The organism is Erythrobacter ani, assembly GCF_019204025.1.
In the GTDB taxonomy this organism is placed as follows: Bacteria; Pseudomonadota; Alphaproteobacteria; order Sphingomonadales; family Sphingomonadaceae; genus Erythrobacter; species Erythrobacter ani.
Genome location: NZ_JAGSPB010000002.1, coordinates 854,383 through 910,361, shown reverse-complemented (window position 1 = coordinate 910,361; position 55,979 = coordinate 854,383). Strand labels below are relative to the sequence as shown.

The window sequence follows — 55,979 nt, the reverse complement described above, 5'->3', positions numbered from 1 at the left end:
CGAGAACAGGCCGAGAGCCACACCACGCGGGACAGATCGGCGGGTAAACCGCCATAGTTCAGGTGTCAGGAACCGATGAGCGATCGGCGCCAGATACTTGTTGCGCGCCATCTCTTCGCGCTTGGGCATATATTTGCGAATCATGTCCGCAGCCCAGGTTTTGCCGCCTGATGGTCTTGAGTGAGGGTTCTTCATGACAGACCGTAGTCCCTGTGCCTCGCGACGCAGAAACACAAGCAATTGTCGTCAAGATGCGGCTCCGCTCCCATGAGTGATCATATGGGTAGCAATGCCCAAGTGACCAGTGGGTGAATCCAGACAATTTTTATCAAATTAGTGGGAGTTTCAGCCGCGATCGCGCATCAGCCGGGCTTTGTCGCGTTTCCAATCGCGATCCTTAATGGTCGCACGTTTGTCATGCGCCTGTTTGCCCTTGGCGAGCGCCAATTCCACCTTCGCGCGGCCTTGACCGTTGAAGTAGATGGAGAGCGGGACCAGCGTCATGCCCTTTCGCTCCACAGCGCCGAACAGTTTCCCGATCTGGCGCGAGTTCAGCAGCAATTTCCTGGGGCGGCGCGGTTCATGGTTGAGCCGATTGCCATGGCTGTATTCGGGGATGTTGGAGTTGATGAGCCATACCTCACCGTCCTTAACTTCGGCGTAGCTCTCGGCAATGGTTGCCTCGCCCGCGCGGAGCGACTTCACTTCGGTTCCCTGCAAAGCCAGGCCTGCCTCGAACTTCTCATCAATATGATAATCGAACCGCGCGCGGCGATTTTCCGCAACGGTTTTTCGCTTATCGAACTCGGGTGGTTTGGGCCGTGCCATAGATCGGGCGAGATAGGGGCTGTTTTCGCGCTAGCAAAGGGCTCAATGTATAAATCGGGTCCGGCCAGCGAAATCTGTCGCCCGCTAGGCCTCGACAATTCCTGCGTGGACAAGAGCCTCGTCAACCGCTTTGCGTGAGGCCTCGCTGGCATTGGTCAGTGGCAGACGGACGTCAGGTTCAAATCCTTCGTGAACGCGGCTCAGTGCGTATTTTACCGGGCCCGGCGAGGCATCGGAGAACATCGCGTAATGCAGCGGGAACAGGCGATCGTTGAGCTCGCGCGCCTTGGCCAGATCATTGGCCGAGATTGCCGCATGAAATTCTGCGCAAAGTGCAGGCGCGACATTGGCGGTGACCGAAATTGCGCCGCGCCCACCCGCAGCCGCATGAGGAAGCCATAGCTCATCATTGCCGGACAATTGGCAGAAATCCCGGCTCAGCCCCATCCGGTGGTCGGCCACCCGCGACAAGTCGCCGCTGGCATCCTTGATCGCGATGATGCGGTCGGGATACTTCTTCACCAGAGCGACGACGGTTTCGTCCTCGATATCGGTCACTGTTCGGCTCGGCACATTATAGAGCACGATCGGTAGCTCGCAGTTTTCAGCGAGGTAGCTGAAATGCGCGATCAGACCGTCCTGGCTTGGCCGATTGTAATACGGCGCGACACACAATCCCGCAGACGCTCCTGCCTTTTTGGCGAAGGTCATGTGCAGCGCCGCATTCATCGTGTCGTTGCTGCCGCATCCGGCAATGACGGGCACCCGCCCCCCTGCCTGCTCGATGCAGACTTCGATCACCCGGTGGTGCTCGGCATTAGACAGGGTCGATGCTTCTCCTGTCGTCCCACAGGGAACCAAACCGGCGCTCCCTTGCTCTATTTGCCAATCGACCAGTTTCCGAAATGTGGGCTCGTCGAAGGATCCATCGCGAAAAGGAGTCGCCAAAGCGGGAATTGATCCGCTGAACATTGTTTATCTTCCTGTTTGTACCAATATTCTTTGAGTACGGGGCGTTATCGTGAACGATTAAGCCTCTTGTTAAGCGCCTGATAAGGAGCCGATCGGCACGATGTCCAGCATGGCCTTGAAATTCACTTCTTCTCCCCTCGCCCTTGCAGCGGTCTTCGCAACCGGTCTTGCTGCTATTTCCGTCCCGGTATCGGCTCAGTCGAGCGGCGCAATCCGCCCTGCAAACCTCGTCGCGCAGCAACCTACACAAATAAGCGCCGCGATCACGCGGTGGGAGCGTTTGCAGGCCGACGATGAACTGCGCTTCAGCGATTACGCAGGTTTCGTGCTCGCCTACCCCGATTTCCCGCGCAGCGAAATTCTTCGGATCAGAGCCGAAAACCGCCTCAATGAAGAAGCGCCTGCGCAATCTCAGCTTCTTTCGTTCTTCGATGCCCACCCGCCGCTAACGAATGCCGGAAAGGCGCGCTACGCAATCGCCCTTGGCAGCGCGCAAAGGCCGGAGGCTCTCGAAGTCGCCCGTGCTGCATGGCGCGGCGGCAGCATGAGCGACCCTTCCGAGGTCTACATGCTTGGCCTGTTCGGTTCGCAATTCACCGATGCGGATCACGCAGCGCGAATGGACGCGCTGTTGTGGCAGGGCAATACGGAGGCAGCGACCCGTCAGCTCATCAACATCCCGTCCGCTGACCGCGAACAGGCACTGGCCCGCCTTGCTCTCATTCGCGGCTCGACACCCCAGGAAGCAGGGCTCTCCGTCCCGGCGAGCGCTATGCGCGATGCGGGATATGTCTATAACTTGCTCAATCACTATCGCGCGACCGGTCAGACCAACGCGGCGATTCAATTGCTTGCGAACCGCCAGCCTTTCGCAACGCCAGCAATTGAATCGGAGGCATTTCTCGACGACATGCTGGCCATTGCCAAAGCGGCAAGCGCATCGGACACTGTCCGTATCACGAGCAAGATCGACGATCTTTTCGAGCCGGGTCAGGATATTTCCCAAGGCTCGTTCCGTCTGCGCGATCGCTACACCGATTTGATGTGGATGGGCGGCACTAATGCCCTTTGGCGGCTACGTGACGGTGCCCGTGCGGCGCCTCTCTTCGAACGATATGGTAAGGCTGCCCGGACGCCGCTCACCCGAGCGAAGGGCTTTTATTGGGCAGGCCGCGCCGCGCGCGAAGCCGGAATGGCTCAGGAGGCGCAGAGCTATTTCGAGATGGCTGCGGCATTCCCGCATTATTATTACGGCCAGCTCGCGCTCGATGCGATGGGCAAACCCATGCCCGATTTCAAAGCGCTGCCGCAGGTTCAGGTGGATGCCGTGACCCGCGCGGACTTCGAACAGGATTCGCTGACCAGGGCGATACGTTCAATCGCGGCCAACCGCCGCGACTGGCGGACCGAACGCCGATTTTTCCAGGCCATTGGCGAGAAAGCCGAAACGCCAGAAGAACTGTTGCTTGTAAACAACCTCGCAGCCGAGACCGGGCTTGAGGAAATGGCGGTTGTGGTCGGTATGGAAGCTGGCGCTAACGGCCTCGTTGGGTTTGAGCGGGTTGGCTTTCCGACAGTGAATGTCCCGCGCGTCAACGACTGGACCATGGTCCACGCCATCGCCCGGCAGGAAAGCGAATTCGACCGGACACGCCGCAGCCATGCAAACGCAATCGGCATGATGCAGCTTTTGCGAAGCACCGCGCGCGAAGAGGCTGGTATCCTTGGCATTCAGTACATGAGCGCCAGCCTGACCGAAGATCCCTTGTACAACATCACCTTGGGAGACGCCCATTTCTCCCGGCGGATGGACCTTTATGGCGGCGCCTACCCGCTAGCCATCGCATCCTACAATGCAGGGCCTGGTCGTGTGCGTGAATGGTTGCAGCTTAACGGAGATCCGCGCCGGGGCGAGATCGACTGGGTTACCTGGATCGAAAAAATCCCGGCCAATTTCGAAACCCGGTACTATGTAATGCGTGTCATCGGAAACGCTGTGACCTATTCGCACATGTATCCCGAAAAGGCAGGACTGCCGCGAACGGTCGACACTTTTCTGCCATAGGACGGATCGTGGCGACAAAGCCGGGCCCTCCCATAACGCCGCAAGGCATGGCGGCGCTGAAGGCGCGGTATGATCACCTGCTCGGCAAGGAGCGCCCGGAAATCGTTGAAATTGTGAGCTGGGCGGCTGGCAATGGCGATCGATCGGAGAACGGCGATTACATTTACGGGCGCAAACGTATGCGCGAAATCGACCGCGAGCTCGCCTTCCTCGCGCGCCGAATGAAGATTTTGCGCGTGGTCGATCCAGCAAATCAGCCCGATCGCGGCCGCGTATTCTTCGGAGCAAAGGTCGAGCTGGCAGACGAAGACGACGCCCGCAAGACGGTGACGCTGGTCGGTGATGATGAGCAGGATGCTGGCACAGGACGGATTGGCTGGAATTCACCGATGGCAAAGGCGCTGAAAGGCGCATCGGTCGGGGATTTACGCCTCGTGAGGCTTCCCGGCGGCATCAAGGAGTGGGAAGTAGTGGCAATCCACTATGCATAAACTTGCCTGTCTTCTGGCGCTCGTAGCCCTCGTCGCCCCATTATCTGCGAAGGACAGCCTTGGCGTGTACTCGGATTGGGCCGCGTTTAGCGATGGTGACGCGCAAAACTGCTATGCGATTGCCAAGGCGACCAATCGCGATCTGGGCGTTGCCTATGCGACCATCGCCACTTGGCCAGCGCGGAATGTTCGCAACCAGATCCACATCAAGCTTTCTCGCGAGGCGCCTGCCAGCGGGAGGGTCCGCCTGCGCGTTGGTCGTGCAGGCTTCAACCTCGTCGCTGAAGGTCGCAGTGCATGGGCAGAAGACCGGCAGATGGATGCCGCGATAGTCGCCGCCCTGCGCTCGGCCAATTCAATGCAGGTGCGCGTGCGGGGCTATACCGACCGCTACAACTTGTCCGGTGTCGCCACCGCGATGGATGCTGCAGTCATCGGTTGTTCCCGCCGCGGCTGACTGGTCAAACCCGCCGCAGCGCATTATATGCGCGTCCAATCATGGCAGATACCGAACTCATGTCGATCCCCGGACAGGTGGATCCCGTCCCCGTCACGCGTGACATCACGCCGCGCGCAGATGGCCGTATTGACCTGATCGGCTTGCCGAAAACGCGCATCCGAAAGCTGTTTGCCGAGGCGGGACTGGATGCAAAGCAGGCCAAACTGCGCGCGAAGCAGGTCTATCACTGGCTTTACCACCGCGGTGTGACCGATTTCGAGGCGATGACCGACATCGCCAAGACTATGCGTCCCTGGCTGACCGAACGTTTCGTCATTGGTCGCCCTGAGGTGGTCGAGGCACAACATTCGAATGACGGTACGCGCAAATGGCTGCTTCGGACCGCCGACGCGCACGATTTCGAAATGGTGTTCATCCCCGATGCGGATCGCGGGACCTTATGCATTTCAAGCCAGGTCGGCTGCACTCTGAACTGTACCTTCTGCCATACCGGCACCATGCGCCTCGTCCGCAACCTGACCCCGGGAGAAATCGTCGGACAGGTCATGTTAGCGCGCGATGCGTTGGGCGAGTGGCCCAAGGGTCGGATGGACGGTCTCGAGGACACCGAGGACACAGGCCATTATACAGCCGATGGCCGCCTGCTCACCAATATCGTGCTGATGGGTATGGGCGAACCGCTCTACAATTTCGACAACGTCCGCGATGCGATGCAACTTGTGATGGATGGGGACGGTCTAGCGCTGTCGAAACGCCGCATCACCCTTTCCACGAGCGGTGTCGTTCCGATGATGCAGCGGTGCAGCGAAGAAATCGGCGTTAATTTGGCGATCAGCCTCCACGCCGTGACCAAGCCTGTGCGCGACGAGATCGTTCCACTCAATCGGAAATACGGGATCGAAGAGCTGCTACAGGCATGCGCCGATTATCCGAAGGCTTCAAACGCGCGCCGTATCACGTTCGAATACGTCATGCTGAAGGACAAGAACGACAGCGACGACGATGCCCGCGAACTCGTTCGCTTGCTCAAGCAGTTCAATCTGCCAGCCAAGGTGAACCTGATACCGTTCAATCCATGGCCCGGTGCGGAATACGAATGTTCGGACCCCGAGCGGATCAGAAGCTTTTCGAACATCGTTTTCGAGGGCGGAATAAGCGCCCCGATCCGTACGCCACGCGGCCGCGATATCGACGCTGCATGCGGGCAGCTAAAGACCGCGGCTCAGAAGAAAAGCCGGGCGCAACGCGACCGTGAAGCTGCCGAGCTGGGCGCCTGAACGCCATATTGACGCGCTGTTATTATTGGAGGATGGTAACCTAGCGCCCCTCCCCCACGAACTTTCCAGTGTGACGCCCGGATCATCCGGAGCGCTGAATTAAAGGAACACTGGAAATGAAAAAGTCACTGATCGCCCTTAGCGCCGCCGCCTTCGCGGTCCTTGCAACGCCGGCTAGCGCCGCAACCTCCGTAGCACCTGCTGCCGCCCCTGCAATCTCGCAGACCACGGCCTTGGACGTACAATCGCCAACCACGGTCCAGACATCCGAACTCGGCAAGAAACATCATCGCGGCTTCCGCGGAAAACGTTTCGGCAAGTTCGGTCACCGGAAGGGCTTCCATGGCAAGGGATTTCATAAGGGCCACCATGGCTTCAAAGAGAAGCATCTGATCCATGACCGCCACCACGATGTCTACGTTGATGATCACAAGTTCGATCACCACGACGATCACAAGCATCACGTGACCAAGAAGAAATTCAAGGGCAAGCGCTACGGCTATTACCACAAGTGATTGATCGAACAGGGCGTGCTGGACTAACAAAGCCAGCGCGCCCTTAGTTCTTGTGAGTGAAATGACCGATATCGATCAGCCCACATACGATTTCTATCAGAACGGAGCGCCCTTCTTCTCACTCAGTTCCGCTGTTGCGCATAGCCGGGATTTAGATCCTTTCCTCGACCGACTGAACCCAAATGCCCACATTCTTGAACTGGGCTGCGGAGCGGGGCGAGATTCCGCCCGGATCAAGGAACGCGGCTTCCTTCTCGATGCGACGGACGGCATTCCTGCCATGGTCGCGAAGGCCAATGAAAGGCACGATGTCGGTGCGCGGCTGATGCGGTTCGACCAGTTGGATGCGGCCGGTCGTTATGACGCGGTCTGGGCCCATGCCTGCCTACTGCACTGCCCCCGCGCTGAACTGCCGGCTGTTCTTCGGCGTATTCATCGCGCTCTGTTGCCGGGCGGCCTGCACATGGCAAGCTTCAAGCTCGGTGACGGCGAAGGGCGCGACCTTTTGGGCAGACTCCACAATTTCCCGTCGGCACGGTGGCTCCGACATGCTTATAGCAATGCCGGATTCGAACCCGTCGACGAATCCGTTTTCGCAGGAAAGGGCAGCGACGGGACGCAGCGCGACTGGATCGCTCTAACCGTCAGGAAACCATGAAGCGCACAGTCACAGCCATCTGCACCGGCACCGCCCGCCCATTCAACGGAGCAGAAACGAGTGCAATCGCAAAACGACCCCGCGAAGGCATCGTGCAGATCCTGGAAGATGGGTTCGCCCCTGACGAGCAGGCTGATCGGCGCGTGCACGGCGGGCCTGAGATGGCAGTGCATTTATATCCGCTGGATCACCACGCGTATTGGCGCGAGCGACTTGGAGACCTGGATCTGCTCGATCAGCCGGGCGCGTTCGGATCGAACCTTGCTGTACGCGATGTTACCGAAAGCGACGTGCATATCGGCGACCGGTTCCGTTTAGGCGAAGCGCTGCTGGAAATCAGTCAGCCGCGTCAGCCGTGTTGGAAGATCGAGCATCGTTTTGGCGGGCAGACGAACGCTAAAGGCATCGTGGCTGACATCATCAAGACCGGGCGATGCGGGTGGTATTTCCGTGTGCTCAAGATCGGCGACGCTCAGGCAGGAGATGCATTGGAGCGAATCGAGTTGGGACACAAGGATTGGAGCGTCGCGCGCACGTTCAACGCATTGATCGCAGGCAAGGCGAGTCGCGACGAATTGGAAGAGCTTGCAGCTCTTCCGCGACTCGCACCGAAATTGCAGGACAAGGCCGCGGCAAAACTCGCCTGAAAAACAATTCATCGCAGGTGATCCACGGTTCAACCACGCTGCTTGCGGCCCACCGGCCTGTTCATCTTAGGTTCGCCTTACCTGAACCAAATGGAGAAAACCCAATCAAGGGAAAGGCAACCCATCATGAAGATTCTCACCGCATTCGTTTCCGCAGCCGCTCTCTCGACCATGGCCGCCCCGGCGCAGGCTGCAGAGATCGCACCGACTGCTGCAGCTCCCATCGCAACCTGGACCGGCACCGCTCCGGTTGAGCTTACCCGCGATCCTCCCCGCCATGCCCGGGCATATGGTCGTCGCGGCAAGGACCGTTATTATGATCGGTACGACCGCTACGACGATGATGACGACATTTATGATCGCCGCGGTCGTTACATCGAGCCGCGCCGCATCCACCGCGGTGACCGCATCTGGCGTGGCCGTGACGGACGGTATTACTGCCGGCGCGGCAATGGCACGACAGGCTTGATCATCGGCGCAGCCGGCGGCGCGCTGCTTGGCCGCGCGATCGATACCCGCGGTGATCGGACCGTCGGTACGCTTCTGGGGGGCGCATTGGGCGCAGTTCTTGGCCGCGAGATCGATCGCGGCGGTGCACGCTGCCGCTAAACCATATATCTCACTTGTACTGCGTGGCGCTGTCGTCCCTCACGGGTCGGCAGCGCCTTTCTTTTGAAGTTGTAGTGCGAAGCTGCGATTGAACCTGTCACCGCGCACTGATAGGCCTCTGCCCGATGACACTGCCTGCTGTCCTGATTACCGGCGGCGCCACACGGATTGGTGCCGAGATTGCGCAGGGCTTCGCGAAGGCGGGATGGCACGTCGTGATACACTACAACTCATCATCGGACCCGGCTGAAAGCCTTGCGAACGCACTGCCCTCTGCCGAGATAATTCAGTGCGACCTGACCGATGACAATGCCGCGGCTGAGATGATATGCGACCTCGCCAGCCGCCTTTCCGACTGGCGCTGCCTCATCAACTCCGCATCGGTTTTCAACTATGACAGTGCAACCGATCTCGATCCGGCTACGAACCGGCAGGCGATGCAGATCAATGCTCTTTCGCCTGCCCGTATGTCGCAGATGTTTCTGGCCCACGCCACCAGCAGCAGTCAGCGCTGCGTAATCCAGATCACCGACATGAAGCTCGCAAATCCCAATCCCGATTTTTTCAGCTACACGATGTCAAAGCACGCTCTCGCTTCGACAATCGGAATGCTTGCAAAAAGCACGGAACGACCCGGCGATCGTATTTACGGTATCGCGCCAGGCGCTATTCTCGCCAGCCATGACCAGAGCGAGGAGGAGACCGAAGTCTCGCATCGGCTCAACCTGCTGGGGAGAAAGACCGGGGCAAGCGAAATCGTGGAGGCTGCGCTCTTTCTGTCAAAGTTTGTGATCCGCAGTGGCCAGACGCTCTACATCGACAGCGGTCAGCACCTGCTCGATCAGGATCGCGATGTCATCTGGCTGGCGCGCGAGCAGGCCAAAGCCCGCAGAGCATCGGTATGAACCAACGCCATTCCCTTTCGGTTCGCCTGTGGCACTGGATCAACGCGGCGGCGCTGATCATCCTGTTCATGTCTGGCCTGAATATCTCGAACGCGCACAGGTATCTCTACTGGGGCGATTACGGGTTTGACCCGGCAGATGCCTGGACGAGCGTCATGCGCTTCCCCGGTTGGTCGACCCTTCCGCAATATTACGACCTCGCGGCTGCGCGCGACTGGCACAGCCTTGGTGCCTGGCTATTTTCTGTGCCCCTTCTGGCAATGTGGATTGTCATGCTGGTCAACGGCCACTTCTGGCGGGACATCCGGGCGTCGCGCAAGGAATGGCGGATTGGATCGTTAAGGGACGAGGTCGCCGCCCATCTTCGCGGCAAGTTCGGACTGCTACAGTCCGGTTATAATGGCCTGCAAAAGATTGCCTATGGCGTCGTCTATGCGGTGCTGTTGCCGATGATGATTTTCACTGGTCTCGCAATAAGCCCGGGGTTCGAGCCGGCTGCACCGTGGTTGGTCGATATCCTCGGCGGAAGACAGTCCGCGCGCAGCCTGCACTTCATCTTCGCATGGGCCGTGTTCGGCTTTTTCGTTATTCATGTTGCGATGGTGCTATTGTCGCATCCGCTGAAAAGGCTCGCCGGAATGGTCACCGGCGGGCGCGACAAGGAGAGCGGTTTTGACTGATATCAAGCGCCGCAGCATGCTCGCTGGACTGGCTGCACTGGGCACGGGTGCCTGTGCCAAGATTGCGAACAGCGACACGGGACAAAGCTGGTTTGACGCTGCCGAAGACTGGCACCGAATTGCGCAAAGGACACTCGCCGGACGGCAGCGTCTCGCTCCGGAATTCGCGCGCGACGACGTGTCTCCCGATTTCAAGGGTAACGGCTCTCTCACCGTCGACACGCCGGCCTACCGCGCCGACCGCGAGAGCGGCTTCGCTGCATGGCGCCTCCTGGTAGGCGGCCTGGTCGAACAGCCGCTCAGCCTGTCGATGGACGACCTGCGCGCGATGCCTCAACGCACCCAGGTTACACGGCACGATTGTGTCGAAGGATGGAGCGCGATCGGCGAATGGACCGGTCCGCAACTCTCGCTGCTGCTAGACAGTGCGCGCGTGAAACGGGACGCGAACTTCATCGTGTTTCGCTGCGCAGACAATCTCTATGGGCGTGATTACTACGAGAGCGTCGATATGGTGGATGCTTACCACCCCCAGACCATCATAGCTCATTTGCTAAACGGCCAGCCGATCCCCGAGAAGAACGGTGCGCCGCTCCGAATGCGGATCGAGCGGCAGCTTGGCTACAAGCACGCCAAATATCTGACCGGCATTGAGGCCGTCGCGGACCTTTCCGATATCGGCGATGGCAAGGGCGGCTTTTGGGAGGATTTCGGAAATTACCAATGGTATGCGGGCATCTGAGCCCGCCGCATCTTGAAAGCGGTCAATCCGCAGGATATTTCCGCTTCATGGCGGCCCAGTCCGCGGCGATGATTTCTTCAAGCACGGCGATGTCCACGTCGGCCAGCTTGTTGATGTAGAGGCAGCTCTTACCCGTCTTGTACTTGCCGAGCCGTGACAAGGCATCGTCGCGCTCCTTCGCAGCGATGTCATCGCAATACCCGCCCATCAGATACAAGGAATGTTTCGCTTTGCGCGGACTGAATCCGGTCCGCATCCAGTGCACAGGCCGACCGCTGGCGTAGACCGTGTGGTACTCGCCATATCCGATAATGCTCGGGCCCCAGATTGCTGGCTCCTCGCCAGTCACCTTGCGAAAAAGAGCATCGAGCATGCGCGCCTCGCCACGTTTAGCCTCGGGTTCGACCGCGTCGATATAGTCATCGACCGACGCATCCGTCTTGGCTGTTTTGGGCTCCGTCATGGCGTCCAGACTATCCTATTGTTGACAGCAGCAAAAGGCATGGCTTTGTACTGCCACCGGGATCTCTCAAAAAGGCGCGACTATTCAATGAGCAAGACTTTACTCGAAAAGTTCCTGAGCAAAGGCATTACGCAGGGACGCCTCGGTGTCGTTTTCGCCGATGGCAGCGCGGACACGTTCGGCCGATCGGCAGAGGGTTTTCCTGAAATCGTTATCCGCTTCACCGATAAGAAGGTGCCGCGCGACATCATCATGGACCCGCGCCTTGGCGCGGCAGAAGCATTCATGGATGGCCGCCTGATTATCGAAGAAGGCGACGTGATGGGTCTCGTGACCCTTCTTCGTGCCAACAGCCCCTGGGATCAGGGAGGCGACATCGCCGCGCCGAAATTGCTCCGGCGGATAGTGGACCGCGCGACCTGGGCCGCCGAGAAGGTCAACAACGCAGTCAGCGCCAAAGACAACGTCGCGCATCACTATGACATCGGCAACGACCTCTATGCTCTGATGCTGGACGACGAGCACTGGCAGTACAGCTGTGCCTATTGGCCTTCGGATGACATGACTTTGGGCGAAGCGCAGGAGGCAAAGCTCGCGCATATCGCGGCCAAGCTTACCCTATCGAAAGGGCATACCGTCCTCGACATCGGCTGCGGTTGGGGAGGAATGGCGATTTACCTCGCCAAAAATTACGATGTTCACGTTACCGGAATCACTCTCTCCGAAGAGCAGGCACAGCTTGCACGGGAGCGAGCTGCCGACGCCGGAGTGGCCGACAAGGTAAGCATCGAGCTGGTCGATTACCGCGATTTCGCTGCGGCAGGTCGCAAATTCGACCGTATCGTTTCGGTCGGCATGTTCGAGCATGTCGGCCAGCCGCAGTTCGAGGCGTTTTTCGAAGCGTGTGCGAACCTGCTTACCGACGATGGGTCGATGCTGCTGCATACCATCGGCCGTATGGGCGTACCCGGAGCGACCGATGCATTTACTCGGAAATATATCTTCCCGGGCGGCTACATTCCCGCTCTTTCGGAAACGGTGGCCGCATCGGAAAAGTTTCGCCTGATCGCCACCGATGTCGAAACCCTGCGCCTCCATTACGGAAAGACGATCCGCCAATGGTATGCCAATTGTGAGGCAAATCGGGATGCGATCATCGCGATGTACGATGAGCGTTTTTACCGAATGTGGACGTTCTACTTATCAGGCGCTGCTACTGTGTTCGAATATGGCAGCATGTGCAATTACCAGATCCAGTATGCGCGCAGCCGCCACGCCCTGCCGATTACCCGCGGGTATATCGAGGCAGAAGAGAAGCGGCTGCTCGGCAAGTAAAGACCCGGCTCAGCGCAGGGCGAGCATTTCGGCGGTGACCAGTTTCACTGGGCCGTGATCGTCGGTGTGGTCGCCGTGCACATGATGAAGGCGGCCGTTATGGACAAAATCCATGTGCGAGCCGTGCTGGACCATCTGGTGTTCTTCGCCTTCGTGATCGTGCGGGTGATCGTCCGACGTAACTGTGGTTGCGAGCTCATGCACTTCAGGATTGGTGCTGCTCACGACAATCATATGCTCATCCACGTGGCTGTCATGCGCATGGTGCAGGTGACCGTCATGGATGTAATCGAGATGCCCGCCATGTTCGAGCGCAGTATGCCCGCAATCGGCAGCATGCGTGTGCGACGCGTGGTCGGCATGCAGGATTTCGTGGGCATACGCTGCGCTTGAAAGAGAGGTGGCTGCTGCAAGAACAAATACGAGACGTTTCATGGATCGGCTCCTGTGACAAAAGGCTCCGCCATTTACCAACGTCCAACTCACCTGTCACGCTTTATGTCCAACTGAATGTACACGGGCACGAGGTCAGTATTTGACGTGCGTCGAATATCCGCCGTCCACGATCAGGTTCTGACCCATGATCCAGCTTGCCTTGTCGCTGGCGAGGAAGAGGATCGCGTTCGCAACTTCTTCGGGCTTGCCAAATCGGCCAGCCGGATGCCGCGCAAGATTCTCAGCGTAGTAATCCGGCATATAATCTTCGAGAAAACCCCAGCTTCCGTCTTCGACCCGCGTTGGCCCAGGGCACACCGTGTTGCAGCGAATTCCTTCGCGCATATGCCGATGAGCAAGCTGGTGTACCGTATTTATGAGCGCGGCTTTCATGGCCGCGTAGCTCAGATTTTCCCCGAACGGATGATCTTCGACAGCGGCAACGCTGCCGGTCTGTACAAATGCCCCACCCCCACCCTTTTTGAACCAGGGATATGCGGTTTCGAACATCGCGACGCTGGAAAGCAGCTCGACTTCATAGCTCAGATTCCAGCTTTCGCGAGTGTTGGGTCGCCCGCCCAGCGCACTTGCGTTGGAAACCACTACGTCCAATCCGCCCATCTTGGTGGCGGCATTTTCGACCCACACTCTGACGGCATCACCGTCCGCGCAATCGACCACGTCACCGTGAACCGTTCCGAAACCTGCGAGATAGTCGGTCGCTTCGGCCACTCCTGATTGGGCGAGCGGATGCCCTTCACCCTGATGGCCCGCCTCGAACGTCTCGCCGCCTCCGGGCCGGCGGCCGCAGATAGACACTTCCGCACCCTCCACGAGGAAGCAACGAGCCGTCACCAATCCGATGCCTCGGGTCGCCGCGCTGATGATCACTTTCTTTCCTGCGAGGCCCAAATCCATGCTCTCGATATCTCCCTTTAGGCACTGATGATTAGCGCGCGCAGATCGTCTGGGTCGACTATCGCTATTGTCGGCCATTTCAGGGCCGAGACGCAGCGCCCTTGCATAGCATGACGCAGGCGAATAGGGCGCGCTGCAAACGAGGAGTCTGATCCCAAATGTCCGATATCAAACGCGTTGTGCTTGCCTATTCCGGAGGCCTCGATACGTCCGTGATCGCCAAATGGCTGACCGTCGAACGCGGATTGGAAGTCGTGACTTTCACCGCCGATCTTGGGCAGGGCGAGGAAATCGAACCGGCGCGCGAAAAGGCACGCGCGATGGGCATTCCTGACGAACACATCTTTATCGAGGATCTGCGTGAGGAGTTCGTCCGCGATTACGTATTCCCGATGATGCGCGCCAATGCCCGCTACGAAGGGGATTACCTGCTCGGCACCTCCATTGCCCGGCCTCTGATCTCGAGACGTCTCGTCGAGATCGCGCACGAGACGGGTGCTGACGCCATCGCACACGGTGCTACCGGTAAAGGCAACGACCAAGTGCGCTTTGAACTTTCAGCCTACGCGCTCGATCCGAATATCGAGGTTATTGCGCCCTGGCGCGAATGGGATCTGACCAGCCGCACTGCCCTCATCGAATGGGCCGAAGCACACCAGATAGCGGTCCCCAAGGACAAGCGCGGCGAAGCGCCTTTCTCGACAGATGCGAACCTTCTGCACACGTCTTCGGAAGGCAAGGTGCTGGAGGATCCTTGGGAGGAGACGCCGGATTACGTCTATTCGCGTACCGATCATCCTGAGGATGCGCCTGACACCCCTCAATATATCGAGATCGGCTTCGAGCGAGGCGACGGCGTTTCGCTCGATGGCGAGGCCATGAGCCCGGCGACCCTGCTTGCCGCCTTGAACGAGCTGGGCCGGAGGCACGGCATCGGCAGGCTCGACCTTGTCGAAAATCGATTCGTCGGCATGAAGAGCCGCGGCATGTATGAAACACCCGGCGGTGAAATCTACGCCCGCGCACATCGCGGTATCGAGCAGATCACTCTGGATCGCGGCGCAGCGCACCTCAAAGATGAGTTGATGCCGAAATATGCCGAGCTGATCTACAACGGGTTCTGGTTCAGCCCGGAGCGTGAGATGCTCCAAGCGGCCATTGACCTCAGCCAGGAGAAGGTGTCCGGCACCGTGCGGCTCAAATTGTACAAGGGGCAGGCCAGTGTCGTCGGGCGCAGAAGCGAGAACTCTCTGTATTCCGAAGCTCACGTGACTTTCGAGGACGATGCCGGGGCCTACGACCAGCAGGATGCCGCAGGTTTCATCAAATTGAACGCTCTTCGGCTGCGCTTGCTGGCTAAGCGGGATGCGTGATCGATAAGCCTTTCAGTCGTGAGAGCGCGCGACTCGATAGCGGGTCAAAGCGAGTCGCACTGGAAACATCGGATCGATCTCGCCTCTGACCCTGCAAATCGAGCTGCGAATTCCCGGTTTCCGTGTTGCGGAAATAGCGAATGCGACGAATTGATGACTTATCCACCGCCGTCCACAAGTGATCTGGGCAAAAGTGGAAAACTCACCCTTGCCAGTCTTGCGAACCGAACGATTCGAGGTCAATTTGATCATGTCTTCGGAACAGGAAGACATTGAAGACCAAGCCGCAAGGCTCTGATTTTTAATGAAATTCAGTTCCAAGGATGCGGTGGCGACTGTCCACGCGCTATCCGAGAGACGGAGTGCAGGAGGCTTCGGCCAAATGCAAATCGGATCGTTTGAGGGAAGTGCGAAACGACGTCATCGGAAAAGACCGAAGATTTGGTCAGTGATCGAGGAAGCGGAAGGGTCAAACCGGAAGCAGCCGTTTGAGATCAAGGACAATACGGATCATCGGTCTCGGCTTTGCCCCAGGTGAAGTCGCGAGAACGGAAGGTTTCGGCCGGAAGGGAACGCGGTGGATCGCAAGCAAAGTCGGATGCCGGCGCGAGCGCCGGTGACAGAACGCGGGCTTTCGAGCACGCGGAAAGACATCGGGCGCCAAGCGCTTACGAAACGGACGCACCTCCGGGTGCGAAAGAGACGGAAGACCACGCGCTGGTGAGAGTGGGGTCGGCAGCAATGCCGGCCCCATTTGCTTTGTGCCCTTGTGCCCCTGTGCCCTTGTGTCTTGGCCCTCGACCATTCGCCCCCAACAGCTCGCACCCTGCATGGTACCCCTCACCCCGCGCGCGCCGCTGCGAAGCCTTAACACCGCTCATCCCGGCGCGCATTTCGCCCGGTTCGCGCCGCCTGCGCCTTCCCCTGTTTGCGATTCGCCGTCGGAGCTGCCTATAAGCCCGCCGATGGGTTCCGGAACGCACCAGCCCCCGCACGTCCGCCGCTTGACGAGACCCGGCCTTCGCGCCGCCATTCCGCTCGCTGCGCTTCTGTGCGGCGCATCCACGACAGCCGCCGACGATCCCGACCCGGGCGCCTCGTCCTCAACCGCCCTGACCGAGCCCGCACCCCGGCTCGATCCGCCGCTCGTCAGCGAGTTCGCGCCCTTTACCGGCCCCCGCCCCGATCTCAACGTGCCTCCCACCGCCGTCGACCTGTCCGAGTTCGAACCCCCGGTCGAGGATCCGATCCTGCGCACCCTCGGCCGCGGCGTCGCTTCCTTCTACGGACGCCGGTTCCACGGTCGCCGCACCGCCAATGGCGAGCGGTTCGACATGAACGCCATGACCGCCGCTCACAAGACGCTCCCCTTCGGCACCAAGGTCCGCGTGACCAACCCGAGCAACGGGCGCAGCGTCATCGTGCGGATCAACGATCGCGGCCCCTTTACCCGCGGGCGCACCATCGATCTCTCCCGCGCCGCCGCGCGCGAGATCGGCATGATCGCCAGAGGCCACGCCCGGGTCGAGCTCGACATCGTCCGGTAAGCCCTCGGGCGAATCGCTCTCTCGCGAAGCCACCTCTGCCGACTCACCGTCATCGCGCGCGTTCGCCGCCGCAATCGCCGCCGCCGCCTCCTCCTCGTTCGTCACCTCCCACCAGCGGTCGGCCCCTTCCTCGAACGCGGCGAGCTGCACCGCCTCCAGCTCGTCCGCCTCGGCAACGGTCTTCGCGGCCTCATCGGGCGAAAGCACACCCTTGGGCCGCGCGTCGTTCATCGCGGCAAGCCGCAGGTCGAGCTCGGTCGGGGCATAGGGGTCCCAGTCATCCTCCTCTGCCGCCTGCCCGCCGGGAGACATGGACCGCATGTTACACGGTTCAGGAGCAATTTCCGGCAGCTCCACCGCGCCCGTCTCACCCGCATCCGCATCCGCATCCGCATTTTCGAACGCCTCGATCACTGCATCGAATTCGCGCGCAAGCCCCGCTGTCTCGGTCCGCTTTTCAAGCCGGTCGAGCCGCGCAAGATGCGCCAGCAGCAGCCGGGAATCGTACCGCCGCCGCGTCGCGACGACCTCGCCGTGGTAGAACACCTGCTCCTCGGTCCCGTGCATGGCGCGGGTCGCGAGCAAGTCCTCCGCCCGCTCGCGCGCGACCAGCAGCGCCGCATCCCACCCCTTCGCAAAGACCGGGCACGCCCGCCGCATCCGGTAGACGGTCTGGTGCGAGACGTTGGAGGCCCTCGCCGCCACCCGCACCTCCCCGCAATCGGCAAGGCGCTGGAGAAAAGCCGCCTGGCGTGCACGGGTGAAGCGCGTCTGAGGAGCATGCGAGGCGTCCGGCGGCAGCACGTCGATAACAGCGGGCAGCGCGGCGGCGGCAGGGCAAGGCTCTGCCGGGATGAAGGGGGCGCCCGAGGGGTTTGGAAATTGGTGGGTCATTATCGGTTCCTTGCGAGATGAGCGCTTCGTGCCGTGCTCCGCCACATGGGAGCTAGGGAGCGCCGGGGTTCTTGGTGCGAGATGGTGGGGTAGCGCCAAGCGTCATCGCTCGACGTCGAGAGGTTGCGTCAAGCCTCATGGTGCAAGGTTGAGAGGTTGCGCCAAACGGCCGCGAAGCGACCGCAAGGCCGACTGGCCGTCGCGCCTTATGGCGCGTAGCCAAGCAGCGCGGATGCGCTGAGCCCGGCGCCTGGAGTCGGAGCCGAAGGCGGAGACGGCGAGAAGCGCCAGCGCGCAAACGAAAGACTCCTCACCTCTTGGTAAAACCTCCGTGACCAGCACCCGCAACCAAGCGCTAGCCGTCAGTAATACCGTGTCGAGGCAGCATCCCCCTCACCGTCCCAATTCGGCAAGACGCGGTAGCCGAGCAGGATCATCTCATTGCGAGCATGCTGGATACGAATTTCAGGCGAGGTCGAGGGACCACCTCCGATGCGCCCGGCATCGACATGCCGCTGCCACTCGCGCTGGTGATCGAACGCATCGCGGTTGATGTGGCGGTGCGGTTCAGGGGAGATGGGCGGAAGGTGCGAGGTCTTGGGCATGTTGGCTCCTTACTGCTGTGGAGTGTCACCTGCTATACTGATTAACCGATGTAGGAAATGAAACTCATTTCATTCAGTCTCGACTTGGGAGTCGGGGATTCTTAGAGCGCCAAGCATTCCATTCGACACCCTCCGCAGAAATGAAATCAATCGAGGATGAGTCAATGATTTCCGTAAACAACACCAGATTGGTTGAATGATTTCTTGCGTTGGGAACAAGCAATCCGTTGAATTCGAGAAACCTCGCGGCGGCCGCAATTGATTGTGTCACGTCGTAGTCGTGGGCCTCGTAGCGCCGGATATCAACTCCAAGATTCTCAAGCTCACCAAAATCGGTCAAATCACAAATATTGTCCAATTGGATAGATAGTTCTGCGATTTCATGAATGAGCCTGCTGGGCCAGATCGGCTCCAATGAGAGCCGATATCCAATCTCAGCCAAAGCGCCTTCCCTTGTCGCGGCCGTATAGAGCACTTCTAACTCATTTGCTTTGCTCCAACGACCATTGGACGCGTAACCTTTGGTGGGGTCCCTGCCAGAACGATAGACCCTGAAAAATCTCGAAGAAACCTCAGTTCCCTCGATCGCTTCTAGGCGGTCGAGTAGTTCGTAGTCATGCACTCGATCGCCCGAACTCATCTACGTGAATGCTCCTGCATCCAGACTTGCAATAAGCTCCAGTACTTCGTCGGCCCGCCCATCATGTATGAGATCAATAGCTCGTTGATCATCAAGAAGTCGATGACGCGAATAAAGCCAAATCCTTACCTCGTCTGGCGAATAAAATTCACTCAATCTTAGAACAATGTATCTCAAATCCGAGATTAATAGTTCCGTTTTGGCTTGGGGAACCAACTTGCCTTGTACCCAGCGACTTACAGTTGCTGGAGAAGCGGACGTCACGTTAGCAATATCAGTTCCCCGAAGCCCACCAAGATCCTTAAGCCGGTCGATCATCTCAGCTACAGCTGTAGGCATTATGACCTCCCCGCTATAACCGCGACATTAGGTCCACCGCCTCGAAAAACAGGCGAAAGCGAGCGGCTTTCGATAGCATTGTCGCCAAGAGCCCGCATACTGTCAGCCATTCTGAAAAGACGCTTTTTCTCATTGGAGACGAGTTCTGCGGTCTTGTCGTCCTCATAATCGAGACGCGAAAGCGTTCGAGCCAAACTCGATGCGGCTCCAAGCTGCTGAGCCAAGAAATGGTCTAGACGCCGTTCTTCTGGGATACGTGACAACTCTCTGATCTGAGCGTTTCTCTGATTGAGGAAGTGTCCCTTCGCCTCGTCGATCATGTCATCGCGGCCTTGTGGGCAACAACCCTTGTCTCGACAGAAAAGTTTCGACTTGGCTCCCTTCGTGCCAACAATCTTCTCGAATTGCTCCTCACTCACCCAACGGCCCAATCCAGCAAGAAAGACGCGACGTTTACCGCCTCCGCCGCCGCCAGTTGGAATCTTGCGATAATCTGCAATCCGGAATGACTCCCTGCCGCCAGACCCATGACAGATCGCTCCGATCGCACCTGCGGCAGCCGCGCCGATGGCCGGCAGTCCGCCGATCATATCACCGACGAACGGTTTACCAGCGCCATGCAGCTCCGCCATATTCTCGACAAATCGTTTGGTGGCCGCGCCAGTGCTCTGCGCATCGAATCCAGAAGCGCGCAACCAAACGTTTTCACAATCAACCTGATCGCAAATTTTCGCGACATCGCGTCGAAATTCATCATCACGAAGCAAATTCATGGTCGTGATGACTTGGTAATCCAATGCAATTCCTCCACCACCGCTTGCATCAAGCGCGACACGTAACGCTTCGGCTAAATTGGCATCGATCGACGGCCCGCTTCCCTTAACTTCAATCAACTGCGAAGGTGAGAGAACGGCATCCACATCTCTCTCGACGGCAAACTCAGCCATCTGTGAGGCTAGAAAACGCGCGCGATTGCCTCCAAGATCTTCAACTTGCCAAGGACGATCCTGATTGGCCCAAGGTAAAACCGAAGCAGCACCATTGAACCTTCCAACGGAGCAAAGCTCAGCAAAGTTAGTATCGAGTATGACCTCATGGCCAGCTTTCTTGAGTGCACCCAAAAGCCCGCGTTGTTTATCGACGTGCGCCGCATCGAAGACGAAGCGACGGTAGGGCATCCGCCCTGCAGACAATCGCTCCTCGATCCATTTGTGGTCGATATGCCCGACACGGATGAACCCTGCGATTGGCGGGGTATTGTGAAGTTGGTGGATGGTAGCAGACATCGGGACCTCCGTATGGAGCTTATATACGTTTAGATTTCACGTTGTCAATCGGTGAAATCTAAACGTCAATTTACACCCTACTCCGCCGCCTCCCGCGCAGCGCCAGCCCCACCCTTCCCCAACATCCCCTTCAGATACCCGCCAGTAAACGAGCGCTCCACCTCGGCCACATCCTCCGGCGTCCCTTCCGCGACAACCTCACCCCCGCGCACACCGCCTTCGGGGCCGAGGTCGACGATCCAGTCGGCGGTCTTGATAACGTCGAGATTGTGCTCGATCACCACCACAGAATTGCCCTGCTCCACCAGCCGGTGCAGCACTTCGAGGAGCTTGCGCACGTCCTCGAAATGGAGGCCCGTCGTCGGCTCGTCGAGGATATAGAGCGTCTGCCCGGTCGAGCGTTTGGACAGCTCCTTGGCCAGTTTCACGCGCTGTGCCTCGCCGCCCGACAGCGTCGTCGCCTGCTGGCCGACCTTGACGTAGCCCAGACCCACTTCGTTCAGCATCCGCATCTTGTCGCGGATCGGGGGGACCGCCTTGAAGAATTCCTCCGCGTCCTCAATCGTCATGTCGAGCACATCGGCGATGCTCAGCCCCTTGAATTTCACCTCGAGTGTTTCGCGGTTGTAGCGTTTGCCGCCACATTCCTCGCAGGTGACGTAGACGTCGGGGAGGAAGTGCATCTCGATCTTGATCAGGCCGTCGCCCTTGCACTGCTCACAGCGCCCGCCCTTGACGTTGAAGCTGAACCGCCCCGGCTTGTACCCGCGCGCCTGGCTTTCCGGGAGGCCCGCAAACCAGTCGCGGATATTGGTGAAGGCGCCGGTATATGTGGCGGGGTTGGAGCGCGGAGTGCGGCCGATGGGCGACTGGTCGATCTCGATGACCTTGTCGCAATATTCGAGGCCTTCGACGCTGTCATGCTTGCCCGCGATAACGCGTGCGCCGTTGAGCACGCGCGCAGCGGAGGCAAAGAGCGTGTCGATCGTAAAGGACGACTTGCCACTGCCGCTGACGCCGGTGATGCAGGTGAACGTGCCGAGCGGGATGGAGGCGGTGACGTGTTTGAGGTTGTTCGCCTGCGCGCCCTTTACCGTCAGCTGGTGCCCGTTGCCCTTGCGGCGAGTTTGCGGGACCGCGATCTCGCGCCGGCCGGTGAGATAGTCGGCGGTAAGCGAGTTTTTCGCTTTCATGATCTGCTTGAGCGTGCCCTGCGCAACCACTTCGCCGCCGCGCACGCCCGCGCCCGGGCCAAGGTCGACCACATGGTCGGCCTGGCGGATGGCGTCCTCGTCATGCTCGACGACGATCACCGTGTTGCCGAGATCGCGCAGGCGCTTCAATGTTTCGAGCAGCCGGTCATTGTCGCGCTGGTGCAGGCCGATGCTCGGTTCGTCGAGCACGTACAGCACGCCCGACAATCCGCTGCCGATTTGCGAGGCGAGCCGGATGCGCTGGCTCTCCCCGCCCGACAATGTCCCGCTGGTGCGGTCGAGATTGAGGTAGTCGAGCCCGACATTGTCGAGGAAGCCGAGCCGCTCGTTGATCTCTTTCAAGATCGCGCGGGCAATCTGTGATTGCTGATCGGTCAGCTTGTCGTCCAGCGCGAGGAACCATTCCTTCGCATCCGACACGCTCATCGTGACGGGCGCGGCGATATCGGTGCCCGCAACCTTCACCGCCAGCGCTTTTTCGTTGAGCCGCTTGCCGCCGCAGGTCTCGCATGGCTGCGCGGTCTGGAACTTCGACAGCTCTTCCTGCATCCAGCTCGATTCGGTCTGCATCATACGGCGATTGAGATTTCCGATGACGCCTTCGAAGGGCTTGTTCACCGTGTATTGCTTGCGCCCGTCCTTGAACGTCAGCGCCACCGGCATCCCGCCAGTGCCGTGCAGGATGATCAGACGTTGATCCGGCTCAAGGTCTTTCCAAGGCGTGGTGATGGTGAAGTCGTAGGCCTTCGCCAGGCTTGAAAGCACCTGCATGTAATAGGGCGATGGTGGATTGGACTTGGCCCACGGAGCGATTGCACCCTGCTTCAGCGTCAGCGCTTCATTGGGGACCACCAGCTGCTCGTCGAACAGCTGCTTTTCGCCGATCCCGTCGCAGGTTGGGCACGCGCCCTGGGGTGAATTGAACGAGAACAGCCGCGGCTCGATTTCCTCGATGGTGAAGCCGCTGACCGGACAAGCGAATTTTTCGGAGAAGACGATGCGATTGGCAGGTATGCCAGCGCCTTTCATCGCGCCGCCGCCTTCGGCTTCATCTTCGCGCCCGGGAACCACGCCATCGGCCAGATCGACATAAGCAAGACCATCGGCGAGTTTCAGCGCGGTCTCGAACGAATCCGCCAGCCGGGTCTCAAGCCCTTCCTTCACCGCGAGGCGATCGACCACCACTTCGATGTCATGCTTGAATTTCTTGTCGAGCGCAGGCGCTTCCTCGATGCCGTAAAGCTCGCCATCGATCCGCACGCGGGTAAAGCCGGCCTTCTGCCATTCGGCCAGCTCCTTGCGGTATTCTCCCTTGCGCCCGCGCACCACCGGCGCGAGCAGATAAAGCCGCGTCCCCTCCGGCAATTCCATCACCCGGTCGACCATATTGGACACGGTCTGCGCTTCGATCGGCTTGCCGGTGGCCGGCGAATAGGGAATGCCCACCCTCGCCCATAGCAGCCGCATGTAATCGTAAATCTCGGTCACCGTCGCGACTGTCGAACGCGGGTTGCGACTGGTCGTTTTCTGCTCGATCGATATCGCGGGGCTGAGCCCGTCGATATGCTCGACATCGGGCTTCTGCATCATTTCTAGGAATTGGCGCGCATAGGCCGAAAGACTCTCGACATAACGCCGCTGCCCTTCGGCATAGATAGTATCAAACGCAAGGCTCGATTTTCCCGAACCCGACAGGCCCGTGACCACGATCAGGCTATCCCTCGGCAAATCGATATCGATGCCTTTGAGATTGTGCTCGCGGGCACCGCGAACGCTTATTTTGGTCAGCATACAGGGAACCTATGCATCGAGATTGTGATGAGGGACATGAAAACGGTTTGTTCCTGAAATGTTCGCAGATGTAAAGGCGCTTTGGCAAAAGCGATGCCAATGGTCCACGACATGGTTCGCGCGGTGCAATATTTCAACGCGCCAGTCTCCGAGCGGTGCCCGTCTTAATCACCTGAAGGCACTTGCGTTGCAGGACCGTCGCTGCTTCCTGCGCCCAGCCGCGCCCAGCACACGGTGAAGAGACTGAGAAATTAGAGAAAACGTTAAAGGTTGCAGCTAGACTGTGCGGTGGTGGGAAGATTCGATTTTCGTGAGTTTGAATGAGGGGACCCGCCATGCACCGTATTTTGTTGTCAGCCGCAGCCAGCCTTACACTGGGTGTTTCCGCATTCGGCGCGCCACTAGGCGCCAGCGGGTGCAATCCTGATGATTGTGGCAAAGGCAACCTCAGCGCCGAAGAGCTCGCTCGTGACAAGGCGGAGATCCGCCGGCTGAACCGGGAACAGGCGCGCTATGTCAAGCGCCGCGATGCGGAATATGCGAAAGGCTGGGAAGCGACCCGCAATCACCAGGCCGAATTGGACGCGTATGACCGCAAGATGGCCAGTTGGCGCGAAGCCGTGCGGCGCTGTCAGAACGGCGATTATCGATACTGCTAACGCTGATATCAGCGTACAGCCCGACAATTCCTGACCTGTGCATCGGGGCGGTTCGGCCTGGACCGTGCCCCATGGGCGATGAAGCGTGGACCTTGAGACGCGCCTCAGCCGTTGATATAGTGAACTGAAAATAAATAGATTTTCGCCTCATGCATCACGTTATTCTTCGTTGCATCGGAAATCTGGAAATGATCGAGCGCCGATCGGCATCATAGGTATTGTTTGAAACGCTTATGCAGAACGTCGGTGACTCCAAGGAGAACTGACAATCCAAACCGGCAATACCAACACACAAGTACGCCCCCTTTCAAAATCACCCAACCCTGTCTCGAAGAGAACGCCTACAGCGCGAACTGCCTCCTCGAAGCAGCAACTCAATCTCGACGGCGATAACGCCAGGCGCCTGCGCAAGAGACGGTTCCTGAAGCACTTTCGCGAACGCTGGGCCAAGCGCCGCGCCAGGAGCCGGACGGCTCATGTCGCCACGCAACATCTTACAGCTGCACGTTCGAGCCGTACACCAAAACGGAAACGCAAACGGACGGCCATGGCGCTCGGCGTCAGTGCAGTCGCGCTTTCGGGAACCTCGCAGTTGGCGATCAGCGCAGTGCCAATCTCTGCTCAATCGCAGGTTGGCGGGACGCAGGATGGTGCGGGTTATGATCTGATCGACCCGGCAGAGCGGCGTGATGCAAGCGACCTTACCGCGAGCGATCAACTGATAGAGGCGATGATAGAGGAAGAAGGTGTCCGCTATGATGTCTACCGCGACGTCGCAGGGTATCCGACGGTGGGCGTGGGGCACCTAGTGCTTCCGGAAGACAATCTGGGCATGGGCGACACCATTTCACATGAACGGGCGCTTCAATTGCTGGAAACCGATATCGGCAAGGCAGAAGAAGTTGTTCAGCGACTGATCGGCGATTTGGCAATCAACCAGCACGAATTCGATGCGCTCGTCGATCTCGCGTTCAATGTCGGCGAAGGCAATCTGTCCGAAAGCGAAAGCCCCCGACTCAATCGCGCGATTGCGGCGGCTGATTATGATCGAATCGCCGAAGAGCTGAATTACACCACAGCAGGCAACAGGGTCGCAAGCGGCCTCGTCTATCGGAGCGAACGCCGTCAGCGTATTTTCATGGCAAGCGATTATCGCGACCCGCGCGAAGTTTAACCGGTTCTCCCCGGTGAGCCCTACAGGAATTCTGAAGTTCCGCATGCGGCCGGAAACCGTACATTCGGAGGCCTCTGAGCAAGCATTGCCAGGACGCCTTTCGGGTCGCACCAAAGGGTCGCCGTACCGGTAGCTTAAGAGACAACTAGACGCGTCGTTCCCTCCCACTCCCCGGAACGGCGCGTCTTTTTCGTGTGCGCGGTGCTATGCTTCCAGCGTGAGAGCCCGGTGCCCCTCATCTCCGATCCATTTCGCCTCGACGCCCCAGCAGCGGCGGATCATTTCTTGCGACAACGCGCCCTCAACGGCACCGCTGGCTGCAAGTCTTCCTTCATGCAGAACAATGGCGCGGTCGGCGTGGTTCATCGCCAGTGCGAGATCGTGAAGGACGATAACGACACCCTGTCCTGCGCGAGCGCGCTGCTTGAGGTTTGAGACGAGATTAAGCTGATGGGCGAGATCGAGCGCGGCGAGCGGCTCATCGGCCAGGATCCACCGCGGTTCGCCTGCCAGGACCCGCGCCAGCAGCACACGCGCACGCTCGCCTCCCGAAAGTTGACTGGCAGGCCGATGGCGAAGCGGCTGAAGCTCCAGTTCATCGATCGCCGCTTCGATTGCGGCCGAACCTCGATCGCGGTGCGGCAATCGTCCGAGCGCGACGACATTTTCCACCGCAACATCCCACGCGATTTCAGCATGTTGCGGCAGGAAGCCGAGAGCTTTTGCGCGGTCAGCCGGCGACATGGCGTCCAATCGATGGTCGTCGAGCTCGACATGGCCAGAGACGGGTTCAATCAGACCCGTCAGCGCCAGCAGCAGGCTCGATTTGCCTGCCCCGTTCGGACCCACGATCGCGGTTATCGTGCCCGGCGCAAGATCCGCGCGCACATTCTCCAGAACGCGCTTGCCGCCGCGCTCCAGTGTCAGATCGGTTGCAACCAGCGTCACAGTCGCCCGCTCCTCATGCGCAACAGAAGCCACAGGAAGAACGGGGCCCCGATGAGCGACAACGCAATTCCGAGCCTCAGTTCAGTGATCAGAGGCAGCACCCGCACGGCGCTGTCGGCGATCAGGACAAGGCACCCGCCTGCGAGAGCGCTCGGCACGATCAGGCTGGATGGCAGGCGGTCGGTGAAGGGGCGAACCAGATGCGGAACGATGAGGCCGACAAAACCGATGATCCCTGCGACGGCAACCCCTGCACCCACGGTCAGCCCTACACCGATGACCAGCAGGCCAAGCAATTGCCGCGGGTTTACACCCAGTGAATGCGCCGCATCCTCGCCGAGGGTCAATGCGTCGAGCGAACGGGACGCAAGCATGAGTACCGCGATCCCGGCCGCGGTAAGCGGCGCTGCTATCGCAACCTCTCGCCAGGATCGGTCGGTCAACGCGCCGTTGAGCCAGAGTACGATTTCGCTGAGCGCGAAAGGATTGGGCGCCAGCGTAATCGCCAGCGCAGTCAGCGATCCGGCAAGGCTTGCGATCATCAACCCCGCCAGGGTGAACAGCGCGATCCCGCCTCCTGCGCCCGAGGAGGTGCGACCTGCGATCAGCGCGAGCAGCGCCATTGCGAGCGCGGCCCCGACAAGGGCGAAGACGGGAAGGCTCCACGCCGCGATCGCAGGCGGAAGCAGCGCGCCGAACCAGAAACTCGCCACTGCGCCGAGAGCCGCCATTGGAGCGATCCCGAAGAGACCCGGATCGGCGAGCGGGTTGCGGAGGTAACCCTGCATCGCCGCGCCAGCCGCGCCCAGCCCCGCACCAACCGCAATCGCAAGCATCGCGCGCGGCAATCGAAGCTCCATCAGGATAATTGCCGCGTTGGGCGTCGCCGCCGGATCGATCCAGACCCTTCCCGCGAGCAGAGACAGCGGAACAAGCACCGTGAGCAGAAGCCCGAAGATCACACCCGCGCGGTTCACGGAGCCTCGCCGGAAACAGAGGTGCGAAGCTGTCCGAGCCGCTCGGCAAGCGCGATCAGCGAGGGACCACCGCAATAGAACAGGGTCGGATCGAGCGGCGCGATCTGCGTGTTCTCAAGGGTATCCAATGCTGGATGGAGCTGACCCGCACTTTGTCCGGCGACCAGAACCATGTCGGGCGGGTCGGCGAGAAGGCGCTCAAGCGACACATAATCGCCTTGCCCCAGCCGCGTAGCGTCTTCGCTCCGGCTGAAGCCGGCATGTTCGAGTACCGTCGTCACCAATGCGTTTTCGCCTGCGACAATCTGGCCCGACTGCCACAGCAGCGCATCCACGTCGCCGTAAACGGCGCGCATTTCTGCCAGTTCGCCAATTGCCGTGTCGATCCTGGCGATAAGATCGTCAGCACTGCCATTGGTAAGGTCCGCCAAGCGCTCGATTTGCGCGTAGCTGTCTTCGACGCTTGCCGGGCTGCCGAAGGTTTCGACGCGCAGTCCCAACCGCTCGAAGGCGGAACGGGTCGTCGGCGCAATGAACGTCGATGCAAGGACAATATCGGGTTCCAGCGCGAGCACTTCCTCGGCGGTTCCGCCGGTAAAACGATATCGCGCGGCGACTGCCGGCGGAAGCGAACTCGATGCGGGATCACGGCTGTAATGCGATAGCGCAAGAACCTGCCGGGGGTCCGCCACTTCGACCAGGATAGCATCCAGGCACGGATTGAGGCTGACGATGGTTGGAAGGCGGCTTGTCTCGGTTTCACGCGTGGCAGGCGCGCTGCACGCGGCGAGCGCGAGCGTTGCCGCGGAGGCGGCCAACCAGCGGAAAGACCCGGCAAGAAAAGCAGACAGTTTCAGCGGCATGACCCCTCGGCGCCGCGATAGGACCGCTCGCCGCCTTGGGCAAGCGGTCGCGCACGACGGCGCGCTCTCCATGAGTTCGAAAGGATCGGCTTGGTGCGGTGTTGCATAGCCGGTCCGCGTAAGCAGCAACGGCGTGACTTCGCGGCCTGTTCCATGAGTTAATATGGCGGAAACCTTGTCATAGAACCAAGCCTTAAGTGACGGCATTTATTGGAAAATTCCTGTACCGCACAAAGCGCATTCTTGATCCACAGCCCTCGCTTGCCAAGCGGCGAAAGGCTGACAAGCCAGGATTTATCCGCGCCCCTAACTGGTTGATACTCTATATGTCGATCCGATTCGCCGCTCCAAAAACGCTGGGGCGTTCTCCGGCTTGTTCGCCGATTGCGCGCGCGATGGCGCGCCGAGCCGTCGAACACGTGGCCAACGACAATGGTGACACCGCGGAGGCCGACGAAGTGATGCGCGCTGCGCTGCGTCATTTTGCCGTGCATGGCTTGGGTGCAGCGAGGGCCGCGCGCGAACACGCAGAGGAAGCCTTTTTTCGCGGTGACAGAAATGCTTACGATTGGTGGCTGAAGATCACGCGCGCTCTCGACAGACGCCTCGCAGCAGAGGCAGACGGCCGAATGCGGATCACCGAGCTTTCCTGAAACTCGCGAATATCATGATAGCGAGGCTAAACCTCGGAATGATATCGAAAAACTCGGTAAGCACAGCGTTAACCTGAGCTTGACCTCTCTGCATTAAGCCAGTTCTTGATGAAAGTGTTGAGCACACTGGCGAAAATTCGCAACATGCGCCTTGAGCGTGATCGGTCGGACAAATTGTCCGCCCGCGTGCGCCGCCTGCTCGTCACCACCCTTTACACCCAGCCCGGGAGCCTCACCGTCGGTGCGCTCAACGGGATTGCCGCGACTGCAGTTGCCGCATGGCTCACGGGTTTTCCTGAGCTTTGGATTGGCAGCATGGTGCTGACCATCGTTGCGGTCATGCGTGTTGCCGCGGCCCTTGGTCTGTCGCCGGACTCCAAGAGAACGAGCACGCAAACGCTTGAACTCATCTATGAAGTCGGTGCTTTCAGCTATGCGCTTGCTATCGGGGGAATAGCCGCGCTTTCGATATGGCTTGGCGCAAGCGCCGAAGTGCAAGTGCTGCTGGTTGCGAACGCGGTGTGCTACGGCGTCGCCGTAGCAGCGAGGAATGCCGGCCGGCCAAGCATAGCGATCGGACAGCTTACCCTTGTTTGCTTGCCCATCATGATTGTCGCTCTGGCGATGGCGACGCTCGCCTACACGACCCTGTTTTTCACGATGGCTTTACTGCTTCCGGCGATGACTTCGATCACGCTGAACATTTTCAAGGTGCTGAGAGATTCGATTTCCTCGGCCGAAACCAGCGCAAGGTTGGCCGAGAAAATGAAGCTCCTTGCCCGAACCGACGTCGTCACCGGGCTCGCCAACCGCGCAGGACTCAACCACGCGATGGTCGAAACCATGATGACGATCGAGGATGACAGCAATCTTGCACTCTTCTGGATCGACCTCGACCGTTTCAAGGAGGTCAACGACCTGCTGGGCCACCCCGTAGGCGACCGGGTCTTGAGCGAAGTCGCGCGGCGGCTCAGGCAAGTTTGCCCGCAGGACGCGACCGTATCCCGCTTCGGCGGCGATGAATTCGTCGTCTCTACACCGGTTGCGGACCGCAAGGACGCCGAGCGGCTCGCGAGCGAGATCCATTTCGAAATCATGCGTCCCTTCCGCATCGATGGCGACCGGCTAGAAGTGCGAGCGTCGCTAGGGGTCGCGCTGCTACCGGAGGACGGTGCCGACAGCGATACGCTGATGCAATGCGCCGACCTTGCCCTCTATCACGCCAAAATCGGGGGCCGCGGTCAGACACGATTTTTCGATAAATCGATGACCCGTGATCTGGTCCGCCGCCGGGAGATCGAAGATGAGCTGCGCACAGCGCTGCAGCGAGACGAACTGTCGATTTTCTTCCAGCCGATCGTCGATCTGGAAACAGGTCGGATCAGAGCGTTCGAGGCGCTGATCCGCTGGTTCCATCCCGAAAAGGGTGAGCTTGCTCCCGACGAATTCATTCCCGTCGCCGAGGAAACCGGCGTGATCGTAACGCTCGGCAACTGGATTACCGCGCAGGCTGCTCGCATCGCTGCGCAATGGCCCGAAGACATTACCGTCGCCGTGAACCTATCCCCGTTGCAGATCCGCGCACCTGGCGCGGCGCTCGGGATCAGAAACGCGCTGCGCGAGGCCGGCCTCGATCCTCATCGCCTGGAACTGGAGGTGACCGAGAGTCTATTTATCGAGGACAACCATTCGACCGCTAATTTCATCCAGGAACTGTCGGCGATAGGCGTGAAGTTCGCGCTCGACGATTTCGGCACTGGCTATTCCTCGCTCGGCTACATCAACAATTATCCGTTCAACAAGATCAAGGTCGACCGCAGCTTCGTGTCCGGCAAAAATGTGGGACGCAAAAGCGATGCGATCATCCGTGCCGTGGCAGAAATGGGCTCGACGCTCGAGATGGAGATCGTCGCGGAGGGTCTCGAAACCCTTGAACAGGTCAAGGCAGTTCGCGAGGCGGGGTGTACACTTGGCCAGGGGTATTATTTCAGCCGTGCAGTGCCGGATTACCTGGCCGCGATGCTGCTGGCACAGGAGCGTGAAGGCGACGCGCGCAAGGTCGGCGGTCAATCGCCAGCATAAGGGCCTGCGCGCCCAGTCCCGGCGCTATCTTCGAAACGGACAATTGCTGGAGGCACCCTTCTCGCTAACAGTCCGAACTCGCCGGCCAGCGCGCCTTTATTGCAATTGCGAACTATGTGCAAAGATAGTTGCCTGCTACAACTTTTTGCCGGTTGCAATCGCACCTTCACAGGCCTACCTCGCCCTCTACGCATCCGGTTGCCATCGCCACATGGGACGAGGCACAAGCGGCTGGAATGAGGCTCTCCTTTTCGTCCCCGAATCCCAGGGAAGGATATCTCGAATATGGCCCGCAAGAAGATCGCGCTTATCGGCTCAGGCATGATTGGCGGCACGCTCGCCCACCTCGCTGCAAAGAAGGAAATGGGCGACATCGTCCTGTTCGACATTGCCGAGGGTATGCCGCAGGGCAAGGCGCTCGATCTTTCGCAGTGCGGCCCCATCGAGGGGTTCGATGCCAAGATCACCGGCACCAATGATTACGCCGACATTGCCGGTGCGGACGTCGTCATCGTCACCGCCGGTGTTCCCCGCAAACCCGGCATGAGCCGCGACGACCTGCTCGGCATCAACCTGAAAGTGATGAAAGCAGTCGGCGAAGGCATCAAGAACAACTGCCCCGACGCTTTCGTGATCTGCATCACCAACCCGCTCGACGCGATGGTCTGGGCGCTGCGCGAGTTTTCCGGCCTGCCGCACAACAAGGTGGTCGGCATGGCAGGCGTGCTCGACAGCGCGCGCTTTGCGACCTTCCTGGCATGGGAATTCGGTTGCTCGGTCAAAGACGTCAACGCATTCGTCCTCGGCGGCCACGGCGACACGATGGTCCCGGTCAAAAGCTACACCACGATCAACGGTATCCCGGTTGACGACTACGCCAAGATCAAGGGAGTGTCGGAAAGCCGCATCGACGAAATCGTCGACCGTACCCGCAAGGGCGGCGGCGAGATCGTCGGCCTGCTCGGCAACGGCTCGGCCTATTACGCCCCGGCCACCAGCGCGATCAGCATGGCCGAAGCCTATCTCGGCGACCAGAAGCGCATCTTGCCGTGTGCGAGCTATGTCGAAGGCAAATACGGCCTCGATGGCCTCTATGTCGGCGTGCCCACCGTGATTGGCGCGGGCGGTACCGAGGAAGTGATCGAGATCGAACTGTCGGACGAGGAGAAGTCGAACCTCAAAGTCAGCACCGACGCGGTTGAGGAACTGCTTGAGGCGTGTAAGGGGCTGGATGAGAGCCTGAAATGAGCGCCGATCTAGTTGTCTTCGACCCTGCAGAAGCGCCGCGTGACGGTGAGGCTTGGCGCGAATGGTACGAACGGATAAATGAAGACGATCATCCTGAAGAGGGCGAGTTTGACCGATTGAGTCCCGCTCTCCGCTCTTGGTACGACGCCATGACCAAGGATTATCCTGACTTCATTCGCACTGACAACGATCACCCTAATGGGATGGATTATAGCCTTATGGGCTCCGCAATTCATTGCGTGATGCCGCGAGGCCCGGGCGATATTGGTGAAGCCGATAAATTGAGCAACCGACTTGTAAAGGAGCTCGGACTTGGCACGTACGATGTGATGTCAGACGATGGGCGCGAAGGTCGCCACATCGTCTTTCCTGACGGCCCGCTTCCGGACGTCCCGAAACCACCATCCTTCTTCTCAAAACTCTTTGGGAAAGGAAAGGGCTGAAGTGTCGATGCTCATAAGCCAAGAACCCAAGGTTATTGCCGGTCGGTGATGCGGACCCCGCTCGCCTTTCTTGCCCTCGCCGCTCTCTTCACCGCCCCCGCCGCCGCGCGCGAGGTCGATCGGCAGGAAGTCGCCGAAGTGTTTGCGACCGACGTCCCGCAGGAGCGGCGGCTTTATTGTCGCGACACGCAGGTGTTCACGCTCGCGGATGGGAGGGAATACCGCGCTTGTGTCGATTGGCGCGCGCAGAACCGCACCCGCGTGGTGCGCACCTATGCTGCGCTCGATGGGCCGGAAACCGATGTCGATGCAAATCTCGATCTTGCGCGGGCCTGTTTCGACATTGCCGTTGCAAGCCAGAACGATCCCCATCGCGACTCGTTCGATGAAAACGCATTCCTTGCCGGAGCGCGCGCGCATTTCGAACTTTGTGCGCGTAGCCGAAATCTTGAGCGCCGCGGCGAATACAGCCTGCGTATTTACGACAACGCAGTCTGGCTCGGCGGCCGATAACCCAATATTCGAAAAGACGGAGTTTCTGAATGTCCATCCTCGTAAATAAAGATACCAAGGTCATCACCCAAGGGATGACCGGTGACACCGGCACGTTCCACACGCAGCAGGCGCTCGATTACGGGACGCAGATGGTCGCGGGCGTGACTCCAGGCAAAGGCGGCACGACGCATATCGGCCTGCCCAACTTCAACACCGTACGCGAAGCAAAAGAAGCCACAGGCGCGACCGCTTCGTGCATCTACGTGCCCCCTCCCTTCGCCGCCGACGCGATTTGCGAGGCCATTGATGCCGAGGTGGAACTGATCATCTGCATCACCGAAGGCATTCCAGTGCTCGACATGGTCCGTGCGAAAGCCGCCCTCACCGGCTCGAAATCGCGCCTGATCGGGCCGAACTGCCCCGGCGTTCTCACCCCGGAAGAATGCAAGATCGGCATTATGCCGGGCTCCATCTTCAAGAAGGGCAGCGTTGGCGTCGTATCGCGTTCGGGTACGCTTACCTATGAAGCCGTCCATCAGACCACGCAGGTCGGCCTCGGCCAGACCACCGCTGTCGGGATAGGCGGCGATCCGGTGAACGGCACCAACTTCATCGACGTGCTCGACCTCTTCCTCGACGACCCCGAAACGAAATCGATCATCATGATCGGCGAGATCGGCGGATCGGCTGAAGAAGAAGCTGCCGAATTCCTGAAACAGGAAGCCGCCAAGGGCCGCAGTAAACCTACCGTCGGCTTCATTGCCGGCCGCACGGCGCCTCCGGGCCGCCGCATGGGCCACGCCGGCGCCATCGTGTCCGGCGGCAAAGGCGGCGCGGATGACAAGATTGCGGCGATGGAAGATGCGGGCATTCGCGTATCGCCCTCCCCATCCGAACTCGGCACCACACTCGATGCGATGCTGAAAGAAATGGCCTGATTTAACGAGCCCCATCCCACTCCTCCTCCCCTTGGAGAACCCACATGGGTCAAGAACCGAACGATTTTCTGCCGCAGATGACTGACCAGGAAGGTCCCCAGCCGGGGCCGTCCTGGGGCAATCCCAAATGGCTTGACTCCGTCAGCGATGCAGGCGCCGACCTGACGACGGCCATGGACCCGACGCAAATGCGTGTCGTGGTCGAAAAGGCGGCGAAATCGGCCGGCAAGGCGCTCGACCCGAAAGCTATCGAAGAAGCTGCGGCCAATTCGATCGCGGCGATGACGCTCGTGCGGCTTTATCGTGTGCGCGGCCACATGGCGGCGGACCTCGACCCGCTCGGCCTTTCGAACAAGCGCGAAGAGCCCGAAGACCTGACGCTGGCGTTCCACGGGCTAGAGGGCAAGGAATCGCAGGAGGTCTTCGTAGGCAGCGTGCTTGGCCTCGAATGGACCACAGTGCGCGAACTGCAAGATCGGCTGCGTGCGGTTTATTGCGGCAAAGTCGGCCTTGAATACATGCACATTGCCGACACCGAAGAGCGGCGTTTCCTGCAGGACAAGTTCGAAAGCCCAGGCGAGACGATCCAGTTCACGCCAGAGGGTAAGAAAGCGATTCTTGCGGCGGTTCTGCGCGGCGAGCAGTACGAAGAGTTCCTCGGCAAGAAATATGTCGGGACCAAGCGTTTCGGCCTCGATGGCGGCGAATCCATGATCCCGGCGCTGGAGGCTGTCATCAAACATGGCGGCAGCGCCGGCGTGCGCGAAATCATCTACGGCATGGCCCACCGCGGGCGGCTCAACGTTCTCGCGAACGTCATGGAGAAACCTTACAAGGTGATCTTCCACGAATTTTCCGGAGGTTCGGCCAACCCCGAGGATGTCGGCGGATCCGGCGACGTGAAATATCATCTCGGCACCAGCACGGACCGTACTTTCGACGATATCGAAGTGCACATGTCGCTGGTCCCCAACCCGTCGCACCTCGAAACGGTGAACCCGGTGGTTCTGGGCAAGACACGCGCGCAGCAGGCGGTGCGCGACGGGAAGAAGCGCGAACAGGTGCTTCCGGTGCTGATCCACGGCGACGCGGCGTTCGCCGGTCAGGGCGTGGTCTGGGAGAGCCTCTCGCTATCGGGCGTCCCTGGCTATGATACGGGGGGCTGCCTCCATTTCATCATCAACAACCAGATCGGTTTCACCACCAGCCCGAATTTCGCGCGTTCCTCGCCCTATCCCAGCGACGTTGCCAAAGGTGTGATGGCGCCGATCCTGCACGTCAACGGCGATGATCCCGAAGCGGTGACCTTCGCCTGCAAGCTGGCGGTCGAGTACCGGCAGAAATTCGGCCGGGACGTGGTCATAGACATGTGGTGCTATCGCCGGTTCGGCCACAATGAAGGCGACGAACCGAGCTTCACCCAGCCGCTGATGTACGATGTCATCCGCAAACATCCCAAGGTCTCGCATATCTATGCCGAACGCCTGATCGACCAGGGCGTGATCGACAAGGATCACCGTGAAAAGGTCGCTGGCGAATTCGTTGCACTTCTGGATGAGGAATTCGAGGCTGCGAAAAGCTACAACCCGAACGAGGCCGACTGGTTCGGCGGGCGCTGGGCGGGCCTCAACAAACCGGCCGATCCCGAAACGGCACGCCGCAATATCGATACCGCTATCGAGCCGAAGATGTTCGACAGCCTCGGCCGCGTGCTTACCGAAGTGCCCGACGATGTGAACATCCATAAAACGCTCGGACGCGTGCTCAAGGCAAAGGCCGAGATGTTCAAGTCGGGCGAAGGGTTCGATTGGGCCACAGCCGAGGCGCTCGCTTACGGCAGCCTTGTCATGGAAGGCTATAACGTACGTCTATCCGGACAGGATTCCGGCCGCGGCACCTTCTCTCAGCGTCATGCCGTCTGGGTCGACCAGAACGATGAGAGCAAATACATCCCGCTCAACACCCTGCCCCATGGCAAGTTCGAGGTGCACGATTCCACGCTGTCCGAATACGGAGTGCTCGGCTTCGAGTATGGCTTCGCGATGGCCGATCCCAAGACGCTTGTGCTGTGGGAGGCGCAGTTCGGAGACTTCGCCAACGGCGCGCAGATCATGATCGATCAATATATTGCATCGGGCGAGGTAAAGTGGCTGCGCGCCAACGGCCTCGTGATGCTGCTGCCGCATGGATATGAGGGCCAGGGACCGGAACACTCCTCCGCCCGGCTCGAACGGTTCCTGCAATTGTGCGCGAATGACAACATCCAGGTCTGCAACATCACGACGCCGGCCAATTATTTTCACGTTCTGCGCCGCCAGATGCTGCGTCCATTCCGCAAACCGCTTATAATCATGACGCCGAAATCGCTGCTGCGTCATCCGCTGGCGAAAAGCCCGCGAGAAGAATTCGAGGGCGAGCACCACTTCATGCGGATCAAATCCGACATGACTGAAATTCCCGATGAGAAGGTCAAGCGGCTGATCCTGTGTTCTGGCAAGGTCGCCTACGATCTGATGGAAAAGCGCGACGAGGAAGGGATCGACGACATCTCGATCGTCCGCATCGAACAACTCTATCCTTTCCCCGGCGAACCGCTGACCGTCCGGATCAAGCGCATGACCAATCTCGAAGAGATCGTGTGGTGCCAGGAAGAGCCGAAAAACAACGGCGCGTGGTTCTTCGTGGACCGCCTGATCGAGCTGGCGGCGCGCGAGGCCGGCTTCGACGGCATGCGACCGATTTATGCCGGGCGCGAGGTCGCAGCCTCACCCGCCACCGGCCTCGCCAAGCGGCACAAGGCCCAGCAGGAAGGGCTCGTATCCGTCGCGCTCGACCTCGCCAATGTCGGCAAGACGAAAAATCGCAAACCCAAGGGGCGCGGCGGCGCTGCCAAAGCCTATTCCTGAGGAAACACCCTTCGAAAGGGATCAATTGTCATGAGTACTGAAATCACCGTCCCGGCACTCGGGGAATCTGTCACCGAAGGTTCGATCGGCGAATGGCTGAAGCAGCCGGGCGATGCGGTCGCTGCCGATGAGCCGATTGCCAGCCTTGAAACCGACAAGGTCGCAGTGGATGTGCCCTCCCCAGTCGCTGGCGTACTGCAGGAACACCGCGCCGCAGTCGGCGACACTGTCGAAGTCGGAGCAATCATCGCGATCATCGAAGAAGGCGCGACGGGCGCCGCTTCCGGGGAAGAAGCCGGGCGCAAGGCGCAGCAGGCCGATGCAGGTGAAGAAAAGCGCGAAGAAGCGGACAAGGATCTCGCGAATGCTGCACAGACCCTGTCGCCTGCCGTGCGCCGCGCGGTGCTCGAACACGGGGTCGACCCATCGACCATCAAGGGCACCGGCAAAGATGGCCGGCTGACCAAGGAAGACGTTCTGGCCGCAGCGAAAGCCAAAGGCGATCCCTCGCCTGCGCCTTCCCCTGCCCCAACGCCGAGCCCAGCTCCGGCGGTTGCCACAGGCGAGCGTAAGGAAGAGCGGGTCAAGATGACGCGCATGCGTCAGACCATCGCCAAACGCCTGAAGGGCGCTCAGGAAGAAGCAGCGCTTCTCACGACATTCAATGATGTCGACATGTCGGCCGTCATCGAAGCGCGTACCAAGTACAAGGACATGTTCGCCAAGAAGCACGATATCCGCCTCGGGTTCATGGGCTTCTTCGCGAAGGCAGCGTGCCTCGCGCTGAAAGACGTGCCCAGTGTCAACGCATATATCGAGGGCGACGAGATCGTCTATCATGATTACGTCGATATCTCGGTCGCCGTGTCGGCGCCAAACGGGCTGGTGGTTCCGGTCATCCGCGATGCCGATCAGAAAGGCTTCGCCCGGATAGAGAAAGACATCGCCGATTTCGGTGCGCGCGCGAAAGAAGGCACGCTCACCATGGCCGACATGACCGGCGGCACCTTCACCATCTCGAATGGCGGCGTGTTCGGATCGCTAATGTCCACGCCGATCATCAATCCGCCGCAAAGCGCCGTTCTCGGTCTGCACAGGATCGAAGATCGCCCGGTCGCGGTGAATGGCGAAGTCGTCATCCGCCCGATGATGTATATTGCGCTTTCCTACGACCACCGCCTGATCGACGGGCGCGAGGCCGTGACTGCGCTGAAGATCATCAAGGAAGCGATAGAAGATCCGACGCGGATGCTTATCGATTTGTGACAGCTTCGCGCGCCAGCGCTTGAGCCTTAGCCAAAGCCTGTGCTTCGGGGACTTCGACGTCGGGCCTGACGCCGACACCCTGCCAGTTCGTGCCGGTCAGGGGGTGCTCCGACTTTCCTTCCGGCAGGTCCAGCGCAAAATGTGCGCTGACCCTGCGGTACTCGAATGGATGCGCCCCGCCGCCGGTGGTTTCGCCGACGATCGTTGCGCGTCCCATGGCCTGTAAGCTGTAAGCAAGCGCCTCTGCGGCGGAAAAGGTGCGCCCCGAAGTCAGGACATAGATCGGCTTGTCTTCACCGAATCTGCGTCCCGGCACCCAGGCAGGGATCGACTGATGCGTCCAGCGATCGCTGGGGCGATCATATGTCGAAAGAAACGGACTACCCGGCGCGACCAGATAGGCCATAACCAGTAGAACGGTGTCGGCCCCGCCCCCATTCTTCCTGAGATCGATGATCAGCGCATCGCCCTGGGCGACCGTGGTCATGGCGGCCGCAATCACGTCGCCGCCCATACCCGGTGGCGGAAAAGCGCGCAGGTCGAGCAACATCACGTTGCCGGAAAGCCGCTCGATCTTCTCTACGCCATGATTGACGCCTTTGCCGTACCACTGTGCGAAATCATCATTCAGCGTCAGTTGTTCGTCTTGGGCAGGTTTGGCAATCGGCTGCTCGCTGTAGGATAGACCGAGATGACCGTCGGCCGACACCTCGCGCAGCCGCGCGGTCACCGTATCGGCAAACTCGCGGCCGTCACTCGGTCCATCGATTGCACTTTGCAAATCCTGCAACGTCGCTGCCAGGGCCTCGACTTTCTCGCTCTGAACATAGCGCGCTTCGATGAGTAGCTCGGCATTATACAGCGCCTCGCGCTGCTCCTCCGGAGAAACCGGTTCGGCCAATGCCGCGGTGGAGATCAGACATGACGCCGCCATCGCCAGAAAACCCTTCATCGTTCTGCTTCCTTTCTTGCGTCTTCAATCCGTGTTCTGAAATCGCGCCGCTCCAGCGCGGCGAGTGATTGGCGGAGCACTCTTGCAAGCGGTACAGGAAGCTCCGCACCCAGATCGTCCGCCGCCTTGGCCACTGCCGCCCAGAGCGGCCTCAACGTTTGAGCTGCGGACACTCCCGCCGCCGATAACGCTACGGTCCGGCATCGACGGTCTTCGCTCTCAACATGCTCGATAAATCCTGCGGCAATCATCTGCGTGACGGTTTGCGTCATTGCGGGCTGTGACACGCCTGCGCTCTTGGCAAGGTCGCCTATCGGGGCACTCTCCGCCGTCAGAAGCGCGCGCATGACCGGATAGTAGCGCGAACGCATGCCGGGGACCGTTTCCGCGTAGATCTCCTCGACCACCGGATCGAGCCGGCCAAGGAGGCTACGAAGCAGGGTCCCCAATCCTTCGGGAGGTTGTTCGAGGTAATTCATATAAGCGCTTATATGTCTGGATTCGCGGCCTGGCAAGTGTTGCCTTCCCCCGGCGAATGATTATGTGCCGAAGCCAATCATTCGACCCACATCGAGCGGTCCAAAGGTGCATTCGACTATGGCTGACAATTCCTACGATTATGACGTTCTTGTTATCGGTGCCGGCCCCGGCGGATATGTTGCGGCGATCCGCGCCGCGCAGCTGGGGCTGAAGACCGCTTGTGTGGAAAGCCGTGAGACATTGGGCGGAACATGCCTCAATGTCGGGTGCATCCCCTCCAAGGCGCTGCTCCATGGATCGGAACTGTTCGAGGAGGCCGAAGGCGGTCATTTCGCGACGTGGGGCATCACCGCAAAGCCAAAACTCGACCTGACCAAGATGATGGCCGAGAAATCGAAGGCGGTCGGCGAACTGACCGGCGGCATCGAATTCCTGTTTAAGAAGAACAAGGTCACCTGGATCAAAGGCCACGCTGCATTCCAGGATGCGCACAGCGTGAAGGTTGGCGGTGAAACCGTAACGGCGAAAGACATCATTATCGCCACCGGCTCCAGCGTCACTCCCCTGCCCGGCGTCGAGGTCGATAATGCGGCAAAACGGATCGTCGACAGCACCGGCGCCCTCGAACTCGAAGAGGTGCCCGAACATCTCGTCGTAATCGGCGGCGGCGTCATCGGGCTGGAGCTCGGTTCGGTCTGGCGCAGGCTCGGCGCGAAAGTCACCGTGATCGAATTCCTCGACCAATTGCTGCCCGGTATGGATGCCGACGTGCGCAAGGAAGCCGGCAAGATCTTCAAGAAGCAGGGCATGGAGCTCATGCTCGGCCACAAGGTCACCGGCGCGAGTGTAAAGGGCAAGACCGTTTCGCTCACCGTCGAAAAGGCGGCAGGCGGAGACGAACAGACGATCAAGGCGAGCCATGTGCTGGTTTCGATCGGACGCCGCCCCAACACGGAAGGCCTCGCACTCGATGCCATCGGGATCGAGACGAACAAGCGCGGGCAGATCGAAATCGGTCACGATTTCCGCACGAAGGTCGACGGGGTCTGGGCGATTGGCGATGTCGTTCCCGGTCCGATGCTCGCGCATAAAGCCGAAGACGAAGGGATCGCCTGCGCTGAAAACGTCGCTGGACAGACCGGCATCATCAATCACGATGTCATTCCGGGCGTGGTCTATACGATGCCGGAATTTGCCGATGTCGGCATGACCGAAGCGGAGGCCAAAGAGGCAGGTCACACGGTCAAAGTCGGGAAATTCCCGATGATGGCGAACAGCCGCGCGAAGGCCAACCGCGACACCGAAGGTTTCGTTAAAGTGGTGGCCGATGCGGAAACCGACCGCGTGCTTGGCGTGCACATCGTTGCGAGCCTGGCAGGAACCATGATCGCACAAGCGGCGCAGGCCATGGAATTCGGCGCAACGTCGGAAGACATCGCCTATACCTGCCACGCTCACCCAACCCATGCAGAAGCGCTGAAGGAAGCGGCGATGGCGGTGCAAGGCAAGCCGATCCATATGTAAGGACGTACGAATATGGCCCGTTCAGTTGCGATCATTGGAGCGGGCCAGATCGGCTATGCGGCTGCGCGGAACTTCGCATCTGTAGGCTGGGACGTCGCCGTTTATGCCAGGACGATCCCCGATTGGCTTGATCCCGAGCGCTATCGCTTCGTTGCTTACGTCGCTGGCCAAGAAAAAGCTCCCGGCGCGAATGTGATCGTCGATACCATCGCTTTCGACGAGGGGGACATCGCCGCTTACGACCCGGATAGCGTCGATCGGCTAATCGCGGTTTCGTCGGCCAGCGTCTATTGCGATGCGGAAGGCCGCACACTCGATGAAGCGGCGCAGAATGGTTTTCCAGAATTTGCGGCACCGATCACCGAAGAGAACCCGGCGGTCGCCCCAGGTTCCGACACGTATTCAACCCGCAAGGTCCGGATGGAGAATTGCGCACGTGATCTGTTCGGTGATCGAGCCACGATCTTGCGCCCCTGCGCGATCCATGGCGCTTGGAGCCGCCACCCGCGCGAATGGTGGTTCGCCAAAAGGATGATCGACGGACGCGAACGGATACCTCTTCTTGTTCAGGGAGAAAGCGTCTTTCACACGACCGCGGCAAACATGATTGGCCAGTTCGCGGTGCATGCCGGACAACACGCGCTCGGCGGGACATTCAATGTCGGGGATGCAAATCCCCCATCTGTAATGGAGATTGGCGGAGCCCTTGCCACGCTTTTCGGGCGTGAGGTGGAATTCATCCCTGTCGAGGGCACGGACGGCGTAATCGGGCGCACGCCGTGGTCGGTCCCCCGTCCCTTCACCGTCTCGCTTGACCGCGCCAATGAGAGCGGTTTCGATGTGTCGGGCGGCTACAGCGCCAGTGTCGGACCCGCAATCGAATGGCTCACAAAGTTCGATCCCGCTGGCTGGTCCGACGCCTTCCCGCAGCTTGCCGCTTATCCGTGGGACATGTTCGATTACGACGCGGAAGACCGGTTTTTCGATCAATTGAACTAGCAAACGCAAAGCCTCTTGCGCTTCGCTCGCTTTGACGTATGTGTATTGCCTAGTTGATACAGCAATACGGATGGGATCATGATAACTCGAAAGTCTTTCGCCGGAATTTTGGCAGCAGGCCTCACTCTCGCCTCATCCCACGCCTTCGCGCAATCGGACGATGCTGCGCCGCCTGCAGAGGTCATTAAAGTGGCCACGAATGCGCTCGAGCAGGACAATATCGCCGGTATCGCAATGGCCCGTATCGAGAATGGCGAGGTCGTTTGGACGGGATATTGGGGCGAGCAATCTCCGGGCATTCCCGTCACAGCCGACACGGCTTTCAACACCGCGTCGGTGGCTAAGACGATCATTGCGGAGACTGTCCTACGACTGTCGGATCAGGGGAAAATGTCGCTCGATGATCCGATAACAGACCACTACAAGCACCCCGATCTGGGCGACGATCCACGCTATGCCACGCTGACACCGCGGATCCTGCTGTCGCATCAGGCTGCACTGAAGAACTGGCCGTGGAATTACGACGATGACCGAATGGCTTTCACAGGGACGCCCGGGACCGGACAGCTCAGCTATTCAGGTGAGGGCGTGGAAATCGTTATGCGCTATCTCGAGGCCCGCTTTGGCAAGACCTACCCTGAGCTGGCGGAAGAGGTCGTGTTCGAACCGCTAGGGGTCGAAGGCATCGCGGTCGGGCGTGAAGATTGGCTGGAGGGCCGCGTAAGCGAACCGCGCGGAGGCGATGGCACCGTGTACCCGCCGTTCACAGGCAGCGGAAGCGGCGGCCTGCTCGCGATCGGTAACTATACCGCTGCCGACAATCTTTACGCGACGGCTCCCGGCTACGCGCAATTGCTCATCAAATTGATCGAAGGCGAAGGGCTCTCTCAGGAAATGCAGGCTGAGCGCGCAGCACTGCTTTCCAGTTCTCCAGACGAGATGGGGTATTTCTGCATTGCCGAGGCCGACGATTGTCCCGATCCCATCGGCTTTGGCGTCGGTTGGGGCTTGTTCGGAGAGCCAGACCGCACCGTGCTCAACCACGGCGGAAACGATTTTGCCGAACATGCCCAGGTCTATTTCATTCCCGAGACGCGTGAAGGCCTGGTCCTGTTCGTGAATGGCGGAAATGCCTTCCCGACTGGTATAGACCTGATCCTTGCCGTCGATCCCGAATTGCGCATGGCGAAGCATTTCGACGCGCTGATAAAGCGAATGAGAGAGGCCGAAGGCGGGTAAAACGCACGCCGAAATCCGCGCGTCGCCAGAACCGCTATGGCGAACCGCATTGGCTTACGGTATCGGCTGATGCCGGCGCGCGGACTCGCTTTGCAGCTGCGCCAGTGTAACTGTGCCTGGGATCAGGGGGAAACCGACAAAGTGGCCTATCCGACGCTCACCGATAAACCCGGTGCGATCGCCACGGCGGCGGCGATCCGTTCCGGCGAAATGTCACCGATCGAGGCCGTTGACGCCGCAATTCTGCGGATCGAGCATCTCGATGCCGAGATAAACGCGGTCGCCGTGCCCGATTTCGACCGGGCCTGCGACACAGCACGCGCCATGACCGGCCAGACGCCCGGTGCGGACCAGCCGCTTTTCGGCGTGCCGATGACAGTCAAAGAAAGCTTCGATGTCGAAGGGCTGCAATCATGCTGGGGCCATGAGCGGCTGATAGACTACATCGCTCCGCGCGACTCGGAACTTGTCCGCCGGTTGAAAGCGGCAGGCGCGATCATCATCGGCAAAACCAACGTACCCATCGACCTATCCGACTGGCAGAGCTTCAACGCCGTCTATGGGCGCACCAGGAACCCGCACAATCCAGAGCGATCCCCCGGCGGATCTTCGGGAGGGGGGGCGGCTGCCGTGGCCAGCGGCATGGTTCCGTGCGAATACGGCACCGACATCGGCGGGTCAGTGAGAGTGCCCGCCCATTTCTGCGGGATTTGGGGGCACAAGACGTCCTGGGGCCTCGTCAGCAAACGCGGTCACGATCATCCACAAATAGCCCGCCGTAAAGGCTTCACTGCCGCCCATGACGGTGCACTTTCCATCGCCGGACCACTGGCCCGCAATGCTGCAGACCTGACCCTGCTGACCCAGCTAGGTGCCACCATCCCACTGCAGCGCAAGTCGAGGCCGCTGCGCGATTGCAGGGTGCTCGCAATAACCGAATTTCCGGCAAGTCCCGTCGATGCCAGCGTTTCCGAGCCGATCGATTGCGCAATTGAGGAACTGGTAAGAACCGGGATAAAGGTTGAGCGGGCAAGTGCCCTGATCCCCGATCTGGCCCAGCAGCAGGCCGACTATCTGCGCATGCTCAATATCGCGTTGGCGCGGGGCGCGCCTTCGCCCGATGGCAAGCGCGCCAGTGCTGCAGACTGGTTCGATCTGCTGGATGCGCAGGCCGCCAACGAATTCGCATGGGCCCAGTTGTTCGAAACGTACGATTTCGTCTTGGCACCGCCCGCGCCGGTGCTTGCGATCCCGCATCTCGATGGGTCGGTCTTCAATGCGACGATCAGGGTCAACGGGCAGGATATCCCTGCCGGTGCGGCCCTTGCATGGGCCGGGCTCGCAACATTCCCCAACCTGCCATCGACAGTGCTGCCTATCGGTGAAAGCAATTACGAAGGGACCGCCCTGCCCTGCGGAATGCAGGTTATCGGGCCGCGCTGGAGCGATCTCGATTGTATCGACGCGGCCGAGGCCATCGCCCAAATCCTGCACGGCTGAGACCAGTGGCTGCATGTATGCGCGCGCTCGCCCGGTGGCACGTCTGGCTAGGCTGGCTCGTCGGCGTGCCTATCGTGATGTGGACCGCGACCGGCCTTTTCATGGTCGCCAAGCCAATCGAGGAAGTGCGCGGCAATCACCTGCGCATTGCCCAGAACGAGGAACACGAGACCCTTCCTCCGGGAAATCCCGCTCCGATTGCATTTCAGCTGGAGAATGCGGCGCCAATCCACTCGTTCGAAACGCGGATGCAGCGAGGGAGAGCCGTTACGTTCATCACCTATGCGGAGGGCACGATCGAGCGCTTCGATGCAATCACCGGCACACGCATCGAGCCGGTCAGCGCGGCCGAGGCGCGGTCTATCGTGGCGCAGGAGATCATTGGCGGCACCAGCGCCGAGCGTGTGACGTTTTTCGAATCCGACGAGGTGCCGGTCGATTTTCGGCGGCCGATGCCGGTATGGCGTGTGACGCTCGAGGATGGCACGCATATCTATGTCGGGCGAGAGACCGGCGATATCGAAGCGGTCCGGACGCGTTGGTGGCGCTGGTTCGACATCATGTGGGGACTTCACATCATGGACCTTTCCGAGCGTCAGGATACGAGCCACCCAGTCCTGATCCTTTTCGCGGCTCTCGCATCGATCGGCTCGCTCATGGGTTCGATCCTGATGTTCCGCCGCCGAAGATCGCGTATGGCTGGCCGACCACGTAGCGGAGGCACATGATGGACGAGACAGTTCTCACCCCGATACTCGACATTCTCGATATAGCCGGGATCGCGATCTTTGCGCTTTCGGGTGCAGTCATCGCGGCAAAGGAACGCCAGACGTTTGTGACTATGGCGTTCTTTGCGCTCGTGACCGGCGTCGGCGGCGGAACGGTCCGCGATTTGCTCATCGATGCGCCGGTGTTCTGGATCACCGATCCTTGGGTGGCGGCGGCGTGCCTGTTCACAGCGCTCATCGCGTGGTTCACACCGGTCAAGTTATGGCAGGGCAAATTGTACGATTTTGCCGACGGCGCCGGGCTCGCCGCGTACGCGGTGCTCGGCAGTGCCAAGGCGCTGGCCTATGGCATTCCGCCGGTGCCCGCCGTTCTCATGGGTATCATAACGGGCTGTGTCGGCGGGATCATTCGTGACGTCGTGGCAGGTCGGCCTTCGATCATAATGCAGCCCGAACTCTATGTGACCGCAGCGGCGCTGAGCGCAGCGATTACCGTTATCGGCATGACTGCTGCACCGCTCATGATGCCGACCCTCATTATCGCCGATGGCTGGATCTGGGGCGCGGCCTTCCTTGCCGGGATGGCCCTGCGCGCAGCCGCTATCCAATGGCAATGGGGCCTGCCAAGCTACGGCCGGGATAGAGAAGCGGCTGAGCCGATCCCTACCCCGCCATCCGAAGACAGGCTTTAACCGCCGATATCGGCGTCGATTTCCTCGCTCACCTGCTCACCCGGTATCGGACCACCGGGATAGGCCGGAAGTGGTTCATCCGTTCCAGCAATGGCTGCAGGCTGAGCAGCATTGGCCTCACGCGCGGCGATATAGCTCGCGTCAGTCCACTGCCTGTCATCCCCGCGCGCTCTCACTGCAGCGTCCGGATCGAACGACGAGCCACGGAAGCTCCCGTAATTGATGTCGTCCACCCGGCCTTCATTGTCGATCCGGCAGCTGAAGCCCTCTCCATTGAAGAGTGCGCCTGTCACAACCCAGCCCTGTGCTGTGCGATCCACGCCATCGACAGTGTCGACCCGGACGTCGCGCTCGATCTGGCGGACGCATTGGTCCACCGCGTTATCGAGCCCGGAAGCCGAAGCATTGTAGCCGCGACGGTTATCGCGGCGATCGTAATCGCGGTCGCGGCGGTCATAGTCACGGTCACGGCGGTCGACGATGACAACGTCGCGATCACGGTGACGGCGGTTGTTGTTGGCGGCGCTCGCAACGGCTGCGATCCCGCCGAGGATCAACACACCTGCGAGGATGTCTCCGCCCCTGATCCCCCGGCGGCGATGCCAACCGCCCCTGCGCCAGCCCCGGCGTCCCCAGCGGCGCCATTCACCCGACTCGAATTCGCCATCATAGGCGCTGTGATCGAAATCGGCGTAGATAGAGCTGCCCACGCTTGCCGGAAGTCTAGGCAAATCGTCCGCAGCGGCCGGTGTAGCGGTCATGGAAATGGCGGCAATCAGGCCGGCGACAGCCCCGGTACGGCTTTTGGAAAGCATGAATGCTCCCTCCTGTTTACGAAACGAGCGGCCACCAATCGCCCTGGAATGGACACGCGCATAGACGGCTCAGGCTTTCGGGTGCCTGAACCGCCTATGAACTTGCCAGAATGTTGGTGAACGGGACGGTGGGAGGACCGCCCCGAACCCTCACAGCGAGCGATTAACGCAAACCGCGAATCTTGCGGAATTCGACATGGGGCCGCTGGCCGCGGCCGACGAAGCAGGTGAAGCGTCCGCGGTCGAAATCGCGGCGGCCATAACCACGCCCGCCTTCGACCTGGATGCGGCCTTTCACGCGGAAGCCATTGCGCGTCCGATCAACGTCGCGGATCTGGGTCACGTCGGCAAAGCGATATCCGCCAAACCTGCGTGCCTGGCGTTCGGCCGCCCGCACGCAGCGCTCGACCGCGCGGCGACCATTGTTGAAGCCGCGATCGTAGCGCACGCGGTGGTTGTAGCCGCGATGATCGCGTCCGCGCCAACGGCGGTCGCGGTAATCATCCCTGTCGCCATCGAATGCGCCAGCCAGCGCCGCGATACCACCGATCACCACAGCGCCTGCGATTATTTCTCCGGCGCCGATGCCGCGGTCGCGGTCGTAATAGTCATCGGCCATCGCCGGACTTGCCGTTGCCAGGGCCATCGCGCCAGCCGCGACAGTCCCGAGCGTGGCTTTGGCGAGTGTCTTTTCGAGCTTCGTCATGAGAGCCTATCCTCGGGTTGGTCGATGCAGGTTTGCGCCGACTGGATGTCCCATGTGGACGATTCGCCCTTTGATGAGCCTGAAGACCTCTTGCAGCTATTGTTCAGCTAATGGCGTATTTATATGAACGCCAGACTACTCCTCAGTCGAGCGCTGCCAGCACATCGCGAGTGAAGGCGGCGATGTCGAAACGTGTTCCGGAGGGGTCTTCGCCGCGCCGAACGATCACTACATCGCGGCTTGGCACGATCACCACGAACTGGCCGCGATTGCCCATCGCCGCATAGGTATCAGCAGGAACGCCCTCGGAATTGTTGAATAGCCAGAAGCTGGCACCATAACCGAATGGCCTGCCCTCTGGCTGCGGGCCCGACGGCGCCGCGACATATTCCGCCCAGTCCTCTGGCAGCACGCGCCTCCCATCGGGCAGCACCCCGCCATCGAGATAAAGCTGACCGAACTTCAACAGGTCCGCCGCTGTCGTCCAGACCTGGCTGGACAGGATGTAGGACCCATTGAAATCCTTCTCAGGAAAGGTGTGGTGCATTCCGATATCGGCGAAGAACGCGGCCGGCGTATCGATCTCTCCGGAAACCACGGCATCCACAGCCAGGAGCGTGTCGTTGTTGGCATAGCGAAAAGTCGATCCCGGCGCCTCGATCAGCGGCCAGCTCCGCGCGCGATCCTGAACGGAACTGCCGCCCCAATAGATCGGATCCGTGCGATTGCCCGGCGTGTCCGAGTACCGTCCCGAAGCCATACGCAGGAGATGGTCGATCGTGATCGCGCGGCGCGGATCATCGGGTTGGAGGCCGTCTATTGCCGGTGTGTTCGGATCGATACCATGTCCGTGAACGGCTGCACCGATCCATGTCGCGGCAAGACTTTTTGCGACCGACCATGTGCGCTGAGGCGACACGTCGCTGTACCCGTCGGCAAAGGCAGTACCCACCCGCTCGCCGTCACGCGCCACGATGATCGCGGTGGTCCGCGGAGTCTGGAGGGTATCATCACCCATAAAGCGCTCGAACACAGAGGCGAGCTCATCCGGCGTATCGACAAGGTCGTCTTCGCTCACCTGCAGCCTTTCACGAATTTTCAGGAAGGTGGACCGGTCATCGCCGGGCTGTACTTCGATAAGGCCTTCCTTCGACACAATCTGGCCTATCGGCTCAATACGGCATCCCTCGCCATAATTGGTGCTCGCAATGCGCGGAGGCATATCATCGGCCCATTCTACTGCGATGTGATGGAGATCGAGGAAGCGCTCGCGCCGATATTCCTTCGCCTCGAGATCAAGCAGATACGGCGCGTAATTCGGGTCGATACCTGCGAGATCCCACTGTTCAATCTCTTCAGGACGGCGGATTTGCCCGGTGGTTTCCCATGTATCCATGGCGCTGCACAGGAACAGCGCCTTATAACCCGCGGCAAGCGCTCGGTCGTAGCGGGTTTCGAGTTGGTGCTGGGCGGATTGGGCGAATGCGGGCGCGGTCATTGCCAGCACGGCGGCGGCAGCCAAAACAGTTTTGATCATGGTGCGCGACACTAGCTGCGCCGGTGCAAAAGAAAAGGGGCCAGCGGATCGCTCCGCCAGCCCCTTTGAAAGCGTTGATGCTGCGAAGCTTACGCCTCGGCGTATTCTTCGTTTTCGCTCATGACGGGGCCGCTGTCCTGGCCCTTCGCATCTTCGTCACGTTCGACGAATTCGATGATCGCCATCTGCGCACTGTCGCTGCCGCGGTAGCCGGCCTTGATGATGCGGGTGTAGCCGCCTTCGCGGTCGCTGTAACGCTCTGCAAGGGTATCGAAAAGCTTATTGAGCTGCGTTTCGTCCTGCAGGCGGCTCATCGCGAGCCGACGGTTAGAAAGACCGCCGCGTTTTGCCAGCGTGATCAGCTTTTCAACATAGGGACGCAGTTCCTTCGCTTTTGGCAGCGTGGTGTGGATTTGCTCATGCTTGATGAGCGCAGCCGCCATGTTGCGGAAAAGAGCCGTACGGTGGCCCGATTTACGCGAAAGCTTACGCTGAGAAATTCCGTGACGCATATTCTGTTACTCCGTTCGAAAGGGGCCCGTATGAGGTAGCCCAGTGCTGGCGGCGCTTTCCCGAAACCGGGCGGTGCGCCGCCGGAACCTGATTAACCCAGCAGCTCTTGTTCAAGCTTCTTGGCCATTTCTTCGATGTTCTCTGGTGGCCAGCCCGGGATGTCCATGCCGAGGCGCAGACCCATGCTGGAGAGAACTTCCTTGATCTCGTTCAGCGACTTGCGTCCGAAATTCGGCGTGCGCAGCATCTCGGCTTCGGTCTTTTGAACCAGATCGCCGATATAGATGATGTTGTCGTTCTTGAGGCAGTTGGCCGAACGCACCGAAAGCTCCAGCTCGTCGACCTTCTTGAGAAGGTAGCGGTTGAGCTGGTTGGCGTCGTCTTCCTGCGGCGCAGCAGCCTGACCGATCATGGCCGACTGTGGCTGCGGAATGCCGTCTTCGAAGTGGACGAACAAAGTCAGCTGGTCCTGGAGAATACGCGCGGCATAGGCCACTGCGTCTTCCGGGGTGACGGTGCCGTCGGTTTCGACAGTCAGCGAGAGCTTGTCGTAATCGAGCTCCTGGCCGACACGGGCGTTTTCTACCTTGTAGCTGACCTGACGAACCGGCGAATAGAGCGAGTCTACCGGGATCAGACCGATCGGCGCATCTGCTGGACGGTTCTGAACCGCAGGCGAGTAGCCTTTGCCGACGTCGGCAGTAAGTTCCATATTCAGCGTCGCGCCTTCATCGAGGTGACATAGGACAAGATCCTTGTTCATCACTTCGATGTCGCCCGAAACTGCGATATCGCCAGCCTTGACTGTCGCCGGGCCGGTGACCGAAAGCTGAAGCCGCTTCGGGCCTTCGCCTTCCATCTTAAGCGCGATCTGCTTCACGTTCAGGACCATGTCGGTCACGTCTTCGCGCACGCCGGCGAGCGACGAGAATTCGTGAAGCACGTTCTCGATCTTGATCGAAGTGATCGCGGCACCCTGAAGCGAGCTCAAAAGCACCCGGCGAAGCGCGTTGCCGAGCGTAAGGCCAAAGCCGCGCTCGAGCGGTTCGGCAACGAAAGTCACCTTGCGCTGCTTGTCGCCTTTATCCTTGATCTCGAGGGTGTTGGGTTTCTTGAGTTCCTGCCAGTTCTTCGTGTTGACGGACATGGATTTCCCCTAATTCGCTTTGCAGCGGGTTTGAAATATGTGCGGACCGGGGCGCTGCTGAAAGCGCGTCCGGTCCGTTGAAGTCTCGGCGGCCAGAACAGCCACCGGGCAAATCGGATCAGACGCTTAAATCAGACTCTGCGCCGCTTCGAAGGACGGACCCCGTTATGCGGGATCGGCGTCACATCGCGGATCGACGTGATGTTGAAACCGACAGCGGCGAGACCGCGCAGCGCGCTCTCACGGCCCGAACCAGGGCCTTTCACTTCGACTTCGAGGGTGCGGACACCGTGTTCGGCTGCCTTCTTGCCGGCATCGTCTGCGGCGACCTGCGCGGCATACGGTGTCGATTTACGGCTACCTTTGAACCCCATGCTACCGGCGCTGGACCAGCTGATCGCATTGCCCTGTGCATCGGTGATGGTGATCATGGTGTTGTTGAAGCTGGCGTTGATGTGCGCAACGCCGCTCGTGATGTTCTTCCTGTCGCGGCGTCTTACTTTACCGCCCGGTTCGCGTGCCATTTCTCGTATTCCTTATTGAATGCGGGTGAAGGAAAAAGCGTCCAGCCTAAGCTGAGCTTACTTCTTCTTCCCGGCGATCGGCTTGGCCTTGCCCTTGCGGGTACGGGCGTTGGTGTGCGTGCGCTGTCCGCGAACGGGCAGGCCGTTACGGTGACGCAGGCCGCGATAGGTCCGCAGATCCATCAGACGCTTGATGTTCATCGCGGTGTTCCGGCGAAGGTCGCCTTCCACCGTGTGATCTTCGTCGATGGTTTCGCGGATCCGCAGGACTTCCTCATCGGTCAGATCCTGCACACGTGCACTGTGATCGATGCCAAGCTTGTCGGCGATACGAACGGCCGTGGTGCGGCCAATTCCGTGAATGTAGGTAAGCGCGATAATAACACGCTTATTGGTGGGGATATTTACCCCGGCAATACGAGCCACTTAATTCTCCATGCTCCACAGAGGTTTCCGGCATTGGCGCCATCACCCCTATCTCAACGCTCACTGTGATGACGCGCCAAGTTCCCTTGCGAGCCTATCGGAGAGGCCGGCCTGAAACCGGGCTCCAAACGGCAAAAGTCCGGATGGCACGCATTTGGAAAAGCGTTGCCTGCCGGACTGGGTTCGCCAGGGTCGTATTTGGCGTGTCGAGTGAGCCGCGCGCTTACTGCGATTCTCTTCGGCAGTCAACAGCAGGCACGCGCATAAACCATCGAGCCGCCAATATGGGCAGCGCCGAAGCTGTTTCAAGTGGCACGATAACGCTTGCTCGCTTGCCCGTCAAAAGCGCGCTGGCGTAGCACGCAAGCGCACTCAATTGCTGTTGCGGATTACTCGTCGGCGTCGCTGGATGCGGCGTCTTCGCTGTCCGATGGCTCAGACGGCTCTTCGCCATTGCCCTCGTCATCAGAACCTATATCTGGCGCCGCTGCGCCGCCGTCTACACGACCCAGAAGTTCAGCAAGTCCATTGAGTTGCTGTGACATCACTCCGTCGACAGCCGCTGCGATGACGGGCGTTTCGAAGCGCATTTTCCCGCCGACATTATATTCCCACACGACGCGTGTACCGCCAGCAGCCTCGCTGATCGCTATGGTAAGGATACCTGTCACAGGTTCGCTTTGCAGCGGACCGAGAGCGCCTTTCATGCGCAGCGCCGATTCCGGATAGGCCTGGATCACACGCATGTGTTCCACGCTGCCTTCGAGAGTGATGCGCCCTGCATCCTCCGCCTCCGGAATGCGCTCGCAAAAACATCCGCCCGCCTGCGGTGTCAGGGTCAGATTGGTAGAGTCGGCAGACCACGTGTGGGCGGAATTCCACCAGCTCGACGGCGTGATCAGCGCGAGCCACACTTCTTTAGGCGTTGCATCGAGCACCGCCTCGTCGCGCGTGATGAAACCGTTTTCGCTCTGCTCGGTGACTTCCGCTGAAACCGGCATAGCGGCGGCAAGAGCGGCGATCGCTGCGGCCGCGGTGAAAAACTTCTGCATGACCCAAATCTCCCTTTGGGCGATGCTTATGCGATTGGCACGTCCAGCGAAAGACCTCTTGCGGGAAGCGCTTACGAAAGGATCGCGTCGATCGAGGCTGCGACCTCTTCGATGCCTGCCATCCCATCCACGCGCGAAACGATGTTCCGCGCTTCGTAACCGGGAAGGATCGGCGCAGTTTTCGCCCGGTATTCGTCCATGCGGGTGCGCACCGTTTCCTCGTTGTCGTCGGGACGGCGCTTGAATTCCGTCGCGCCGCACACATCGCACACACCTTCTTTGGCAGGGGGGTTGGCGGTATCGTGATAGAGCGCTCCGCAATTCGCGCAGCTGAAACGGCCCGTGATGCGCTCGACCAATGCATCGACATCCACGCCAAGCTCAATCACGTGGTCAAGGCTGCGTCCGTGCTTGGCGAGAATGCGATCGAGGTCATCGGCCTGCGCTGCTGTGCGCGGATAGCCATCGAAAATCGCGCCAGTACCCTGGTCCATTGCTGCGAGGTTGGCGTCGATCAGTTCCGAAACGATTTCGTCGGAAACCAGCTCGCCGCGGTCCATAACGGCCTTTGCCTTGAGGCCAACCGGTGTCCCGCCCTTCACTGCTGCCCGCAACATATCGCCAGTCGAAAGCTGGCGCATCGAATGACGCTCCACCAATCCAGCGCTTTGCGTTCCCTTGCCTGCTCCGGGCGGACCAAGAAGAATGATGTTCACCGACGAACCCCTATTATCTCGCGAACATCTCGCCGCGCGTTCAAACCGTCAGTCGCCTTCATGCGTTAACGCATGCGACCTTTCAACTTAGCCTTCTTGATGAGATCGCCGTACTGGTGAGCCAGCAGGTGAGACTGGATCTGGCTCAACGTATCGACCGTCACATTGACGACGATCAGCAGGCTGGTTCCGCCGAGGAACAGCGGGATACCCGTCTGGGCGATCATGTATTCTGGAATGACGCAGACGAGCGTCAGATAAATGGCACCGACGACCGTGATCCGGGTGAGAACGTATTCGAGATAATCGGCGGTCCGTTTGCCCGGGCGAATGCCGGGGATGAAGCCGCCGCCCTTCTTCAGATCTTCGGCGCGCTCTTCTGGATTGAAGACAACCGCAGTGTAGAAGAACGTGAAGAAGATGATGCCCAGACCATACAGGGTCATGTAGATCGGTTGCCCGTGGGCAAGATACTGGTTCAGCGTCACGATCACGCCGCCAAAAGTGCTCTCGGTATCGACCGAGTTACCAGCGAACTGGGAAATCGTCAGCGGCAGAAGCAGCAGCGAGCTCGCGAAAATCGGAGGGATCACACCTGCGGTGTTGAGCTTCAGCGGCAGGTAGGAATTGTCCTGTTGCATCATTCCATTCTGCGTCGCGCGCTTCGGATACTTCACCAGCAGACGCCGCTGTGCACGCTCGACGTAGGAGATAAGCAGGATCAGGATCACGACCATGATCATGAAGCCGATGATGATGCCCGGCGAAATCGACCCGGTGCGGCCGCCTTCGAACAGGTTGGTTGCGAAGGTCGGGAACTGCGCCACAATCCCGGCCATGATGATCAACGAAACGCCGTTGCCGATCCCGCGCGAGGTGATCTGTTCACCCAGCCACAGCAGGAACATCGTCCCGCCGACGAGGCTGATAACCGCACCGACACGGAACATGTAGCCAGGCTCAACCACGGCGGAGATGCCGTTTTGCGCGCTGAAGCTTTCCAGCCCGGCGGCGAGGAAATAGCCCTGGATCGCGCACAGGAATACCGTGCCGTACCGGGTATACTGGTTCAGCTTCTGCCGCCCGGTCGCGCCCTCTTTCTTGAGCGCGGCGAGAGTCGGATGGAGTGCCGAAGCCATCTGCACCACAATCGAAGCGGTAATATAGGGCATGACGCCGAGCGCGATGAGGCTCATCCGCTCAAGGCTGCCGCCCGAAAATGTGTTGAAGAGCTCAAGTACGCCGCCCCGGCCAAGATCGGCGAGGTTCTGCAACGCTGCCGGATTGACTCCGGGGAGCGGAACGTAGCTGAGGAAACGGAAGACGATCAGCGCACCAATCGTAAACCAAATGCGTTGGCGCAGCTCTGTCGCCTTGGCAAAATTGCCGAGGTTCATGTTGCTGGCGATATTGTCGGCGCGTGATGCCATTGTACTGAATTAATCCTGGTCTTGCGCCGGCCCGTCCCGGCTCAGAACGGATAGATAGGGTGCAGGAGGCGCGTTGTCGAACCCCCTGCCCCAGCTTTTATGGTATTATTTTGCAGCTTCGGCCTTTGCGGCCTTCACTTCGGCATTGGTGGGAGCGGTCACTTCGACGCTGCCGCCAGCCTTTTCAACGGCTGCAATCGCGCCCTTGGTCGCGCCGGTGACGACGAACTTGACCTTGGCCTTGATCTCGCCCTTGCCGAGCAGACGAACGCCGTCCTTGCCGCCGCGAACCAGGCCAGATTCGCGCAGTGCGTCTTCGGTGACGTCTTTCTTTCCGTCGAGCTTCTTGGCGTCGATCCATTTCTGGACCATGCCAATGTTCACCTCGGCATAATCCTTGCCAAACGGGTTGTTGAAGCCGCGCTTTGGCAGGCGCATGTGAAGCGGCATCTGGCCGCCTTCGAAGCCCTTGATCGCCACGCCAGAACGGCTCTTCTGGCCCTTCTGGCCGCGTGCGGCGGTCTTGCCTTTGCCGGAGCCGATACCGCGGCCCACGCGCATGCGACCCTTACGGGCGCCTTCGTTATCACGGATGTCATTGAGTTTCATGTTGCACTCGCTTTCGCTTTTGTTCGCGCTGGAGGAAAGAAACCCCGCC

The 55,979-nt window shown here is 60.0% G+C and carries 57 protein-coding genes (1 of these 57 running past the window's edge); 30 read left to right on the top strand and 27 right to left on the bottom strand.

Annotation, left to right across the window (positions count from 1 at the left end; translation table 11 throughout):
• From KCG45_RS11385 to dapA, 3 genes are all read right to left on the bottom strand, one after another.
• Positions 1-144, bottom strand: the beginning of a protein-coding gene (locus KCG45_RS11385) for a DUF2062 domain-containing protein (RefSeq protein ID WP_255548145.1). It extends 405 nt beyond the left edge of the window; 144 of the gene's 549 nt are visible here — the first part of the coding sequence; the start codon lies at positions 142-144; the stop codon falls past the left edge of the window.
• Positions 145-345: 201 nt separating this feature from the next.
• Positions 346-828 (bottom strand): SsrA-binding protein SmpB, encoded by a 483-nt coding sequence (smpB, locus tag KCG45_RS11380; protein WP_218317328.1) that lies wholly within the window; start codon positions 826-828, stop codon positions 346-348.
• Between the two features lie 84 nt (positions 829-912).
• Complete coding sequence (gene dapA, locus KCG45_RS11375) at positions 913-1,800, bottom strand: 4-hydroxy-tetrahydrodipicolinate synthase (protein WP_218317327.1); 888 nt, start codon at positions 1,798-1,800, stop codon at positions 913-915.
• Positions 1,801-1,900: 100 nt separating this feature from the next.
• Here dapA and KCG45_RS11370 point away from each other — a divergent pair, with 100 nt between their 5' ends.
• The 11 genes from KCG45_RS11370 (at position 1,901) to KCG45_RS11320 (ending at position 10,849) form a co-directional block, all read left to right on the top strand.
• On the top strand, positions 1,901-3,865 hold the full coding sequence (locus KCG45_RS11370) for a lytic transglycosylase domain-containing protein (protein WP_255548144.1): 1,965 nt from the start codon (positions 1,901-1,903) through the stop codon (positions 3,863-3,865).
• 8 nt (positions 3,866-3,873) lie between these two features.
• Positions 3,874-4,356: a transcription elongation factor GreB gene (gene greB / locus KCG45_RS11365; RefSeq protein WP_369410779.1), complete on the top strand. Its 483-nt coding sequence runs from the start codon at positions 3,874-3,876 to the stop codon at positions 4,354-4,356.
• Positions 4,349-4,813 carry a hypothetical protein gene (locus KCG45_RS11360; protein WP_218317326.1) on the top strand — a complete coding sequence of 155 codons (465 nt, stop codon included), beginning with the start codon at positions 4,349-4,351 and terminating at the stop codon, positions 4,811-4,813. Before greB ends, KCG45_RS11360 begins: the two co-directional genes overlap by 8 nt.
• A 41-nt stretch (positions 4,814-4,854) precedes the next feature.
• On the top strand, positions 4,855-6,093 hold the full coding sequence (gene rlmN, locus KCG45_RS11355; RefSeq protein ID WP_218317325.1) for a dual-specificity RNA methyltransferase RlmN: 1,239 nt from the start codon (positions 4,855-4,857) through the stop codon (positions 6,091-6,093).
• Between the two features lie 116 nt (positions 6,094-6,209).
• Positions 6,210-6,608, top strand: coding sequence for a hypothetical protein (locus KCG45_RS11350; RefSeq protein WP_218317324.1), 399 nt, complete (start codon positions 6,210-6,212; stop codon positions 6,606-6,608).
• A 61-nt stretch (positions 6,609-6,669) separates the two neighbouring features.
• The gene (locus tag KCG45_RS11345) at positions 6,670-7,266 is read left to right on the top strand and encodes a class I SAM-dependent methyltransferase (RefSeq protein ID WP_218317323.1); all 597 of its coding nucleotides are present in this window, start codon (positions 6,670-6,672) and stop codon (positions 7,264-7,266) included.
• Positions 7,263-7,913: an MOSC domain-containing protein gene (locus tag KCG45_RS11340; protein ID WP_218317322.1), complete on the top strand. Its 651-nt coding sequence runs from the start codon at positions 7,263-7,265 to the stop codon at positions 7,911-7,913. The genes KCG45_RS11345 and KCG45_RS11340 overlap by 4 nt, the downstream gene beginning before the upstream one ends.
• Positions 7,914-8,039: 126 nt before the next feature.
• A complete protein-coding gene (locus tag KCG45_RS11335; RefSeq protein ID WP_218317321.1) occupies positions 8,040-8,522 on the top strand; it encodes a glycine zipper 2TM domain-containing protein in 483 nt (160 codons plus the stop codon).
• Positions 8,523-8,647: 125 nt separating this feature from the next.
• Positions 8,648-9,427: an SDR family oxidoreductase gene (locus tag KCG45_RS11330; RefSeq protein WP_218317320.1), complete on the top strand. Its 780-nt coding sequence runs from the start codon at positions 8,648-8,650 to the stop codon at positions 9,425-9,427.
• Positions 9,424-10,107, top strand: a complete 684-nt coding sequence (locus KCG45_RS11325; protein WP_218317319.1) for a cytochrome b/b6 domain-containing protein — start codon at positions 9,424-9,426, stop codon at positions 10,105-10,107. Before KCG45_RS11330 ends, KCG45_RS11325 begins: the two co-directional genes overlap by 4 nt.
• A gap of 16 nt (positions 10,108-10,123) precedes the next feature.
• Positions 10,124-10,849 carry a molybdopterin-dependent oxidoreductase gene (locus tag KCG45_RS11320; RefSeq protein WP_218317660.1) on the top strand — a complete coding sequence of 242 codons (726 nt, stop codon included), beginning with the start codon at positions 10,124-10,126 and terminating at the stop codon, positions 10,847-10,849.
• 22 nt (positions 10,850-10,871) lie between these two features.
• Here KCG45_RS11320 and KCG45_RS11315 read toward each other — a convergent pair whose 3' ends face one another.
• Entirely contained in the window at positions 10,872-11,312 is a 441-nt protein-coding gene (locus KCG45_RS11315; RefSeq protein ID WP_218317318.1) for a DUF1801 domain-containing protein, read from the bottom strand.
• An 87-nt stretch (positions 11,313-11,399) separates the two neighbouring features.
• Between KCG45_RS11315 and KCG45_RS11310 the strand changes: the two genes are divergently transcribed.
• Complete coding sequence (locus KCG45_RS11310; protein WP_218317317.1) at positions 11,400-12,647, top strand: SAM-dependent methyltransferase; 1,248 nt, start codon at positions 11,400-11,402, stop codon at positions 12,645-12,647.
• 9 nt (positions 12,648-12,656) lie between these two features.
• Here KCG45_RS11310 and KCG45_RS11305 read toward each other — a convergent pair whose 3' ends face one another.
• The gene (locus tag KCG45_RS11305) at positions 12,657-13,082 is read right to left on the bottom strand and encodes a hypothetical protein (protein ID WP_218317316.1); all 426 of its coding nucleotides are present in this window, start codon (positions 13,080-13,082) and stop codon (positions 12,657-12,659) included.
• A gap of 93 nt (positions 13,083-13,175) precedes the next feature.
• Positions 13,176-14,000: an SDR family NAD(P)-dependent oxidoreductase gene (locus KCG45_RS11300; RefSeq protein WP_218317315.1), complete on the bottom strand. Its 825-nt coding sequence runs from the start codon at positions 13,998-14,000 to the stop codon at positions 13,176-13,178.
• A gap of 158 nt (positions 14,001-14,158) precedes the next feature.
• On the opposite strand from KCG45_RS11300, the gene KCG45_RS11295 reads away from it, so the two are divergent.
• Positions 14,159-15,373 carry an argininosuccinate synthase gene (locus tag KCG45_RS11295; protein ID WP_218317314.1) on the top strand — a complete coding sequence of 405 codons (1,215 nt, stop codon included), beginning with the start codon at positions 14,159-14,161 and terminating at the stop codon, positions 15,371-15,373.
• A gap of 830 nt (positions 15,374-16,203) precedes the next feature.
• Positions 16,204-16,920 carry a septal ring lytic transglycosylase RlpA family protein gene (locus KCG45_RS15655; RefSeq protein WP_439648922.1) on the top strand — a complete coding sequence of 239 codons (717 nt, stop codon included), beginning with the start codon at positions 16,204-16,206 and terminating at the stop codon, positions 16,918-16,920.
• Between the two features lie 1,256 nt (positions 16,921-18,176).
• On the opposite strand, the gene KCG45_RS11285 is transcribed toward KCG45_RS15655, so the two are convergent.
• From KCG45_RS11285 to uvrA, 5 genes are all read right to left on the bottom strand, one after another.
• Positions 18,177-18,419: a hypothetical protein gene (locus tag KCG45_RS11285; protein ID WP_218317313.1), complete on the bottom strand. Its 243-nt coding sequence runs from the start codon at positions 18,417-18,419 to the stop codon at positions 18,177-18,179.
• A 73-nt stretch (positions 18,420-18,492) separates the two neighbouring features.
• Positions 18,493-19,059, bottom strand: a complete 567-nt coding sequence (locus tag KCG45_RS11280) for an RES family NAD+ phosphorylase (RefSeq protein ID WP_218317312.1) — start codon at positions 19,057-19,059, stop codon at positions 18,493-18,495.
• Complete coding sequence (locus KCG45_RS11275) at positions 19,060-19,398, bottom strand: antitoxin Xre/MbcA/ParS toxin-binding domain-containing protein (protein WP_218317311.1); 339 nt, start codon at positions 19,396-19,398, stop codon at positions 19,060-19,062.
• Positions 19,398-20,684 carry a hypothetical protein gene (locus KCG45_RS11270; protein WP_218317310.1) on the bottom strand — a complete coding sequence of 429 codons (1,287 nt, stop codon included), beginning with the start codon at positions 20,682-20,684 and terminating at the stop codon, positions 19,398-19,400. The genes KCG45_RS11275 and KCG45_RS11270 overlap by 1 nt, the downstream gene beginning before the upstream one ends.
• Before the next feature lie 77 nt (positions 20,685-20,761).
• Positions 20,762-23,689 carry an excinuclease ABC subunit UvrA gene (uvrA, locus tag KCG45_RS11265; RefSeq protein ID WP_218317309.1) on the bottom strand — a complete coding sequence of 976 codons (2,928 nt, stop codon included), beginning with the start codon at positions 23,687-23,689 and terminating at the stop codon, positions 20,762-20,764.
• 335 nt (positions 23,690-24,024) lie between these two features.
• Between uvrA and KCG45_RS11260 the strand changes: the two genes are divergently transcribed.
• Together KCG45_RS11260 and KCG45_RS11255 are read left to right on the top strand one after the other, a co-directional pair.
• Positions 24,025-24,348, top strand: coding sequence for a hypothetical protein (locus KCG45_RS11260; RefSeq protein ID WP_218317308.1), 324 nt, complete (start codon positions 24,025-24,027; stop codon positions 24,346-24,348).
• A 547-nt stretch (positions 24,349-24,895) separates the two neighbouring features.
• Positions 24,896-25,522, top strand: coding sequence for a lysozyme (locus KCG45_RS11255; protein WP_218317307.1), 627 nt, complete (start codon positions 24,896-24,898; stop codon positions 25,520-25,522).
• 204 nt (positions 25,523-25,726) lie between these two features.
• Here the strand turns inward: KCG45_RS11255 and KCG45_RS11250 are convergent, their stop codons facing one another.
• The 3 genes from KCG45_RS11250 to KCG45_RS11240 are packed head-to-tail and all read right to left on the bottom strand — an operon-like array spanning position 25,727 to position 28,517.
• Positions 25,727-26,470 carry an ABC transporter ATP-binding protein gene (locus KCG45_RS11250; protein WP_218317306.1) on the bottom strand — a complete coding sequence of 248 codons (744 nt, stop codon included), beginning with the start codon at positions 26,468-26,470 and terminating at the stop codon, positions 25,727-25,729.
• Positions 26,467-27,447, bottom strand: a complete 981-nt coding sequence (locus KCG45_RS11245; protein ID WP_218317305.1) for a FecCD family ABC transporter permease — start codon at positions 27,445-27,447, stop codon at positions 26,467-26,469. The genes KCG45_RS11250 and KCG45_RS11245 overlap by 4 nt, the downstream gene beginning before the upstream one ends.
• Complete coding sequence (locus KCG45_RS11240; RefSeq protein WP_255548141.1) at positions 27,444-28,517, bottom strand: ABC transporter substrate-binding protein; 1,074 nt, start codon at positions 28,515-28,517, stop codon at positions 27,444-27,446. The genes KCG45_RS11245 and KCG45_RS11240 overlap by 4 nt, the downstream gene beginning before the upstream one ends.
• A gap of 188 nt (positions 28,518-28,705) precedes the next feature.
• Between KCG45_RS11240 and KCG45_RS11235 the strand changes: the two genes are divergently transcribed.
• From KCG45_RS11235 to odhB, 8 genes are all read left to right on the top strand, one after another.
• Positions 28,706-28,963 carry a hypothetical protein gene (locus tag KCG45_RS11235; RefSeq protein ID WP_255548140.1) on the top strand — a complete coding sequence of 86 codons (258 nt, stop codon included), beginning with the start codon at positions 28,706-28,708 and terminating at the stop codon, positions 28,961-28,963.
• 108 nt (positions 28,964-29,071) lie between these two features.
• Positions 29,072-31,045, top strand: coding sequence for a putative bifunctional diguanylate cyclase/phosphodiesterase (locus tag KCG45_RS11230; protein WP_255548139.1), 1,974 nt, complete (start codon positions 29,072-29,074; stop codon positions 31,043-31,045).
• 285 nt (positions 31,046-31,330) lie between these two features.
• On the top strand, positions 31,331-32,293 hold the full coding sequence (gene mdh / locus KCG45_RS11225; protein WP_218317303.1) for a malate dehydrogenase: 963 nt from the start codon (positions 31,331-31,333) through the stop codon (positions 32,291-32,293).
• Entirely contained in the window at positions 32,290-32,736 is a 447-nt protein-coding gene (locus KCG45_RS11220) for a hypothetical protein (RefSeq protein ID WP_218317302.1), read from the top strand. The genes mdh and KCG45_RS11220 overlap by 4 nt, the downstream gene beginning before the upstream one ends.
• A gap of 48 nt (positions 32,737-32,784) precedes the next feature.
• Positions 32,785-33,249, top strand: coding sequence for a hypothetical protein (locus KCG45_RS11215; RefSeq protein WP_218317301.1), 465 nt, complete (start codon positions 32,785-32,787; stop codon positions 33,247-33,249).
• A gap of 29 nt (positions 33,250-33,278) precedes the next feature.
• A complete protein-coding gene (gene sucD / locus KCG45_RS11210) occupies positions 33,279-34,169 on the top strand; it encodes a succinate--CoA ligase subunit alpha (RefSeq protein ID WP_218317300.1) in 891 nt (296 codons plus the stop codon).
• A 44-nt stretch (positions 34,170-34,213) separates the two neighbouring features.
• The gene (locus tag KCG45_RS11205; RefSeq protein ID WP_218317299.1) at positions 34,214-37,075 is read left to right on the top strand and encodes a 2-oxoglutarate dehydrogenase E1 component; all 2,862 of its coding nucleotides are present in this window, start codon (positions 34,214-34,216) and stop codon (positions 37,073-37,075) included.
• A gap of 30 nt (positions 37,076-37,105) precedes the next feature.
• Positions 37,106-38,341 carry a 2-oxoglutarate dehydrogenase complex dihydrolipoyllysine-residue succinyltransferase gene (odhB, locus tag KCG45_RS11200; protein WP_218317298.1) on the top strand — a complete coding sequence of 412 codons (1,236 nt, stop codon included), beginning with the start codon at positions 37,106-37,108 and terminating at the stop codon, positions 38,339-38,341.
• Here odhB and KCG45_RS11195 read toward each other — a convergent pair.
• Both KCG45_RS11195 and KCG45_RS11190 read right to left on the bottom strand, forming a co-directional pair.
• The gene (locus KCG45_RS11195) at positions 38,328-39,293 is read right to left on the bottom strand and encodes a S41 family peptidase (protein WP_218317297.1); all 966 of its coding nucleotides are present in this window, start codon (positions 39,291-39,293) and stop codon (positions 38,328-38,330) included. The two genes, odhB and KCG45_RS11195, sit on opposite strands and share 14 nt — an antisense overlap.
• Positions 39,290-39,772: a MarR family winged helix-turn-helix transcriptional regulator gene (locus KCG45_RS11190; RefSeq protein WP_218317296.1), complete on the bottom strand. Its 483-nt coding sequence runs from the start codon at positions 39,770-39,772 to the stop codon at positions 39,290-39,292. The genes KCG45_RS11195 and KCG45_RS11190 overlap by 4 nt, the downstream gene beginning before the upstream one ends.
• Before the next feature lie 118 nt (positions 39,773-39,890).
• Between KCG45_RS11190 and lpdA the strand changes: the two genes are divergently transcribed.
• The 6 genes from lpdA (at position 39,891) to KCG45_RS11160 (ending at position 46,455) form a co-directional block, all read left to right on the top strand.
• The gene (gene lpdA, locus KCG45_RS11185) at positions 39,891-41,297 is read left to right on the top strand and encodes a dihydrolipoyl dehydrogenase (RefSeq protein ID WP_218317295.1); all 1,407 of its coding nucleotides are present in this window, start codon (positions 39,891-39,893) and stop codon (positions 41,295-41,297) included.
• 12 nt (positions 41,298-41,309) lie between these two features.
• Complete coding sequence (locus tag KCG45_RS11180) at positions 41,310-42,296, top strand: Rossmann-fold NAD(P)-binding domain-containing protein (RefSeq protein WP_218317294.1); 987 nt, start codon at positions 41,310-41,312, stop codon at positions 42,294-42,296.
• Between the two features lie 78 nt (positions 42,297-42,374).
• Entirely contained in the window at positions 42,375-43,535 is a 1,161-nt protein-coding gene (locus KCG45_RS11175; RefSeq protein WP_218317293.1) for a serine hydrolase domain-containing protein, read from the top strand.
• A gap of 69 nt (positions 43,536-43,604) precedes the next feature.
• A complete protein-coding gene (locus KCG45_RS11170) occupies positions 43,605-45,035 on the top strand; it encodes an amidase family protein (RefSeq protein ID WP_255548138.1) in 1,431 nt (476 codons plus the stop codon).
• A gap of 5 nt (positions 45,036-45,040) precedes the next feature.
• Entirely contained in the window at positions 45,041-45,763 is a 723-nt protein-coding gene (locus tag KCG45_RS11165) for a PepSY domain-containing protein (protein ID WP_369410778.1), read from the top strand.
• On the top strand, positions 45,763-46,455 hold the full coding sequence (locus KCG45_RS11160) for a trimeric intracellular cation channel family protein (protein WP_218317654.1): 693 nt from the start codon (positions 45,763-45,765) through the stop codon (positions 46,453-46,455). The genes KCG45_RS11165 and KCG45_RS11160 overlap by 1 nt, the downstream gene beginning before the upstream one ends.
• On the opposite strand, the gene KCG45_RS11155 is transcribed toward KCG45_RS11160, so the two are convergent.
• From KCG45_RS11155 to rplO, 11 genes are all read right to left on the bottom strand, one after another.
• Complete coding sequence (locus KCG45_RS11155) at positions 46,452-47,270, bottom strand: hypothetical protein (RefSeq protein ID WP_218317292.1); 819 nt, start codon at positions 47,268-47,270, stop codon at positions 46,452-46,454. The two genes, KCG45_RS11160 and KCG45_RS11155, sit on opposite strands and share 4 nt — an antisense overlap.
• A 163-nt stretch (positions 47,271-47,433) precedes the next feature.
• Complete coding sequence (locus KCG45_RS11150; protein WP_218317291.1) at positions 47,434-47,976, bottom strand: hypothetical protein; 543 nt, start codon at positions 47,974-47,976, stop codon at positions 47,434-47,436.
• A gap of 142 nt (positions 47,977-48,118) precedes the next feature.
• Complete coding sequence (locus KCG45_RS11145; protein WP_218317290.1) at positions 48,119-49,513, bottom strand: serine hydrolase domain-containing protein; 1,395 nt, start codon at positions 49,511-49,513, stop codon at positions 48,119-48,121.
• A gap of 89 nt (positions 49,514-49,602) precedes the next feature.
• Positions 49,603-50,025 carry a 50S ribosomal protein L17 gene (gene rplQ, locus KCG45_RS11140; RefSeq protein ID WP_218317289.1) on the bottom strand — a complete coding sequence of 141 codons (423 nt, stop codon included), beginning with the start codon at positions 50,023-50,025 and terminating at the stop codon, positions 49,603-49,605.
• A 92-nt stretch (positions 50,026-50,117) separates the two neighbouring features.
• Complete coding sequence (locus tag KCG45_RS11135) at positions 50,118-51,173, bottom strand: DNA-directed RNA polymerase subunit alpha (RefSeq protein ID WP_218317288.1); 1,056 nt, start codon at positions 51,171-51,173, stop codon at positions 50,118-50,120.
• Between the two features lie 131 nt (positions 51,174-51,304).
• Positions 51,305-51,697: a 30S ribosomal protein S11 gene (gene rpsK, locus KCG45_RS11130; RefSeq protein WP_218317287.1), complete on the bottom strand. Its 393-nt coding sequence runs from the start codon at positions 51,695-51,697 to the stop codon at positions 51,305-51,307.
• A gap of 57 nt (positions 51,698-51,754) precedes the next feature.
• Entirely contained in the window at positions 51,755-52,123 is a 369-nt protein-coding gene (gene rpsM, locus KCG45_RS11125; protein ID WP_218317286.1) for a 30S ribosomal protein S13, read from the bottom strand.
• A gap of 389 nt (positions 52,124-52,512) precedes the next feature.
• A complete protein-coding gene (locus KCG45_RS11120) occupies positions 52,513-53,175 on the bottom strand; it encodes an SRPBCC family protein (RefSeq protein ID WP_218317285.1) in 663 nt (220 codons plus the stop codon).
• 71 nt (positions 53,176-53,246) lie between these two features.
• Positions 53,247-53,891: an adenylate kinase gene (locus tag KCG45_RS11115; protein WP_218317284.1), complete on the bottom strand. Its 645-nt coding sequence runs from the start codon at positions 53,889-53,891 to the stop codon at positions 53,247-53,249.
• A 65-nt stretch (positions 53,892-53,956) separates the two neighbouring features.
• A complete protein-coding gene (gene secY / locus KCG45_RS11110; RefSeq protein WP_218317283.1) occupies positions 53,957-55,321 on the bottom strand; it encodes a preprotein translocase subunit SecY in 1,365 nt (454 codons plus the stop codon).
• Between the two features lie 105 nt (positions 55,322-55,426).
• On the bottom strand, positions 55,427-55,930 hold the full coding sequence (gene rplO / locus KCG45_RS11105) for a 50S ribosomal protein L15 (RefSeq protein ID WP_218317282.1): 504 nt from the start codon (positions 55,928-55,930) through the stop codon (positions 55,427-55,429).
• Between the last annotated feature and the right edge of the window lie 49 nt (positions 55,931-55,979).

What these genes read in the sequence shown, in the direction of transcription:
- KCG45_RS11260 (WP_218317308.1), top strand. Translation starts at nt 24,025, where the DNA reads ATGCACCGTATTTTGTTGTCAGCCGCAGCCAGCCTTACACTGGGTGTT.
- uvrA (WP_218317309.1), bottom strand. Translation starts at nt 23,689, where the DNA reads ATGCTGACCAAAATAAGCGTTCGCGGTGCCCGCGAGCACAATCTCAAA.
- KCG45_RS11155 (WP_218317292.1), bottom strand. Translation starts at nt 47,270, where the DNA reads ATGCTTTCCAAAAGCCGTACCGGGGCTGTCGCCGGCCTGATTGCCGCC.
- KCG45_RS11145 (WP_218317290.1), bottom strand. Translation starts at nt 49,513, where the DNA reads ATGATCAAAACTGTTTTGGCTGCCGCCGCCGTGCTGGCAATGACCGCG.
- KCG45_RS15655 (WP_439648922.1), top strand. Translation starts at nt 16,204, where the DNA reads ATGGTACCCCTCACCCCGCGCGCGCCGCTGCGAAGCCTTAACACCGCT.
- KCG45_RS11325 (WP_218317319.1), top strand. Translation starts at nt 9,424, where the DNA reads ATGAACCAACGCCATTCCCTTTCGGTTCGCCTGTGGCACTGGATCAAC.
- KCG45_RS11350 (WP_218317324.1), top strand. Translation starts at nt 6,210, where the DNA reads ATGAAAAAGTCACTGATCGCCCTTAGCGCCGCCGCCTTCGCGGTCCTT.
- KCG45_RS11150 (WP_218317291.1), bottom strand. Translation starts at nt 47,976, where the DNA reads ATGACGAAGCTCGAAAAGACACTCGCCAAAGCCACGCTCGGGACTGTC.
- KCG45_RS11220 (WP_218317302.1), top strand. Translation starts at nt 32,290, where the DNA reads ATGAGCGCCGATCTAGTTGTCTTCGACCCTGCAGAAGCGCCGCGTGAC.
- rplQ (WP_218317289.1), bottom strand. Translation starts at nt 50,025, where the DNA reads ATGCGTCACGGAATTTCTCAGCGTAAGCTTTCGCGTAAATCGGGCCAC.
- KCG45_RS11175 (WP_218317293.1), top strand. Translation starts at nt 42,375, where the DNA reads ATGATAACTCGAAAGTCTTTCGCCGGAATTTTGGCAGCAGGCCTCACT.
- KCG45_RS11120 (WP_218317285.1), bottom strand. Translation starts at nt 53,175, where the DNA reads ATGCAGAAGTTTTTCACCGCGGCCGCAGCGATCGCCGCTCTTGCCGCC.
- KCG45_RS11285 (WP_218317313.1), bottom strand. Translation starts at nt 18,419, where the DNA reads ATGCCCAAGACCTCGCACCTTCCGCCCATCTCCCCTGAACCGCACCGC.
- KCG45_RS11170 (WP_255548138.1), top strand. Translation starts at nt 43,605, where the DNA reads ATGCCGGCGCGCGGACTCGCTTTGCAGCTGCGCCAGTGTAACTGTGCC.
- KCG45_RS11345 (WP_218317323.1), top strand. Translation starts at nt 6,670, where the DNA reads ATGACCGATATCGATCAGCCCACATACGATTTCTATCAGAACGGAGCG.
- KCG45_RS11270 (WP_218317310.1), bottom strand. Translation starts at nt 20,684, where the DNA reads ATGTCTGCTACCATCCACCAACTTCACAATACCCCGCCAATCGCAGGG.
- lpdA (WP_218317295.1), top strand. Translation starts at nt 39,891, where the DNA reads ATGGCTGACAATTCCTACGATTATGACGTTCTTGTTATCGGTGCCGGC.
- KCG45_RS11205 (WP_218317299.1), top strand. Translation starts at nt 34,214, where the DNA reads ATGGGTCAAGAACCGAACGATTTTCTGCCGCAGATGACTGACCAGGAA.
- KCG45_RS11255 (WP_218317307.1), top strand. Translation starts at nt 24,896, where the DNA reads ATGGCGCTCGGCGTCAGTGCAGTCGCGCTTTCGGGAACCTCGCAGTTG.
- KCG45_RS11160 (WP_218317654.1), top strand. Translation starts at nt 45,763, where the DNA reads ATGGACGAGACAGTTCTCACCCCGATACTCGACATTCTCGATATAGCC.
- KCG45_RS11300 (WP_218317315.1), bottom strand. Translation starts at nt 14,000, where the DNA reads ATGGATTTGGGCCTCGCAGGAAAGAAAGTGATCATCAGCGCGGCGACC.
- KCG45_RS11195 (WP_218317297.1), bottom strand. Translation starts at nt 39,293, where the DNA reads ATGAAGGGTTTTCTGGCGATGGCGGCGTCATGTCTGATCTCCACCGCG.
- KCG45_RS11275 (WP_218317311.1), bottom strand. Translation starts at nt 19,398, where the DNA reads ATGCCTACAGCTGTAGCTGAGATGATCGACCGGCTTAAGGATCTTGGT.
- KCG45_RS11230 (WP_255548139.1), top strand. Translation starts at nt 29,072, where the DNA reads ATGAAAGTGTTGAGCACACTGGCGAAAATTCGCAACATGCGCCTTGAG.
- dapA (WP_218317327.1), bottom strand. Translation starts at nt 1,800, where the DNA reads ATGTTCAGCGGATCAATTCCCGCTTTGGCGACTCCTTTTCGCGATGGA.
- mdh (WP_218317303.1), top strand. Translation starts at nt 31,331, where the DNA reads ATGGCCCGCAAGAAGATCGCGCTTATCGGCTCAGGCATGATTGGCGGC.
- KCG45_RS11330 (WP_218317320.1), top strand. Translation starts at nt 8,648, where the DNA reads ATGACACTGCCTGCTGTCCTGATTACCGGCGGCGCCACACGGATTGGT.
- KCG45_RS11360 (WP_218317326.1), top strand. Translation starts at nt 4,349, where the DNA reads ATGCATAAACTTGCCTGTCTTCTGGCGCTCGTAGCCCTCGTCGCCCCA.
- KCG45_RS11190 (WP_218317296.1), bottom strand. Translation starts at nt 39,772, where the DNA reads ATGAATTACCTCGAACAACCTCCCGAAGGATTGGGGACCCTGCTTCGT.
- KCG45_RS11340 (WP_218317322.1), top strand. Translation starts at nt 7,263, where the DNA reads ATGAAGCGCACAGTCACAGCCATCTGCACCGGCACCGCCCGCCCATTC.
- KCG45_RS11310 (WP_218317317.1), top strand. Translation starts at nt 11,400, where the DNA reads ATGAGCAAGACTTTACTCGAAAAGTTCCTGAGCAAAGGCATTACGCAG.
- KCG45_RS11180 (WP_218317294.1), top strand. Translation starts at nt 41,310, where the DNA reads ATGGCCCGTTCAGTTGCGATCATTGGAGCGGGCCAGATCGGCTATGCG.
- KCG45_RS11295 (WP_218317314.1), top strand. Translation starts at nt 14,159, where the DNA reads ATGTCCGATATCAAACGCGTTGTGCTTGCCTATTCCGGAGGCCTCGAT.
- secY (WP_218317283.1), bottom strand. Translation starts at nt 55,321, where the DNA reads ATGGCATCACGCGCCGACAATATCGCCAGCAACATGAACCTCGGCAAT.
- KCG45_RS11280 (WP_218317312.1), bottom strand. Translation starts at nt 19,059, where the DNA reads ATGAGTTCGGGCGATCGAGTGCATGACTACGAACTACTCGACCGCCTA.
- rpsK (WP_218317287.1), bottom strand. Translation starts at nt 51,697, where the DNA reads ATGGCACGCGAACCGGGCGGTAAAGTAAGACGCCGCGACAGGAAGAAC.
- sucD (WP_218317300.1), top strand. Translation starts at nt 33,279, where the DNA reads ATGTCCATCCTCGTAAATAAAGATACCAAGGTCATCACCCAAGGGATG.
- KCG45_RS11335 (WP_218317321.1), top strand. Translation starts at nt 8,040, where the DNA reads ATGAAGATTCTCACCGCATTCGTTTCCGCAGCCGCTCTCTCGACCATG.
- KCG45_RS11320 (WP_218317660.1), top strand. Translation starts at nt 10,124, where the DNA reads ATGCTCGCTGGACTGGCTGCACTGGGCACGGGTGCCTGTGCCAAGATT.
- rplO (WP_218317282.1), bottom strand. Translation starts at nt 55,930, where the DNA reads ATGAAACTCAATGACATCCGTGATAACGAAGGCGCCCGTAAGGGTCGC.
- rlmN (WP_218317325.1), top strand. Translation starts at nt 4,855, where the DNA reads ATGGCAGATACCGAACTCATGTCGATCCCCGGACAGGTGGATCCCGTC.
- KCG45_RS11135 (WP_218317288.1), bottom strand. Translation starts at nt 51,173, where the DNA reads ATGTCCGTCAACACGAAGAACTGGCAGGAACTCAAGAAACCCAACACC.
- KCG45_RS11235 (WP_255548140.1), top strand. Translation starts at nt 28,706, where the DNA reads ATGGCGCGCCGAGCCGTCGAACACGTGGCCAACGACAATGGTGACACC.
- KCG45_RS11240 (WP_255548141.1), bottom strand. Translation starts at nt 28,517, where the DNA reads ATGCCGTCACTTAAGGCTTGGTTCTATGACAAGGTTTCCGCCATATTA.
- odhB (WP_218317298.1), top strand. Translation starts at nt 37,106, where the DNA reads ATGAGTACTGAAATCACCGTCCCGGCACTCGGGGAATCTGTCACCGAA.
- KCG45_RS11305 (WP_218317316.1), bottom strand. Translation starts at nt 13,082, where the DNA reads ATGAAACGTCTCGTATTTGTTCTTGCAGCAGCCACCTCTCTTTCAAGC.
- smpB (WP_218317328.1), bottom strand. Translation starts at nt 828, where the DNA reads ATGGCACGGCCCAAACCACCCGAGTTCGATAAGCGAAAAACCGTTGCG.
- KCG45_RS11315 (WP_218317318.1), bottom strand. Translation starts at nt 11,312, where the DNA reads ATGACGGAGCCCAAAACAGCCAAGACGGATGCGTCGGTCGATGACTAT.
- KCG45_RS11370 (WP_255548144.1), top strand. Translation starts at nt 1,901, where the DNA reads ATGTCCAGCATGGCCTTGAAATTCACTTCTTCTCCCCTCGCCCTTGCA.
- KCG45_RS11215 (WP_218317301.1), top strand. Translation starts at nt 32,785, where the DNA reads ATGCGGACCCCGCTCGCCTTTCTTGCCCTCGCCGCTCTCTTCACCGCC.